The organism is Aequorivita sp. 609 (genome assembly GCF_014212065.1).
GTDB lineage: Bacteria > Bacteroidota > Bacteroidia > Flavobacteriales > Flavobacteriaceae > Aequorivita > Aequorivita sinensis.
Genome location: NZ_JACJVM010000035.1, coordinates 1 through 57671, shown reverse-complemented (window position 1 = coordinate 57671; position 57671 = coordinate 1). Strand labels below are relative to the sequence as shown.

Here is a 57671-nt window from a genome sequence, read left to right as displayed (position 1 = left end):
ATAAAAGAAGTAAACGGCATCAACTTCCTTGCGAAAAAGATAGATTTGGATGCAGGCGGAATGAAAGATTTGGCTTTTGAAATGGGCGGAGAGTCTGAAAATTTATTTTTAGTATTTGGTGCAGAAAATGACGGTAAAGCCTTGCTAGCTTGTTATATTTCAAAGGAACTAGCTGCAGAAAAAGATTTGAATGCTGGTAAGATTGTGCGCGAGCTTGGAAAATTTATCCAAGGAGGTGGGGGTGGTCAAGCATTCTTTGCAACTGCAGGGGGTAAAAATCCAGCCGGAATTGATGAGGCTTTAGAAAAAGCTATAGATTATCTGAATTAATATAATCACTTTGTGTGCTCTGCGTCTCTGCAGTAAATTTTATACTGCAAAGGCGCAAGGTATGCGGAGAAGTTTTTAAAATATCATGAAACTTCAAACCGAAATCCCCTTATCGCCTGAAGAAAATCAGATAGATTATTCTTCAAAAATTCTTCTGTTAGGAAGTTGTTTTTCGGAAAACATTGGGGCGAAGTTCGACTATTTTAAATTTCAAAATATTCAAAATCCATTTGGGATAATATTCAATGTTGTTTCACTTGAGAAATTGGTGAGGCGTGCCATTGAAAACAATCTTTTTTCAGAAGAAGATATTTTTCACCACAATGGCATTTGGAAATGTTTTGAAGCGCATTCAGAATTGAATTCACTAAGTAAAGATGAGTATTTGAAGAGTCTTAATGCAGCGCTTCAGAACTTAAGAAGCGCGGTTTTAAATTCAACCCATATTATTATCACTTTAGGTACGTCTTGGGTTTATAAGTATGTGGGAGATTGGTCCTCCAATATTAACCCAGATTCAGATGCGGTTGCTAAACATGAAATTGTAGCCAACTGCCATAAACTTCCACAGAAAAATTTTAAAAAAGAACTTCTTTCAGTTGAAGAGACAACAGGAAGTATTCAAAATATACTAAATAAGATCTCGGAAGTAAATCCCAAGACCATCGTGTTGTTTACTGTTTCTCCAGTAAGGCATGTAAAAGATGGTTTTGTTGAAAACACGATTAGCAAAGCACATTTAATTTCCGCAATCCACCAATCCTTGTCACCTCGAACGGAGTCGAGAAGATTCTACTTTCCATCTTTCGAAATTATGTTGGATGAACTCCGTGACTACAGGTTTTATGCGGAAGATATGCTTCACCCTAATAAAACCGCCATTGAAATTATTTGGCAGAAATTTTCAAAAGTTTGGATTTCTTCAGAAACACAATCCTTGCAAAGGGAAATAGCAGTGATACAAAGTGGACTACTACACAAACCTTTCAACGCTGAAAGTGAGGAGCATCTTCAATTTTTGGAAAAGCTCAAACAGAAAATTTCTTCAGTTAAAGAGCTATTTCCTCACATCCATTTTTAAAAATTCTACTATCTCGCGTCTTAATTCAAAATCTCATTATACGTCAATTGCCTTATTGATATGAGTTTCTTTTAGATGCAATTTTGTTTTTATAATAATTAAACTTCCAAATTGGAAATTAAAACCAAAAATTATGAAAACATTCAACAAGATTTTTTTAGTCTTAATGTCAGTGCTAGCAATAAGTTTAACTTCTTGCAGCAAGGACGACGATGGGGGGCAAGACCCAACGGGTGGAACAGGAACTTTTAAAGCCAAAGTAGATGGAGATTCTTTTAACTCCTTAAACGGAACTGTTGTCGGAGAGATTACTCAATCTGGTCCAACTAAGGTTTTTGCTATTAGTGCAGGAACTTCCGATTCGGAAAATTTACAAATGGTAATCACAACTTTTGATGGGGTGGGAACTTACGATCTAAATTTTACCAATATAGGTACGTATAGTTATTTGCCAGACCCAAGTAACCCAGACCCTAATACGGTTGTCATTTATACTACTGGTAACGGGCAGCCTACAAATGGCGAAATTAAAGTTTCAAGTTTTGAAAATAACATTGCTAAGGGGACCTTTAGTTTCACAGCCTACAATTTAGATAATCTATCGCAATCTGTTTCTGTTACAGAGGGCGAGTTCAACATTGAAATGTCCGTAAATTAGGGTGTTATAAAGCTTATTATCAGATTAAACCGATTTCAAGACGCAGGTTTTGTATTCGGTTTTTTTATTAAACTACTTGCGCTGGATAAACCTACTCTATAATTATTTCTTACTTAGGAATACGTCAATTGCCTTATTGATTTTACCCTCAGACATGATCATATTTGAATAATAAACTAATAACCAAAATATTATGAAGACCTCAAGAAAATTTTACATGCTTTATGCCATTTTGTTCCTAACGTTAAACACTGGTATTGCGCAAAGGGCTGAGCAACCTGATTTTAGATATGATACAGGTGCCAAGATAAATGATATGATATTAACTCAAGGTGGAACAATGGTTGTTGCTACTAATAATGGTTTAGTGGGGATTAAGCCAGGTAGCAACCAACTGTTGTTTAATTTTACCGAATACGGACGCGTAAAACCCGAGGAACTTACTTTTGTGCCAACTGCGCCATACGTTGTAGTTGCGCAAGGTGGGTTCGCTAATTTAACTGCAAAAAAATCTGTTATCGATTATATGTCTGGACAAGTACTTTTTAATACCGAAAGTAATGGTTGGAAAGTTGCTTATAGTTGTGAAGTGAAAATGCCACAGAACAAATTAGTGGTTACAGGGCAACGCCGAGCAGATGAAAAATATGCAACTGCTGTGGCTGTTTATGATTTAAATAGTGGAAAGGAGGATTATCGTTTTAATCTCGGTGAACCTGGAAAAGTTTCTGTGGGTGCAGGAATGCAACCGAGCGGATCTGTTTTATTGTTGAAAGATTACCTTATTGTTCCAACAACTAAAGGATTATTGGCAAAAAAAGCACAGACAGGTGAAACTCTTTGGCAAAATGATATGAAGGATATAAATTGGATGGTAGCTGATGCTAATGAGAACGAAATTTATGCATTCGAAAGTGTAAATCAGGGTAAAAACACCCGAATTCATAAGGTAGGTGTAAATGGAACAGAACTTTGGAAGGATGATCATAAGGTAAAGGGACAAGTAGTAAATTTTGAAATCCTACCAAACGGAATAGCAGTAGTTAGCAATCAAAGTGACGGGGGGAATAACAGCATATTTGCAACGAAAAACGAATCCAATATTGCATTTTTAAGTGCTGCAAATGGGGAAGATCTTTGGGATAAAGCACCCAAAACTAAAGGCTATGTACAGCACTTTTATGTAATGGAAGACGGTATTCTCTTCGGAATTTACCAAGGGGGTATCAATAAGATTTCATTTGATGGACAAACGCTTTTTAAAAAACCATTAAAGACGGGAGAAAATATTTTAACTATGGCGCATACCCCACAGGGATTGATCTATATTACTTCGGAAGACGCTAATATTGTAAATCTGGAAAATGGTGAGCAGGTTTGGCAAAAACCGCTTAAATATAAAAGAGCAGGAGCGGTAAGTTCAACTCTCGACAAAAGGAACAACCGCTATTTAATTAGCGCAGATGAAACTTTGTACGCTGTAGATGCAACCTCTGGTGATGTTAGCATTTTAGCCGAAACTAATTTTGAAGGTAAGGAAGATCCTTCACACGTTGAGATTCGTGATGGCGGTATTTTATTAACCAGCGATCAAAATATGCAATTAATAGATTGGGTTGGCGAAAAGCAATGGCACGAATATTATCGCGCACCTGGTAAAAGTGCTATGGGTGCAGTTTTAGCTGGGGTTGCAGCCGTAGCTACGGCTACGACGGCTGTAGCTGCTGCAAATTCGTCCATGCAGAACAAGCTTGCAGGATATGATGAAGAATCTGAAAGCGATGCAAGATTGGCAGGAGGAATGGCTGCTGCAAGTGGCGCTTCGGTTGCAGAAATGTTGAAACGGTTTAAAGCTACCGCCGCAACTAGAAACGACCAATTTATACTTACTAAACTTGACGATGGTGTTGGCTTGGTGAAAGTTAGTAGAGATACTGGTGCTAAAGAAAAAGAAATTGTATTAAAGGATAAGCAACCGGAATATATAGTGGATGAAATAGGTGGTTTGCTGTATTATAAAGCAGATAATAATTCAATTTTCGCATACGATCTTAAAAAGTAAACGGAATCAAAAACTTTTTTTAACCACGGACGAGGTGAGGAGCGTTCAAGGTTTTGAAACCCCATGGGAATCCATGGGGTTAAATTATTTTGAACATGGCAAATAAGGCGGATGCCCTATACGTTTGATTCAAAAGAAGATTTATCTTTATTTATTAAAAATCCTATGGAAATAGATTTTACAATTCTTTTTATTGCCATTCTTACCCTAATTATTTCAGGAATGTTATGGTGGCACTATATTGTTCGCAAAATGGCTATGCAAATACATTCACAAATTAAGGAGAAAATAAATATAGCTATTGAGCTACATAGTAGCCAGATTGATCTTCGGGCAAAAAAATTGGATAATTATAATTTTTTAATTCATAATTTAGAGCAGGCTTTAATTATTCAGCCCGAAATAACTTTAAAAATATGATTAGATTTTTATTTTGCTTCGTTGGTTTAATACTTATTGAAGCTAACTTATTTGCGCAACCAAAAAAAATCGATAGTCTTAACGATTATGCTATCTCAATCTATAAACAATCCCCTCAGGAAGCTGTAAAGATTTTAAATCAAGCATTACGATTAGCCCAAGATGGTATGTATATTCCTGAAATAGCAAAAACTAAAAATAATCTAGGAATTGTACAGCGAGATTTGGGGGCCTTGGAACTAGCGATGTCATTGTCTAAAGAGGCTTTCGAAGCCAGTCCAGATTCTCTCGTGAGAGCTTCGGCACAAAACAACTTAGGGGTAATAAATAGAAAACTGGGCAATTACGAAGACGCTCTTGAAAACTATATTTATGCCGATAGGATATACGAAAAGATGGGCTTAGAAAAAGAGCAGGCCACGGTGAATAATAATATAGGGATGGTCTATAGCATGTTACAAATGAATGAAAAAGCCGTAGAGTATCACGAAAAAGCGCTTATATTTTTCAAAAAAATTGCTGACAAAAAAGGTATTTCAGAAGCTAAAAACAATATAGCGATTATCCATGCATCTGAAGGTCGATTCGAAGAGGCGCTTTTATATTTTAAACAATCTTTTGCGATTGAGAAATCCTTGGATGATAAAAAAGGAATGGCTGAATCGGTCAACAATATTGGGGGTGCCTATTATTACCTTGGAAGGATAGATTCTGCGGTGCATTACTTTAAAAAATCTGCAATGATTGAAAAATCCATCGGTAATTTTTCGGGAGTAAGTGCTAGTTATAACAATATTGTTCAAGTTTTGCTTGACAAAAATGAATTGAACGAGATTGATGTTTATTTGGATTCGGCCTATCAATTCGCGAGACAAAGTCAAACCGCCGAGGACATTGAGATGTCCCTGCTAAATTATTCAGATTACTATGCAGCTAAAAAAGAAATTGGACCATCCTTTGAATATTATAAAAAATATGTAGCCTTTAAGGATAGTGTTTTAAGTAAATCCAATATGGAGACGTTGCAAGAAATGGAGGTAAAATATGATACCGAAAAAAAGCAAAATGAAATTCTACAACAACGTGCCCAACTAGCAGAAAAGGAAATGGAGGTACGCCGAAAAAATACTTTTATTTTCGGCAGTCTCGGCCTAGCTTTGGTTCTCGGGCTGCTGGGCTATTTACTCTATAATCAGCAGAAACTTAAAAACCACCAACTTCAAAAGGAAAGTGAGTTAAAAACGGCTTTGGCAAAAATTGAAACCCAGAATAAACTGCAAGAACAGCGTTTGCGTATTTCTCGAGACCTTCACGACAATATTGGAGCACAGCTCACTTTCATCATATCTAGTATTGACAACCTAAAATTCGGCTTTACAGATATTGGTGAAAAACTTGGCAACAAACTTAGCGCTATTAGCGTCTTTACCTCCCAGACCATTTATGAACTCCGCGATACCATTTGGGCGATGAACAAAGAGAGAATAACTTTTGAGGATTTACAAGCGCGAATAGCAAACTTTATTGAGCAAGCAAAAAATGCATCGGAAAATACCGAGTTCTCATTTAACATTGAAGAAAGTGTTGACGAAACACATGTGTTCTCGTCTGTTGAAGGAATGAATATTTACAGAATCATTCAAGAGGCGGTAAACAATTCATTGAAATATGCCCTTGCCGACGAAATCGAGGTAAATATTTCAAAAGAAGGTGAGCAGTACCAAATTGAGATTGCCGATAACGGCAAAGGATTTAATCTCGAGACAATCGATATGGGCAACGGCCTTAATAATATGAAAAAACGCGCCCGGGAGATTGATGGTACACTTGAAGTTCAAACCTCTAAAAATGGAACTTCTATTTTGCTGAGGTTGGCAAAACCATTTACAGAAGGATAAATTAATACGGCAAATGCCCTATTTTACGGTTGTCTTTTTTGAGCTAAATTCATTATCTTTAAACGACTAACCGAAAATATAATGTTGAAACTCGCTATTGTTGACGATAACTCCTTCCTTATTCATGCCATAAAGGAAAAATTATCTTTTTTTGAAGATGTTTCGGTGATTCACACCTCGTTAAATGGCAGTGAGCTGCTTACAAAACTACAGGAAAACCACAATCTCGATTTAATATTGATGGATATTGAAATGCCTGTTTTAAACGGTATAGAGACCACCCAAATGGTAAAGCAGAAATATCCGCATATCAAAATAATTATGCTAACTGCCTTTGACAATGACGAACATATTTTCAACGCTATAAAAGCAGGTGCCGATGGATATTTGCTGAAAGAAATTAACCCCAAAGATTTATACGAAGGTATTTTTGAAACACTAAATGGAGGTGCAGCTATGACTCCTTCTATAGCTATGAAAACTCTAAAACTACTTCGAAATCCTATCGATATTCAAAACCTAAGAGATAAAGAACAAATCTCCTTGTCCGCTCGTGAGGTTGAGGTTTTAGATCAATTAAGTAAGGGTTTGACTTATACTGTAATTGCAGAGCATCTTTTTTTATCGCCTAGCACTGTGCGAAAACATATTGAAAATATCTACAAAAAACTTCAGGTACACAGTAAGATTGAAGCTGTCCAAAAAGCGAGAAACCACAATATTATTTAATACTTTAGACCTTCCCTATCATTTAATACTTAGAATCGGGCATTTTCTATTTCTGTGGTTTGTTTGTAAAACTTTTCTTAATATAAAATATATTGTAGTTTTAGCTTTTACATTTAAAATTTGATACCGAACACAAACCCTTCATTATGAAAAAACTATTGACACTTGCCTTTTTAATGTCGGCAAGCTTTACAATCTCTGCACAAGAGAAAGATCCTGTAATTGATAACATTTTAAAGGAGGCTTACGAAAACTCACAACTAGAAACTCTTGGTCACGAATTAATGGACGACATTGGTCCGCGATTGGTGGGAACCCCACAAATGCAAAAAGCACACGATTGGGCGGTTGCAAAGTACAAATCTTGGGGAATATCTGCCGAGAATCAACAGTATGGTGAATGGAAAGCTTGGGAGCGAGGTATTACTCATATAGATATGGTTCACCCTAGAGTACAATCTTTAAACGGAACTCAATTAGCTTGGAATCCTGGAACATCAAAAAAAGGTGTTACTGCTGAATGTATTATTCTTCCAGAAGTAAAAGATTCTATATCATTTCAAAAATGGCTTCCTAATGCAAAAGGTAAGTTTGTGATGATTGCAATGAAACAGAGCACAGGAAGACCTGATTACAACTGGGAAGAATGGGCAACTCCAGAGTCTTTTGAAAAAATGAAAAATGAAAGAGAAGCTCAAACTAAGGCTTGGAATGAAAATATTAGTAGAACTGGCTACAACCGAAGAAGTATTATTTCTGCATTAGAAGATGCAGGTGCAGCTGGAATTATAGATAGCTATTGGTCTAAAGGTTTTGGCGCTAACAAAATTTTTGCGGCGCGTACTAAGAAAATACCAACTGTAGATATTCAATTGGAGGATTACACTATGTTATATAGAATGGTTGAGCATGGTGATAAACCTAAAATAAATATAATAGCACAATCTAAAGACTTAGGTGTAGCTCCTGCTTTCAACACTATTGCTGAAATTAAAGGAACTGAAAAACCCGACGAATATGTAATTCTTTCTGCTCATTTTGATTCGTGGGATGGAGGAACAGGTGCTACAGACAACGGTACTGGAACTCTTGTAATGATGGAAGCAATGCGTATTTTGAAAAAAGTGTACCCAAATCCTAAACGCACAATTCTAGCTGGGCATTGGGGAAGTGAAGAGCAAGGACTAAACGGATCTTCTGCCTTTGTTGCTGATAATCCAGAAATCGTAAAAAATATGCAAGCAGCTTTTAATCAAGATAACGGTACAGGGAGAGCTGTTAAAATTAACGGAGCAGGATTCTTACACTCTTACGATTATATTTCCCGTTGGTTAGCTGCAGTACCAGACACTATTAGCAAGCATATTGAAACAACTTTTCCAGGATGGCCGTCAAGTGGAGGTTCAGACAATGCTAGTTTTGTAGCTGCGGGTGCACCTGCTTTTAATTTGAGCTCTTTAAGCTGGAGTTATTGGAACTATACTTGGCACACCAACTTAGATACCTACGATAAAATTGTTTTTGACGATGTGCAACACAATGCTATTCTAGCTGCAATCATGGCTTATAAAGCTTCGGAAGATCCAGAGTTTACCTCTAGAGAGCAAATAAACCTTCCAATTAATAAACGAACTGGCGAGCAACAAAAGTGGCCTACGCCAAGAACTCCAGAAAGAAAAGGAGGAATGTAAACCTTAAATGCACCAAGTAAAAAATCCCATATTCCAAAGTATTCAATTGGAATTTGGGATTTTTTTATTTTTATAGAATTGAGAACTATAAATGTAATAGGTTTCGACTTTAGTTTATCCTGAGCCAAGTCGAAGAGCTCAACCTGACTTTGTTAAATGTTAAAAGCTTTTTTTACTTTATCGACATATTCCAATTTTTCCCAAGTGAAAAGCTCAACTTCTTTTTCTACTTTTCCGTTGTACGGGCTTTCAAAAGTTTTAGTGATGGTTTGAGGAGTTCTTCCCATATGTCCATAAGCAGCCGTTTCAGAATAAATAGGCTCTCTAAGTTTTAATCTTTTTTCAATTGCAGCTGGGCGCATGTCAAAAATCTTTGCCACTTCTTTAGCAATCTCACCATCAGTAAGATTTACGTTTTTAGAGTTGTAAGTGTTTACTAAAATTGAAGTAGGTTCTACTACACCAATAGCATAACTTACCTGTACCAAAATCTCATCAGCTACACCTGCAGCAACAAGGTTTTTAGCAATATGTCTAGCCGCATAAGCTGCACTTCTATCAACTTTACTTGGGTCTTTTCCGCTAAAAGCACCACCACCGTGAGCACCTTTTCCACCGTAAGTATCAACGATTATTTTTCTTCCTGTTAAGCCTGTATCTCCGTGTGGTCCACCAATCACGAATTTTCCAGTTGGATTAATATGATAAGTAATATCATCGTTAAATAATTTTTGAACGTGCTCAGGGAATTGCTTCTTAACGCGAGGAATAAGAATTTTCTTTACGTCATTTTCAATTTTTTTAAGCATAACCTTGTCGTCCTCATCAAAGTCGTCGTGCTGTGTAGAAACAACAATTGTAACAATTTTTTGTGGAATATTGTCATCGCTGTATTCAATTGTAACCTGGCTTTTTGAATCGGGACGCAAATACTTTATTTCGTCCTCTTCTCTTCTAAGCGCTGCCAATTCATACATTATTTTGTGTGAGATATCCAATGCCAAAGGCATATAATTCTCTGTTTCTTTGGTAGCATAGCCAAACATCATTCCTTGGTCTCCAGCACCTTGTTCCTCTTTATTTTCGCGATCTACACCTTGGTTAATATCTTGAGATTGTTCGTGAATTAATGAAATTACCCCACATGAATCCCCACTAAATTGATACGCGCCTTTAGTGTAACCAATTTTATTAATTACATCACGGGCAATCGTTTGTACATCTAGATAAGTATTGCTTTTTACTTCTCCAGCAAGAACAACCTGACCGGTGGTAACTAAGGTTTCACAAGCAACTTTACTTTCTGGGTCGAAAGCTAAAAAATTATCTAAAAGCGCATCACTAATTTGATCTGCAACTTTGTCTGGATGTCCTTCAGAAACGCTTTCTGATGTAAATAAATAAGCCATAATCTGTATTAAATTTTTAAAAAACATTAAAAACGACCTAGAATAAAATGTTTTAAGACTTGCCTAATGGCTTATGACATACATTTATGTGAATAGCCTAAAGTCCTATATTTTATAGTCTTAAGTCATTTATTTAAAAAAAGATTTGACGGGTCGCGACCTTGGGAAGTTCTCACTGCCTTTAGCATTTTTTAGGGAGGTTGCAATCAGTCAAATCTTTCCTCTTAAATTATCTGCTGCAAAAGTATAGAATTAAAATGAACTGAAGATTTGTTTTAAAAATTTTTGACAAAAAATTAGGTTATTAATTTTTTCCGACCCTATATTTGCACACACAAAGTTCAAACTTTTATTGAAATGTTATCAAGAAAGGCCGAGGGAATAGACCCTATGACGCCTTAGCAACCCTTTCTCCGGAATGAAGGTGCTACATTCTACAACTATCCTGAATTATTAGGATTGATGATAGATAACGACAAGTCAGTTTCTTTTCTGAAGCTGCTTTTCATTTATTCTTTTTAACATTTTTCTATTGTCCCGAATTTATTTCGGGATTGGTTTAATCTATTTATTAACTCAAAAAATTAGAAAAATGAGTACAAAACACAATTTCGCAACAAATTTGTTGCACGCAGGACACGACGTAACCGCAAATGGTGGAACTAGAGCAGTCCCAATTTACCAAACTTCCAGCTACGTTTTTAGAGATACAGACCATGCGGCGAATCTTTTTAATCTCTCCGATGCAGGATATATTTATTCTCGTCTTAACAACCCAACTTGCGATGTATTGGAAAAACGATTAGCAGCTTTGGAAGGCGGTATTGGTGCAGTTACAACAGCTTCTGGTGCAGCTGCTGTATCAACAGCATTGTTGACGCTGCTTCGTGCTGGCGATCATATAGTAGCATCTAGCAGTTTGTATGGCGGAACTTTCAACTTGCTGAATGTTACTTTAACGCGGTTAGGCATTACAACAACTTTTGTAGATGCTTCTAATCCTGAAAATTTTGGAAATGCCGTTAAGGAAAATACGAGAGTTATATTTATCGAATCGATTGGAAATCCCAAATTAGATGTTCTTGATATAGAAGCTATTGCCGCTGAAGCAAAAGAGAATAAAATCCCGTTGATTGTTGATAATACCGTTGCTTCCCCAGCCTTATTGCGACCTATTGAATACGGAGCAAACATTGTAATCCATTCACTTACAAAATACATAAACGGAAACGGGACAACTCTCGGAGGGGTTATAATCGACGCTGGGAATTTTGATTGGACCAATGGTAAATTCCCTGAATTTACTGAGCCATCTGCAGGATACCACGGATTGATTTACGCTGATGTTTTAAAAGAAGCTGCTTTTATTGCCAAGGTTCGCCTGGAAGGTCTTCGCGATTTTGGTGCAGCTTTAAGTCCGTTTAGCGCTTTTCAAATTTTACAAGGATTAGAAACCTTAGAAATCAGAATAAAAAAACACAGTGAAAATGCACTGAATTTTGCGAAATGGTTACAAAATAGAAAGGAAGTAGCTTGGGTAAATTACCCAGGTTTGGAAGATAATAAGTATTATAATTTAGCTCAAAGGTATCTTCCAGAAGGGCAAAGCGGACTTGTAACTTTTGGTGTAGAAGGCGGATATGAAAGTGCTAAAAAAGTAGTTGATAGCGTAAAAGTTTTTTCACTTTTAGCAAATATTGGCGATACAAAATCTTTAATTATACATCCTGCAAGTACCACTCACCAACAACTAAATGAAGTAGACCAAGCCTCATCTGGGGTGTCTCAAGATTTAATCAGACTTTCCGTGGGATTGGAAAATATAGAAGATTTAAAAGCTGATTTAGAACAAGCGTTTCAGGAAGTTTTTAAAGAGCAATTGGTTTAAATAAAAATAATCTTCTTACAGCTAAGATAATGTCTCAAATCACACAGCTAAAAATAAAAGAATACACCACACAAAGCGGTTTGTGCTTAAAGAACCTTCCCTTAACCTATGAGGTTTTTGGGAGGGAATTAGGCTCAGCTCCAATTGTTTTGGTAACTCACGCGCTAACAGGAAACAGTAATGTATGTGGTGAAAACGGTTGGTGGAAAGCTTTAATTGGTCCTGAAAAATGTATAAATACTAATAAATACACCATTCTTTCATTCAATATTCCAGGGAATGGATACGACGGTTATCTCATTAAAAATTATGAAGTCATCACAAACTACGATGTTGCTAATTGGTTTATAAACGGATTAGAACAACTTAAAATTTCATCAGTATTTGCTGGAATCGGAGGTTCGTTAGGAGGAAGTATTTTATGGCAAATGGCAGTTTTAAAACCTGCATTATTTCAGAAGTTAATCCCTATTGCTACCGATTGGAAAGCTACCGATTGGGTAATTGCACAATGCAGAGTGCAAAAGCAACTATTAAATAATTCAGAAAATCCTGTTCACGATGCACGCATTCACGCGATGACATTTTACAGAACTCCACAGTCTCTTAAACAAAAATTTAATAGAAGTTTAAATGAAATTGCTTCATTGTATAATGTAGAAAGTTGGTTGCTTCATCACGGTAATACGTTGCAAAACCGCTTTCATTTACATGCCTATAAGTTGATGAATCATTTATTGATGACTGGCGGTTTACAATCTGAAGATGAGTTTTTACAATTAGCTTCAACAATTGAAGGAGATATTCATTTGGTTGGAATAGATAGCGACGGATTTTATTTAAATGAAGAAATAAAACAGACGTATTCTTTATTAAAAACTAAAAAAAGTAAAGTGCATTTTTCTGAAATAAATTCTATTCACGGACACGATGCTTTTTTAATAGAATACGAACAATTGGCGGAAATTCTGAACCCCATCTTTAATTCAGAAGCCTTGCTGTAAAACAAGCAAGAAATTAATAAAACAAAAATTTATGAGCACTCAAGTATTAGATAACGAGGTGTCGAACCTTATAGATTTAAATAATATAAAAAAGAAGAAAATAAATATTGCCATTTTCGGACATGGCAATGTTGGTCGCCATTTAATAGACCAAATTATATCCTCTAAGGAAGAAATATCTAGAAGGCGCGATTTAGATTTGAATATTTTCGCAGTTGCAAATTCAAAAACAGTTTTGATTAAGCAAAAGGGTTTAAATGAAAACTGGTTGGAAGAAAAACAGGAATTTGGACAAAAATTTTGCGTAGAGGATGTTACTTCCTTTGCAAAAAACCACAATCTTCAAAATCTGATTTTAGTTGATAACACGGCTGATGCTGAATTTGTGCATAATTATGAAACCTTTGTTGAAAATGGTTTTCACTTGGTATCTTCAAATAAGATTGCCAATACTTTAAACTTGAAGTTTTACCAAAAACTTCGAAAAAAGTTAACTGCAAAAAAGCGTCATTATTTATATGAAACAAATGTTGGAGCTGGACTTCCATTGATAGATACCATTAAACTATTACATCTTTCAGGAGAAAATATCACTCGTATTCGAGGTGTGTTTTCTGGTTCCTTAAGTTATATATTCAACACGTTTTCAGAGTCTGATAGAACTTTTAGTTCAGTTTTAAGATCGGCAATTGATAAAGGATATACTGAGCCTGACCCGAGGGAAGACCTTTGTGGTAATGACGTTGGAAGGAAATTGCTTATCTTGGCGCGTGAATTGGATTTGCACAATGAATTGAAAGATATTACAATTCAGAATTTAATTCCTAAGGATTTACGGAACGTTTCAAAAGAAGAGTTTTTGGGAAGATTGAAAGAGTTGGATGTTCCGTTTCAAATTAAAAAGAAAAACCAGCCAAAGGACTTTGTTTTTCGATATGTAGCAGATTTGCACGGCGATTTGTCTAAGGAAACGGGAGCTCTTTTAAATGTAAGTTTAGTAAGTGTTTCTAAAAATAGCATGTTAGGTGCTTTAAAAGGAAGCGATTCAATTTTTGAAATATACACAGAGAGTTACGGTGATAATCCAATTGTAATTCAAGGCGCCGGAGCTGGTGCAGCTGTTACTGCTCGTGGTGTTTTTGGAGATATTTTGAGAATAAGTGATAAAGATTGAAAAAGACGTAAGACATAAGACCGCTTCGCTAAAAGACATAAGGCTTATGACAAAAAAAATCCTGTATAAATTAGTCCTACCTCCTACGTCTTACAACCTTAAGTCATTTCTAATTAAACGATAAATAAAATATAAAACATGAAAGTTACCTTAAACAGAATAAACGACAATTATCTTTTTGAAGCAAAAGGCGCCTCGGGCGTTCCCGTTTTCATCGATAGTAAAACCGACGAACCTTCCAAAGGCGCAAGCCCAATGGAGCTTTTATTAATGGGTGTTGGGGGATGTAGTGCCATTGATGTTATTTCAATATTAAAAAAACAAAGACAAGAAATTACTTCTTATAAAATGGAAGTAGAAGGTCAACGCGAAGAAGTTCGTGAGGCAAAACCATTTAAAGCTATTCACGTAACACTTTATTTGGAAGGTGATATTGATGAAGCTAAAGCAGTTCGCGCAGCAAAATTAAGCTTCGAGAAATATTGTTCAGTTTCAATAACTATGGAGGCTTCGGTAAAAGTGACTTATAGCATTGAGTTAAATGGAAAGAATTTAAATATTCTAGAGGGTTAAGCTAAACTTGTATTAGGTTATATCTAATTTCCATTTAAATGATTCCATCTCAGCGTGAAGTAGAAGAGGCTTATGAACGTGTGAAGCCATACGTTCACAATACACCTGTGCTAAAATCCGCTTTTTTAAATGAAGTTTCAGGTGCTGAAATATATTTCAAATGTGAGAATTTTCAGCGAATGGGTGCATTTAAAATGCGTGGTGCCGTAAACGCTATCCTTCAACTGTCTGAAGCTCAGAGAAGGGCAGGAGTTGTAACGCATTCATCAGGAAATTTTGCACAAGCTTTGTCCTTAGCTGCAAAAAACTTGGGAGTTAAAGCATATATTGTAATGCCTAAAAACGCACCCCAAGTGAAAAAGGAGGCCGTTAAAGGTTATGGCGGAATCATCACAGAATCTGAATCAACACCAATGGCCAGAGAGCAGGAAGCCGAGAGGATTCAAAATGAAACTGCGGCAACTTTTATCCATCCTTCAAACGATAAAAATGTAATCCTTGGAAATGCGACTTCAGCTTTAGAATTGTTAAAAACGCATCAGAATTTAGATTATCTGTTTGCGCCAGTTGGGGGCGGAGGATTAATTGCAGGTGCTTCTGTTGCAGTAAAATATTTCGGAAAGAATCGTAAAACTATTGGTGGAGAACCTTTTGAAGTAGATGGTGCTTTCCGAAGTCTTCAAACAGGAAAAATAGAGTCCAACAAAACCACAAACACCATCGCCGACGGACTTAAAACATCTCTTGGGGATGTTAATTTTCCTATTATTAAAAATTTGGTTGCAGACATAATCAGAGTTGAAGAAACCGAAATAATTTCAGCAATGAAACTCATTTGGGAGCGTTTAAAAATTGTTGTAGAACCTTCTAGTGCTGTGGCTTTAGCTGCTCTGCTTCGCGAGAGACAAAGATTTCAGAATAAGAAAATTGGAATTATTATTTCAGGGGGAAATGTGGATTTAAAAAATTTACCATTCTAAATTTTATTTCAAATTAATATTCTGTAAAAGCTTAGGGGTGAACGGTAAAGGTAGAAGCGAGAAAAAGAAAAGAAATGCTCTAATTCAATGTTTATAGTTTAGTTTATCTTTATCGCCGATAAAAAAAATATGAAGCATTTTCTTTTAAAATTTACTGTTCTTTTAATTAGTCTTCCATTTTTTTCTCAAGAAAAAGAGTTGAAGCCTGTTTCCTTAGAAGCGGATTTTTTCTACGGAACTATTCTAGAACACAATTCCGATATTCAGCATGTAATTACGGGTCATCCCACGGGTTTTATACTTTCTTTTAATCGAAAAACTTATGGTTTTAATGAATGGCAGCGTAGATATAACTATCCAGACTGGGGGTTTACGTTAGCGCATCAAAATCTTCACAACGAATTTTTAGGCAAAGCTGTAGGTGTTTACGGCCATTTTAATTGGTATTTTTTAAACAGATATTTAATGTTACGTGTAGGACAAGGAGTTGCTTATGCCTCAGATCCTTTTAACCCCGATACAAACTATAACAACAGTGCCTACGGAAGCCATTTGCTAAGTTCAACTTTTTTGAAAGGAAATTTTGTGCGTGAAAATATTTGGAAAGGTCTAGGTTTCCACGCAGGTTTCACACTCATTCACTACAGTAATGCAAATTTAAAAGCACCTAATAATAGTACCAACACCTTTGCATTAAACGCAGGTTTGAGCTATCAATTAGATTACAAAGAATTTCCCGAGTATATTAAAAAAGAAGATTCCCTTAGTAGAACTTATGCCGAAAAATTCAAATATAATCTTGCTTTTAGAACTGGTATAAACGAAAGTGATGTAATAGGTTTAGGTCAGGAGCCTTTCTATGTAATTTCAGCATTTGTAGATAAAAGAATCAATTATAAAAGCACCTTTACAGCAGGTGTTGATATTTACTTTTCAATGTTTTTAAAAGAATTGATTAAATATCGTTCAATAGCCTATCCTGAAGACGGCCTGTCTGGGGATGAAGATTATAAGCGTGTTGGGGCTTTTATTGGTCACGAATGGCGTTTTAATAAAGTTGCTTTTGTAAGTCAGTTAGGGTATTATGTTTACTGGCCTTATGAGTTTGAAAATAGGGTTTATAATCGATTAGGATTAAAACGATATTTCTTTGACGATAAGGTGTTTGCGGCAATAACATTGCACGCACATTGGGCAAAGGCCGAAGCTGTTGAATTTGGAATTGGGTATAGGCTTTAAGTACGAAAAAAATGAAGAAAATAGCATATCTATTAATAGTGTTACTAACGGTTAGCTGCAATTCAGATTCTGGTTGGGACTGTACGCAAACCGCTGGAGATATAATACAAACTGAAGTTGGTGTTCCCGAGTTTACCAAAGTTCTAGTTGCTCAGCGAACAAAGCTTATCGTACAGCAAGGGGAAGAGCAAAAAGTTGTGGTGGAAACAGGTGAAAACTTGTTAAGCGATGTTGAGGTTTCAGTTGTGGATGGTGTGCTCAAAATTTATAATCACAATTCCTGTAATCTAGTTCGAGATTACGGCCTGACAAAAATTTTTGTAACCTCTCCAAATCTTACTGAAATTCGCAGTAGTACGGGGTATTTAACTGAGAGCATTGGTGTATTGAGATATCCCAAATTGAGTTTGCTTTCGGAAGATTTTGGGATGGAAGATGAGTATCATACGAATGGCGATTTTAAAATTAATCTAGAGGTAGAAAACCTAACAGTTTCGGCAAATGGGCTTTCTAAGTTTTACTTAAGTGGAAAAGCTACAAATGCTAGTTTTGGATTGTATGCTAGTGATTGTAGAATTTATTCAGAAGACTTAGTAGTTCAAAATTTAAATGTATATCACCGAAGTACGGGACCAATGGTGGTAAACCCTCAACAATCAATTAAAGGAAAAATTGTCGGTTTAGGCGATGTTATATCTAAAAATAAACCTCCTGTAGTGGAAGTTGAAGAATTATATCGTGGTAGGCTTATTTTTGAGTAGTAAGTTCGGTAAACAGCTTTTCTAAGGTTGTGTTTTTCTGATGCAGTTGAAGGATTTTTAAGCCATTGTCGTGCGCAAAATCAAAAACTTTTCCTCGCATATCTTGTTCGGTATTGAAGTATAGCTGATATACAAAACCTATAGAGTTCTCAACCTTATCAATTTTGGGAAGTTGTTGTAAGGCAACATCTTCAACACGATAGTCGAATTCTACTTCAATAATTTGTTGCTTGTTCTTTTTAAGGTCGGCGAGTTTCTTGTCTAAAACAATTTCTCCTTTATTTATAATAATCACACGGTCGCAAATAGCTTCCACTTCCTGCATAATATGGGTAGAAAGCAGCACTGTTTTATGTTCCCCAACATTCTTAATTAGCTGACGTATTTCAATCAACTGGTTAGGGTCTAAACCGGTTGTAGGTTCGTCAAGTATTAAAACATCTGGATCGTGAAGCAGTGCATTTGCTAATCCAACACGTTGTCTGTATCCTTTTGAAAGTTGTCCAATTTTTTTATTTGCTTCAGGGGTAAGCCCGGTTTTTTCAATAACACTTTCAACCTCAGATTTTGGAATATTATATATACCTGCATTAAAAAGAAGGTATTCCCTAACGTACATATCTAAATAAAGAGGGTTGTGCTCAGGCAAGTATCCTACACTCTTTTTAACCGAAATATCGTCTTTAGATACTTCAAAATCATTTACAATTGCAACACCTTCCGAAGCAGGAAGATAGGTGGTTAAAATCTTCATCATTGTAGATTTTCCAGCACCATTAGGGCCAAGAAAACCAACAATTTCACCTTTTTCTACTGAAAATGAAACATTGTTCAGCGCTTTTTGTTCGCCGTAGGTTTTGGTTATATTTTCTACTTTAATAGACATATTGAAATAAGTTGAGCAAAGTTACACAATGAACGCATTTAAACTTTTTAGATTGTAGAAATTTTCAAAGAGTTTAATAAAATGGCAAATTAAGTCTTTTTAACAATACATAAATGTTTACCTTAGCACTATATTATTACAAGATGAACACGATTTTAAACATCATTAACCTTTGGCAATTCTATTTTATAAAATAGGAGCGGGATGGTTGTGTAGTTAATTGTATTATAAAACATTTAAAGTCCCGGAAAATTTCTGGGACTTTTTTTGTGTAAAAGAAATAATAACAGTTTAATATCAAGATAACTAATATTATAGTTGGCTAATTATCTTTAAAACATTGTATTGTGTTTACTTTGCAAATGTTTTGTTTGGAGGTACAAAACCCTATTAGAATTTAAAGTTTAGTATATGGAAAACACTAAATCATTGCGCAATTGGTTGAACGCTATGGAGCTCTCTCATCCTTTGGTGATTGCAGGACCTTGTAGTGCAGAAACAGAAGAACAAGTTTTGAAAATAGCGCATCAGTTAAAACAAACTGACGCCACGGTATTACGTGCAGGAATTTGGAAGCCTCGTACAAGACCTGGAAACTTTGAAGGCGTTGGCGCTTTAGGATTAAAGTGGCTTCAAAAAGCAAAACAAGAAACAGGTTTAATGACTGCTACCGAGGTAGCAAATGCCAATCACGTAGATTTAGCGTTAAAGCACGATGTAGACATACTTTGGGTAGGAGCAAGAACAACTGTTTCACCTTTTATTGTTCAGGAAATTGCTGATGCTTTAAAAGGAACCGATAAAATTGTTTTGGTAAAGAATCCCGTTAACCCAGACTTAGCCTTATGGTTAGGCGCTGTTGAGCGATTTTACGCATCAGACGTAAAGAAACTTGGGGTAATTCATCGTGGATTTTCAACTTATGAGAAAACTCGCTATAGAAACAATCCCGAATGGCAAATCCCTATTGACCTTCAAAATAAATTTCCAGATTTACCCTTAATATTAGATCCTTCGCATATTGCAGGACGAAGGGATATCATTTTTGAACTTTGCCAAACAGCTTTAGATTTAAACTACGATGGCTTAATGGTTGAAACGCATTACGACCCTGATAATGCTTGGAGTGATGCTGCACAACAGATTACGCCAGCAACCTTAGATAAGATGACAGTCGATCTTAGAATTCGAAAACAAGAAGGTGATGCCGTTGAGTTTAACAACAAGCTAGCAACACTACGTACACAAATAGATGTAATAGACCGTCAATTAATCGATTCTCTAGGGAATCGTATGAGGATTGCCGATAAAATTGGCTTGTTGAAAAAGAAAAACAATGTAGCCATTCTGCAAACAAAGCGATGGAATGAGATTTTAGGAAAAATGATTTTAGAAGGAGAAGAAAACAACCTCAGTGAAGAATTTATTTTAAAAATATATAAAGCTATTCATCAAGAATCTATTAACCATCAGAAAAAGGTGATTAATGAATAGAGTCGTAAAAATTATTGAGTATTTTCGTAAATCTTGAATACTAAACATTGAATCAATGAATTATAATGAAAGGCATAGTTTATAAATCTACCGGAAGTTGGTATTCTGTTAAGGCAGAAGATGGAACTTTTTACGATTGTCGAATTAAAGGGAAATTTCGCATTGGCGGGATAAAAAGCACAAACCCTGTAGCGGTAGGCGATCACGTATTGTTTGATGTGGATAACAAAGGAGATGAAACGGTAGGTGTGATAAAGCATATTGAAGAGCGTGAAAACTATATCATTCGTAAATCGGTTAACCTTTCAAAGCAAACACACATTATTGCATCAAATATCGATGTTGCGTTTTTACTAATAACCCTTAACAACCCACCAACGTTTACCACTTTTATAGATCGATTTTTAGTTACGGCAGAAGCTTATCATATTAACGCTGTACTTCTTTTTAATAAAGTTGATACGTACAACGAAGACGAATTGCTTGAAATAAAGTACCTAGCAGCAGTATATCGAAATATTGGTTACGAATGTATAGGTATTTCAGCCACTACAGGCAAGAATATCGATAAGGTAAAAGCCATAATGAAAGACAAGGTAACAATGTTTTCAGGGCATAGTGGTGTTGGGAAGTCTACTTTGGTAAATGCAATTGAGCCTGGATTAGATTTAAAAACTTCAAAAATTTCTGAACAGCACTTACAAGGGCAACATACTACAACTTTTGCTGAAATGTTCGACCTTTCTTTTGGCGGGCAGATTATTGATACTCCCGGCATTAAAGGCTTTGGTGTGGTAGAAATTGATAAAGAAGAATTAGGAGACTACTTTCCCGAGTTTTTTGAATTAAAAGAGCATTGCAAGTTTAACAACTGTCTTCACTTAGAAGAACCCCATTGTGCTGTAAAAGAGGCATTAGAAACAGAGGAAATAGCCTGGTCTCGATACAAAAGTTATCTGCAAATTTTAGAAGGCGAAGAAGAACACTTCCGAAAAGATATTTATAACAACGAAAAGTAAATATTCAATTACAAAAAGTATTAAATCATAATGCGTGCATTAATTCAAAGGGTTAAAAAAGCATCAGTTACCATTGAAGGAAAAATTTATTCTGAAATCAATCAAGGTTTGCTTATTTTAATAGGAATAGAAGCTGAGGATACTCAAGAAGACATAGATTGGTTGGCTGGTAAAATAGCTAAATTGAGGATTTTTTCGGATGAAAACGACGCTATGAATCTCTCTGTGCAAGATGTTGAAGGTGAGTGTTTAGTAGTAAGCCAATTTACACTTCACGCAAGTACAAAAAAAGGAAACCGCCCATCGTTTATAAAAGCAGCTAGGCCCGAAATTGCAATTCCCCTGTATGAAGAATTTATTCTGCAGTTAGAAAACATCACCAATAAGAAGGTTAAAACTGGAAGCTTCGGCGCGATGATGGATATTTGTTTAATAAACGACGGGCCTGTTACAATTTGGATTGATTCAAAAAACAGAGAATAATTCCTTTAACCTTTTTTTAACTTTTATAATTTTCATATATTGGTCCGCTGTAAAGCCAATTATGAAAAAAATTACCTGCCTTGTATTACTTCTTTACACAGCTATAACATTCGCCCAAAACGATTTTTCAATAGCCTCTATTAATAAGGAGTTGTTGGAATATTCTAATAGTGTGTTAATAGACGAGAGTGTTGCCTTAGATGTTACTAATATTAATACAGTTAAAACAACGAAGCGCCGTGTTATTGCCGTTTTAAATAAAATGGGCAATGGCGATACCAACCTTTATGAATACTACGACGACAATTCTAAGGTAAAAAACATTAGAGTTTGGATTTACAATGCTTTTGGGAAAGAAATTGCCAGTTTTAAAAAGAAAGATTTTAACGATGTAAGTCGAACTGGGATAAGTATTTATAGTGACGACCGTGTGCTTTATTTAAATTACACGCCTACTACCTACCCTTATATAGTAGTTTATGAAAGTGAAGCCGAAAGTGGCGACTCTGCTTTTATACAGCCTTGGCAACCCTTAGGTGGATACGCCGAAAGCACTCAAAAGAGTGTGTTTACGATTAAATACAATCCATTAAACAAGCCAAACTACAGCGCAAGAAATATTGATGATTTTGATATTTCAATTTCAGATACCTACAACGAACTTACTTTTACAGCTGTGAACTTGAAGGCAGTTCGCCTGGAAGAACACAGCCCATCGAGTAGAAGCATATTGCCTCACGTTATGGTTGCGTTGCAAAATTTTAAATTAAAAGGTACAGCCGGAACAAGTGAGAACTGGCAAAAATTTGGTAGTTGGTTGGATAATAAGCTCCTTGCCGATGTAAGTGATCTTCCCGAAGGAACAAAAGCAAAGGTTAGAAGTTTAGTAGCAAACGAAACTACAAACGAAGGAAAAGCAAGAAAAATATACCAATTTGTTCAGGATAAAGTTCGTTATGTAAGCATTCAGATAGGAATTGGCGGATGGAAACCTATGCCTGCTTCGGATGTTGATAACTTAAGTTATGGTGATTGTAAGGCGCTGACGATGTATACAAAATCTCTTCTTGAAGTTGCAGGTGTACCTTCCTATTACACATTAGTTAATGCAGGGGAGAACATAATGGAGATTGAAGAAAACTTTGCCACGCCTTGGTTTAATCACGCTATACTCGCCATTCCTAAAGATGATGGTTATACTTGGTTAGAATGCACAAGTCAAGATACACCTTATGGTTATTTAGGAGATTTTACAGATAATCGAGATGTATTAATAATGACTCCTGAAGGAGGAAAAGTTACTCGTACCAAAACGTATACAACTCAAGAAAACTTACAGACCAACTTCACTAATCTTACAGTAGATGCTCAAGGGAATGTTACTGCGCATTTTAAAGGTGTTTCTGAAGGGATGCAATACGACAGCAAGTATCTTCTTCCAAAACAAAAACAAGAAGATATAGATAGATTTTACAAAAAGAGATGGAGTTATGTAAATGGGTTTACTGTAGATGACATTAAATTTAAAAATGATAGAGAAGAAGTGATTTTTACTGAAAATATTGAAGTTTCAGTTCCAAATTATGCCAACCCAGTTGGAGAAGATTTTCTCTTTTGTCCAAATATTTTCAATCAAAATAAATACATACCTCCACGAATTGATGATAGGAAACAAAACCTATTTATCCGTCACGGATTTGTTGATGTGGATACTGTTGAAGTAGCTCTTCCAGAAAATTTCAGCATTGACGGCCTGCCAGAAGATTTGGCTTTGGAAACCAAATTTGGGAAATACGAAGTTAGCTTCAATGAAACCGATGATAATAAATTAATATACAGTCGAAAGCTTCGTATTGAAGAAGGAGAGTATCCTCCAAATGAATATGAAGAATATCGTGATTTTTTAAGATCTATTGCGAGGCTTGATAAAACCAAAATTCTTTTAAAACAAAACGTTCAATAACTAACTATCACTTATGAAAACTAATCTACTTTCAGTAATAATTACTATGTGCTTTTTGAATATTTCAGTAGCGCAAGACTATAGATTTGGAAAGGTTTCTAAAGAAGAATTACTTCAAAAAGAACACCCTACAGATCCTTCTGCAAACGCTGCAGTGTTGTATCGAGAAGTAAAAACCGAATTTCAATACAATCAAGATTCCGGATGGTATATGGTTACCGATTACTTCGAAAGAGTAAAGATTTACAACAAAGAAGGTTTTGATTGGGCAAACGCCGAAATTAATTTGTACAAGGGTGAAGGGGAAGACAAACTGCTAGGACTGAGAGGAAACACGTATTACTTGGACGAAAATGGAAAGGTTCAAGACGAAAAACTTCGAAAAGATGGAATTTTTGAAGAAGAAACTTCTAAGTACCTCACACAGACAAAAATTACAATGCCCGCTGTTCGCGAAGGTGCTGTAATAGAGTATAAATACACAATAAATTCACCATTTATCTTTAATATAGATGAGTTTAGATTTCAGGAAACAATTCCGATAGAGAAGGTGAATATGGTTTTCAAAACTCCAGAATATTTCATTTATAAAACACACCAAAGAGGGTGGGTGCCATATAAAGTAGATAAAGTTACTAGAGAAAGATCTATCACATTCCGTCAAACAACTAGAGATTTAAGACCATTAAGTGGTAGTGGAATTCCTGAGACTACCACTCGTGAGGTAAAGTTTAAAGAAGATACATACAGTGTAGATATCGATAATGTACCGGCTTTAAAAGAAGAAGCGTTTGTAGGTAACTTAAACAATTACACCACAGCCTTACAGTTTGAGATGAGTTACATAGACTTTCCTGGTTCGCCGTTGAAAACCTATGCTACTAATTGGGAAGATGTTTCAAAAAGTATATATAGAGTAGATTTATTTGGAGCTGAATTAGAACGTAAAAACTATTTTGAAAAAGACTTAAACAATATTCTTCAAGGGGTTAGTTCTTCTGAAGAAAAAATTGGACGTATTTTTTCTTTCGTATTAAATAAAATGACTTGGAATGGCTACAATGGTTATTATACCAATGAAGGGGTTAGAGATGCTTATAAAAAGGGCTCAGGAAATGCAGCCGATATTAATTTAATGTTGGTGGCTATGCTTCGCCACGCGAATTTGGAAGCCAATCCAGTGTTGGTTAGTACAAAATCACATGGAATTCCACTTTTTCCTACGCGTAATGGTTTTAACTATGTAATTGCTGGGGTACAACTTCCTCAAGGAATGTTATTGTTAGATGCGACAAATAAAGATGCTGAAATAGGTGTTTTAAAGTCTAGTATTCAAAATTGGAAAGGTCGTGTTGTAAAGAAAGATGGAACTTCGGGTTGGGTATCGTTAAGCTCGATGATTCCTGCTGTAAAAAGTACGATGATAGCTGCTGAAATTACTCCAGATTTAATGCTTACTGGAAAAAACCAAAGTAGATTTACTGGAAATTATGCATTTAAATACCGCTCAGATTTTAAAAGTTTAAATGAAGATGCACAGCGAAAAAAAATAGAAAAAGATTTAACTCCAGCAGAATTAGCTAACTTAGAGTTCGAAAATTTAGCTTCCCCTGGTGCTCCGGTATCTCTAAAATACGATTTTGAAGCTATGGATTTAATAGAAGATGTTGCAGGAAAACTTTATTTTTCGCCTATGGTATTTTTAGCTACAGAAGAAACTCCCTTTAAAACTGAAACTCGCTTGTATCCAATAGATTTTGGATATCCGATTAAGGATAGATATATTGTTACTATATCGCTGCCAGAAGGTTATAATGTTGAGTCGCTACCTGAAAATGTGGTTTATAATTTAGGTGAAAACCAAGGCACTTATCGTTATTTAATTTCACAGGCAGGAAACAAACTTCAGCTATCGGTTGAATTTGCAATAAATCAATCGTATATCGCAGCGGAAGATTATGGGAACTTAAAAAAATTCTTTGAACTTTTAATAGCAAAAGAAAACGAAAAAGTAGTACTTTCAAAAGCATAATGGATATAAAAAACGCACAAAAAGCAGTAGATGTTTGGATAAAAGAACATGGTGTTCGTTATTTTAACGAGCTTACTAATATGGCTCAACTTACTGAAGAAGTAGGGGAAGTAGCTAGAATTATTGCCCGTCGATATGGGGAGCAAAGCGAAAAGGAAAGCGATAAAAATAAAGATTTGGGCGAGGAGCTAGCAGATGTTATTTTTGTAGTGCTTTGTCTTGCAAATCAAACAGGCGTAGATCTTGAAGAAGCTTTTAATAAAAAACTAGATATTAAGACAAAGCGCGATCACGATAGGCACCACAACAACGAAAAATTAAAGTAAATGTTTAAGAAAGTAATAAACACCAAAGGTTTTTGGAAATCGGTAATATCATTAGCAGTGTCCTTTGCTATTTTGTTTGCTTTAATTAAGTGGGCAATAGAAGGTTTTGGCATGGCTTATTTTACCGAAAGAAATCCGTTGGTGTTTATGCTTACACTTCTCGGTGCGGGCTTTGTGTATGGTTTCTTTGTAACCTTCGGAAAATTTAGAGCAAAGATTAAAGAGAAAGAACAAAGATAATGAAGGCTGTCCTAGAATCAGGAAGTTTTCACACTCGAGCCTTACATTCGAGTAATGATTTTGTTGAAATTAATATTAGTGGCTCTAAAAGCGAATCGAATAGATTGTTGATTCTTCAAGCGCAGTTTCCTAATATTTCAATTGAAAATCTCTCAGATAGTGACGATACTGAGGTGCTGAAAAAAGGACTTCAAGTTGCTAATGGAGAAGTAGATGTACATCATGCAGGTACGGCAATGAGATTTCTTACAGCTTATTTTGCTGTAAAAGAAGGTGCCGAAATCACACTCACCGGAAGTAAGCGAATGCAAGAACGCCCTATAGCAATTCTTGTAGATGCGCTTAGAAGCATAGGGGCTGAGATAGAATATCTTAAAAATGATGGTTTTCCTCCTTTAAAAATAAAGGGAAGAAATCTTCAGAAAACCAATGTGTCAATTCAGTCTAACGTTAGCAGTCAGTATATATCGGCATTAATGCTGGTGGCGCCCATGCTTCAAAATGGATTGAATGTTAAATTAGAAGGAAAAACCACTTCACTTCCTTATATAGAAATGACACTTTCATTGTTGACGAGAATAGGTGTAAAGGCCCAATTCAACAAAAATGAAATAACTATTTCTTCAACAAAAAACATTCAAGATATATCTCTAGTTGTAGAATCTGATTGGAGCTCTGCTTCATATTTTTATAGCTTAGTTGCACTTTCGGGGGTAAATGCTACAAATAAGATAGTTTTAAAGAGTTATATACAAGGCAGTATACAAGGCGATTCAGCTTTGGATGAAATTTATCGCGCATTGGGCGTTAAAACCGTATTTAATGATGTAGAGAAATCTATAACAATTTCGAAAATTGAAACTCGATTACCAGATTGTTTAAGCCTCGATTTATCAAACACCCCAGATTTAGCTCAAACAATTTCGGTAAGCTGTTTTGGATTGGGAATTGCTTGTAAACTAACAGGACTACACACCTTAAAAATCAAAGAAACAGATAGACTTATAGCCTTAAAAACTGAGCTAGAAAAGTTAGGTGCAACAGTAGAAGTAGATGAAAACTCATTAACTCTAAAGCGTGCTACTTCAATAAAAACGAATGCTGTAATAGAAACCTATCAAGACCATAGAATGGCGATGGCATTTGCACCATTATTTTTGAAGACTAATCTCACAATTAACAATGCAGAGGTTGTATCAAAATCTTACCCAAATTTTTGGAATGACTTACAAAAATTTGGAATTGATTTAGCTTTAATTCCATAAATGGCATTTGAAGTTTTCTTGCTAAATAAAAATTTTAGATTTTTTAGCACCCATAATATTGGCAATCATTTAACAAATAAACCTTTTTACGACTCTCTGCAAGCCTAGCAAACATAAGGTGTAATCAAAATAAAGTGCTAATTACTTGACAACGCCTATCTTGAGGTTGTATATTTGCAACCTTTTAAAAACCTTAAGACAAGACGCATTATGGGAATGAAACTATCACATTACAATTTTGAACTTCCACCAGAATTATTAGCAGAATATCCTGCAGAAAACCGTGACGAATCTAGATTGATGGTACTCGACAGAAAAGCGAGAACTATTGAGCATAAATTATTTAAAGATTTAATCGATTATTTTGAGGAAGACGATGTGTTAGTAACAAATAACACTAAAGTATTCCCAGCGAGATTATTCGGGAATAAAGAAAAAACAGGAGCGCGTATTGAAGTTTTTCTTCTTAGAGAATTAAATTCAGAAACGCGTCTTTGGGATGTTTTAGTAGATCCAGCTAGAAAGATTAGAATTGGAAATAAACTTTATTTCGGTGATGATGAAACTCTTGTAGCTGAAGTTATTGATAATACTACAAGTCGCGGAAGAACACTTCGTTTTCTTTTTGACGGATCTTATGAAGAATTCAGAAATAAATTAACTGAATTAGGGGAAACACCACTTCCAAAATACATAAAGAGAGACGTTGAGCCAGAAGATGCTGAGCGTTACCAAACGATATTCGCAAAAGTTGAGGGTGCTGTTGCTGCTCCAACTGCAGGATTACACTTTTCAAAACACCTTTTAAAGCGTTTAGAAATTAAGGGTGTAAATATGGCTGAAGTTACTTTACACGTTGGTTTAGGTACTTTTAGTTCTGTTGAAGTTGAAGACCTTTCTAAGCACAAAATGGACTCAGAAGAAATGAGTATCAGTCAAGAAACAGCAGATATAGTTAATGCAGGTCTAGAGCGTAAAAAGCGTGTTTGTGCTGTAGGTACTACTGCTATGCGAGCTTTAGAAAGTTCTGTTTCATCAAACTTCCGCTTAAATCCATATACTGGATGGACAAATAAGTTTATTTTCCCTCCTTATGATTTCAGTATAGCAAATGCGATGATTACGAATTTCCACACTCCAAAATCTACTTTAATGATGATGGCTGCAGCTTTTGCTGGTCACGATTTCCTTAAAGAAGCTTATGCGGAAGCAATTAAAGAAAAATATAACTTCTACTCTTATGGTGATGCAATGTTAATCATCTAATAACTGTTTAAGATATCAGAAAAATCCCGACCTAAAATCGGGATTTTTTTATTCCTAATTTTTAAATAATATCCTAATCCTATCACCATGATTGTGGGGTATCTTGAATATTTTGCAAATAATTAAAGTTAGTACAGCGTATTTGTAAGTCTTTGGTTTTCAAATGTGGAAATAAAAAATTACCTTAGTCTCTTCTATTTAAGACTAACCGGATATTTGAATGAAAAAAACTACTCTTTTCTTCATTTTATGCTTCACCTTTCTTTACGCCTTTTCACAAGGTGATGGAGAACCGCTACCTGTTAGTTGGGGATTGAATATGGAATCCACACCCAGTATAGTCGAGTTACCTGCTATAGATTTAGAAACTATAAATAGAGAAGACAAGTTAAACGATCAAGATAAAAGCATGCCTTGGCGATATGGTATTGAAATTCCTGTTAGATTAGATATGCAACATAACGGTCTTTGGACTGTATTACCCAATGGAGGTAAAATATGGCAGGCAACGATTCAGTCTTCAGAAGCGGTAAATTTGAGCGTGAATTTCGATAAGTTTTATTTACCTGCAGGTTCTAGATTGCAACTTTTTAATAATGAACATACCGATATAACTTCAACGTTTACTAGTCATCAAAATCGTGATGATGGCCGGATAGGTACTTGGTTTGTTGAAGGAGATATTCTTTGGATAGAATATTACCAACCTCCAAACGTAGAAGGAGAACCAGAACTTCAATTAAGGAGTGTGATTCACGGATACAGAATGACTGCAATAAATACTATGCTCAATAATTCTAGAGGAATAAATGAGTCTGGCGATTGTAATTACGATGTTAATTGTTCAGTTGGTAATGACTTCGATCAGAAAAAAGATTTATTAAAAAAATCTGTTGCCTTACTAAATCTTGGAAATGGATTGTTATGTTCTTCAGCATTAATCAATAACACCCGAAACGATAAAACTCCTTATTTGCTTACTGCTAACCATTGTCTTGACAATAGCGACCCTTCTTTTTGGACTGTGCGTTTTAATTGGGTAAGCCCAAACCCTGTTTGTGGAACTGGAGAAGACAGTAGTGATATACAAACAAACTTTACCATAAGTGGTGCAGAATTAAAAGCCAACAATAGCTTAAGCGACTTTGCTCTTGTGAAATTATACGATGACATTCCAAATTCTTGGGACGTTGCTTTTGCAGGTTGGGATAATTTAGATACCGACCCATTGTTTGAAGTAGGGATACACCATCCTCAAGGTGATATTATGAAAGTTTGTAGAGACGATTCTGGGGCTCAAAAAATTGATGCCAACGGAACTAAAGCATGGATTATTGGAGGCGGGTCTCAAGGGTCTGGAAATGGTTGGGAAATAGGAACTACGGAAAGCGGCTCTTCAGGTTCACCATTATTTAATGAGAACGGTAAAATTATAGGTCAGCTATACGCTGGGGAATCGGCTTGTTTAGGATTAGAAACAAATAACGGCTACGATTTATATGGTAGATTTGGTGTGTCTTGGAATTCCGGTACAACTCCTGAAACTAGATTGGTTGATTGGTTAGACCCAATTGAATCTGGACAAACAAGTATAGAAACTCTACAAAACAATCTTAATGTACCTGATTTTGAAGATTTGGGGAAACTATTAATCTACCCAAATCCTGCCAGTACTACGTTAACAGTTTTAAACAATCGCTATCCTAATTTAAGATATCAGTTGTTTAATGTAATAGGGCAAGAAATAAATTCAGGATCATTATCGAATACGATGAATACAATAATAGTAGATAATATATCGGAAGGTATTTATTTTCTTTACCTTGTAAACCAGGACAACAACGATTCAATGACAAAAAAGATTGTAATTAAACACTAACCTCCTCTAATTTCTATATAATCAAAAGCCTCTAATCCAATTTGGAAAAGAGGCTTTTTTGTTTTAAAAACCCTAATTTTGCAGCATGACAGAACAGAAGAAAGATATACGAGCCTTATCAAAAGAAGAACTTAGAGATTTCTTTGTTAGCATTGGCGACAAAGCCTTCCGTGGGACGCAGGTTTATGAATGGTTATGGAGTAAAGGAAGTCATAGTTTTGACGATATGACTAATCTTTCAAAAGAACTGCGAGCACATCTTAACGAGAATTTCGTTATAAATCACATTAAAGTCGATCACTTTCAAAAAAGTAGTGATGGAACTATAAAAAATGCCGTAAAGTTGTTTGACGACTTTGTGGTGGAATCTGTGTTGATACCCACTAAAAACAGAACTACTGCTTGTGTTTCTTCGCAAGTTGGGTGTAGTTTAGATTGTTCGTTTTGTGCAACCGCTAGGTTAAAGCGAATGAGAAATCTAAACCCAGATGAAATTTACGATCAAGTGGTTACTATAGATAGAGAAAGTAGGTTGTATCATAACAAACCGCTTTCCAACATTGTTTTTATGGGAATGGGCGAACCGTTGATGAACTATAAAAACGTGCTAGAATCAATTGAAAAGATCACTAGTGACGAAGGTTTAGGGATGTCGCCTAAGCGTATCACCGTTTCCACCTCTGGAGTACCTAAAATGATTAAAAAGCTCGCTGATGATGAAGTGAAATTCAACCTTGCTGTTTCTTTGCATTCTGCAGTTCAAGAAACCAGAGAGCAAATCATGCCATTTGCTAAAAGCTTTACCTTAGAAGACCTTAGAGAGTCGCTAGAGTATTGGTACAGTAAAACCAATCGTAAAATTACATACGAATATATTGTTTGGAAGGATATAAATGATAAATGGGAAGATATACAGGCGCTTGTGGCTTTCTGTAAATATGTGCCGTGTAAAGTAAATATTATTGAATACAACCCGATTGACGATGGGAATTTCCAACAGGCTTCATCAACCGTTATCGACGATTATATAGAGGCTTTAGAACACAACTATATCCCTGTTACGGTAAGACGAAGTAGAGGAAAAGATATTGATGCTGCCTGCGGACAATTGGCGAACAAACAGTAAATAAAAAGAGCGGCTATAGGCCGTTCTTTTCCATTTATGCTAAAATGTAAATTAGTTCTTTACAATTTTAAATGACTTGCTAGCTCCATCGATAGATATGGTAGCAATGTAAACACCTGATTGTAATTCAGAAATGTTTACAGATTCATTAGTGTTGTTTAATTTTTGAGAAACAACTTGCTGTCCTAACATATTGTAAAGAGCAATGCTATTCATTTTAATGCTAGATGAAAGATTTAATGTGTTGTTAGCAACTGAATATTGGAATCCTTTAAATTCGTTAGTTCCTACAGCTAAAACTCCAGATACCATTACATCGTCTATAGAGATGTAATCCATATCAGTAACATCGTGATGTCTAAAAGCAACGTAGATAGTTTCACCAGTAAATTCTGAAACATCTAAAGTACGAGTGTATTGAGTTCCAGCATCATTTGGATCAACATAAACTTCAGTAAAAGTAACGTTAGAAGCTCCTAGGTCATTGATATTACTACTTGTTCCAACGTAAACACTGTATTTTTCATTATCCCATGTTGCAGCAGCAGCTGAAACCTTCCAGCTCAATTCAACACTTCCAGAGGCCGTGGATAAGTCGATTGCTGGAGAAACGACCCAGTTGTCTGGAGTTAATGGGTTAGACTGCCAAGATCTTGAAATAAAGATACAGGAGTAACAGGGTTTCCATCTGAATCTGTAATTACAAAGATATCCCCCAATTGTTTCCGTCACTATCTTCATCATAAACTTCCCAATCGGAAACATCTTCATCGTCAAAGTTGTCTTCAAAGAAAACAGTTTGAGCATTCATTGCAAAACCTGCAAATAATGCAGCTAAAAAAGTAATTTTTTTCATTGTAAATAATATTAGTTATAAAATTAATTTCTCCAAATGCATAGATTGATAACAGATTTTACAGGGCTTTTGGAGGTTTTAACACCACGGCTCACATCCTTATTTTTTTATTATTATTGATGTGAAATTGATTTTCTTCACATATGTTTTTTGATGTAAAACTCATTTTTTTATCAATTTAATTAAGATTTGTGTGAAATGTTAGGAGAATGAGATTTAAAAAAGCAGTGTTAAATATTGGATATATGTTTATTTATTTAAATCATTCTTGGCTGATTTCACTTGAAAATCATCATTCATTTTTAACTATCTTTGGGGCTTTATGAAGATAGTCTCGCGCATTAAACTACCGATTGAAAAGGAAATGGAGCTTTTTGAAAAAAAGTTCTCACAATCTATGTCTTCAAAAGTTTCTCTGCTAAATCGAATTACACATTATGTAGTAAATCGCAAAGGGAAACAAATGCGACCGATGTTTGTATTCCTTATCGCGAAAATGACCGGGCAAGGTAATGTTAATGAACGCACTTATCGTGGAGCTTCTGTTATCGAACTTATACATACAGCAACCTTAGTGCACGACGATGTAGTAGACGACAGTAATCGCCGCCGTGGATTTTTCTCCATAAATGCGCTTTGGAAAAATAAAATTGCCGTACTAGTTGGGGATTACCTCCTTTCCAAAGGTTTGCTACTTTCTATTGATAACAATGATTTCGATTTACTTAAAATTATCTCTGTCGCTGTTCGTGAAATGAGTGAAGGCGAATTACTTCAAATTGAAAAAGCACGTAAACTCGATATCACTGAAGAAGTTTACTTTGAAATTATCCGACAGAAAACAGCAACTTTAATTGCCGCCTGTTGTGCAATGGGTGCTCGCTCGGTTATGGCTCAGGATGATGAGGTAGAGAAAATGCGAAAATTTGGGGAACTTATAGGAACCGCGTTTCAGATAAAAGATGATTTATTCGATTACGGAAATGAACATATCGGCAAACCTACAGGGATAGATATTAAGGAACAGAAAATGACACTACCTTTAATATACGCTCTAAATAATGCTTCACCTAAGGATAAGAAATGGCTTATCAATTCAGTAAAGAATCACAATAAAGACAAAAAGCGCGTAAATGAAGTGATCGCTTTCGTGAAAAACAACGGCGGACTTGAATATGCGGTTACTAGAATGAAAGACTATCAGCAAGAGGCGTTGCAGCTTTTAGATTCTTATCCAAACTCTCCATATAAAGAATCCCTAGAGTTGATGGTTAATTACGTTATTGATAGAAAGAAATAGTATTCCGTATTCAGAAAAAAGTAGCCTAACGATTAAACTTTCATATTTATTTTTAAATAAAATCTTTAGTCAAATTAAAGATGATTTTTTAATAATCAAGCTTCAGGCTCGACCAAATCTTTTTATTTAGCTCTTTTTTTGCGCTTCTTACAGTACGCTATTGCTGAAGTTAGAATTTTTTTTCATTCCTCAGACAACCATTTCTCAAAAACTTGCGTCTATATAAATAGAAGCCCTAATAAGCGAAGCGTATTTTGAAAATTATCTCATTACATAAAAATTATTCAAAGTTAATAGCCAAAGCCAGTAATGGCGATCGCCGAGCTCAAAAAGAGCTGTATGATATGTTTGCCCCTAAAATGTTAGGCGTTTGTAGACAGTATTTAAAAAATATCGAGTTGGCTGAGGAGGTAATGCTTTCAGGTTTTTTTAAAGTCTTTACCCATTTATGTAACTATAATAATGAAGGAAGTTTTGAAGGTTGGATTCGTAGAATTATGGTAAACGAAAGTATTTCTCAACTGCGGAAAGACAAAAAATTACACTTTGTTTCTGAACAGGAAATTGAAAATACAACCCAGCATTCAACTTATATCAAAACGGAGTTGGAAACTAATGAAATTCAGAAAATTATAGATAATCTTCCTGATGGCTATAAAACTGTTTTTGTGCTTTATGCAGTTGAAGGATACAAACACGGGGAAATTGCAGAGTTATTGCAAATAAGTGAGAATACATCAAAGTCACAGCTCTTTAAAGCTCGAAAAATGCTTCAAGATTTAGTGAAACAACAAAACAACTTAAGTTATGGCGCCTTATAAATTAGAAGATAATATTCGTGAAAAGTTAGAGTCGAGGGAGTTAAAGCCTTCTGAAAAGGCTTGGGATAAGCTACAAGTAAAGCTGGATGCAGAACAACCCCAAAAGAAAACTGTATTGTGGTATTACGTTGCGGCAAGTGTTATTGGTATCCTCATTTTAAGTTCAGTTTTCTATACTAATACAATTGAAGTTAAAGATGAAATTGTAACAGAAAGTGTAGATGAAAAAACAATTGATAACGATTTAAAAATCATTCCGCATAGTGAAGATGCTCAAAAATATGTTTCTACACAAAATAATTCTGTTGTAAACAAACCTGAAGAAAATAAGGGTAAAGAAAAATTGCAATCAAATTCAAATTCAAATTCAAATTTAAAGACGTCAAGCCCAGAATCACCTCTGTCAACGGGCACTAAAAAATCTGAAATTGATAAAAAAATTGATAAAACTAAAGTTCTTGCAAATACCGAAAAGGAGAAGTCGTTGGAAGAAGAGCTTATTAACGCCAAGGTAGATGAGGTAATTGCATCTATAAAAGAATTACAGCATAACCATAACGAGGTAAGTATAACTGAAGTTGAAGATCTGCTAAATAAAGCGCGCCGTGAAATTCAAGCCCAAAAAATTCTCAACACACCTAAAGTAGATGCTACCGCCTTGCTACAGGAAGTGGAATGGGAACTAGAAAAGAGTTTCCGCGATAAAGTATTCGATGCTTTAGGCGAAGGTTTTATAAAAATTAGAACTGCATTTATTGAAAGAAACGATTGAGTAAGTGATGCCTCCAGCGCAGTCGAGAGGTTCTTGATATTTCTAAAATTTTAATCAAATTTCATTATAAATAGGTAAAACTACCCCAACCATCGTCTTCCAACCAATGACTGCCGACTAAAAAAAATCATTCATCAATAATCAAAAATCGAACAATTATGAAATCATTAATCACAATTTCAACAGCCCTAACTATGTTTTTTCTTGCCAGTAATTATTCACACGCTCAGGAAAAACAGGTGGACTCACTAAGTGTCGTCGAAAAATTCTCTCGTGTTAAAAAAGAGATAGTTCAACAGGAAAAGAATGCTCTAAAAATTGAGGTCGAAAATATTAATAAACGTCTTGAAACAGGAAGCATCGATCAAGCTGAGGCCGAAATTTTAAAAAGTGCCGCCGCTAAAAAACACGCATTAAATATAGAAAATCGACTGTCTATTGTTGACAATAAAATGGAATTGTACAAGCGTAACGGGGAATTAGGAGAAAATGAAGATAAATCCTACGTGGCTATCAGTTTTGGTAATGAAGATGATAATGACACTCGGGTTTTTGGGGTTTCGGTTAAAAGTAAAGAAAAGAAAGTGGTTTATGACAGACGCACAACTTCAGATGGTTATATAGCGGTTGGACTAAACAATGTTGTTACTTCAGGAGAATCCTTGAAGGATTCAGATTTTAAAGTTGCTGGTAGTCGATTTGCCGAATTAGGGTGGACTTGGAAAACTCGTGTTTTCGACAATTCTAATTGGTTGCGAGTTAGGTATGGTCTTGCATTTCAATTTAACGGACTTAAACCAACCGATAACAGACATTTTGTAGATACTGGGGAACAAACGGAACTTCAAACCTATCCGCTAGATTTAAAAAAGTCAAAATTTAGAATGGACAACCTAGTAATTCCAATTCATTTTGAATTTGGACCTTCCAAAAAGATTGAACACGACGATTATTTTCGATATGTAACCCGTGATCAGTTCAAATTTGGGATTGGAGGTTACGGAGGAATTAATTTAGGCGCTCGTCAAAAACTTAAATTTGAAGAAGATGGTGAAAATAAGAAACAAAAATTGAAAGCTAATTACAACACTAATAATTTTATTTATGGATTAAGTGCTTATATAGGTTGGGGAGCCACTTCAATTTATGCTAAATACGACCTTAATACCATCTTTAAAAATAACGCTGTGGATCAACATAATGTTTCATTGGGCCTAAGGCTTGATTTGGAGTAGCCAAAATCTCCTTTTTATTCGTTTGTTTATTAACCTGCAAGGTATCTCCCGTTTTTGCGAGGCTCCTGGTAGGTTCTTTTTATTTTAACTGAAATAGTAAAGGCTTAGGTTTTTCATTCTTAATATCCCTATTTTTACAAATCCAAAATTGGTAACAACAAACTATTAATTCACCATAAATTGATAAGTAGAACTACTATAGATAATGTTTTTGAAGCTGCTCGAGTAGAGGAGGTAATTGGCGATTTTGTACAATTGAAAAAATCTGGTAGCAACTACAAAGGGCTTAGTCCGTTTACAGATGAGCGTTCACCAAGTTTTATGGTTAGTCCTGTTAAGCAAATATGGAAAGATTTTAGTAGTGGAAAAGGTGGAAATGTGGTGTCGTTTTTAATGGAACACGAACACTTTACCTATCCTGAGGCAATAAAATTTCTAGCTAAGAAATACGGAATTGAAATAGAAGAAACCGAGCAATCTAGCGAAGAGAAAGAACAAGCAAACGAACGTGAAAGTCTTTATTTAGTTAGTGAATTTGCTAAAAATTATTTTCATAATACCTTATTAAAAACCGAAGAAGGGAAAGCCATCGGACTTTCATACTTTAAAGAAAGAGGGTTTACCGATGAAACGATTAAGAAATTTGAATTGGGTTACTCACCAGATTCTTGGGAAGCATTTACCAGTCATGCAATTAAAAAAGGATATAAACTTGAATTCCTTGAGAAAACAGGTTTGTCTATTGTAAAAGGTGAAAAACAATTCGATCGCTTTAAGGGAAGAGTGATGTTCCCGATTTTGAGCATGAGCGGGCGTACTCTTGGTTTTGGAGGGCGTATTTTAACTTCAGATAAAAAAGCAGCAAAATATCTCAACTCTCCTGAAAGTGACATTTACCATAAGAGCAAAGTTCTTTATGGGATTTTCAATGCAAAACAAAGCATATCAAAAGAAGATAATTGCTACTTAGTAGAAGGATATACCGATGTAATTCAGTTTCATCAAACAGGTATTCACAACGTAGTTTCTTCCTCTGGAACTGCTTTAACGCCAGAGCAAATTAGATTAATAAATAGGCTTACTCAAAATATTACGGTTCTATTTGATGGTGATGCCGCTGGACTTCGCGCGTCTTTACGAGGGATAGATTTGATTTTGGAGCAGGGAATGAATGTGAAAATCTGTACTTTTCCAGAAGGGGAAGATCCAGATAGCTTTTCACGGAAAAATTCTCTGGAAGACTTAAGCCTGTACCTGGAAGAAAACTCTAAGGACTTTATCACTTTTAAAGCTTCATTATTAGCAAAAGAAGCTAAAAACGACCCGATTAAAAAATCTGAAACCATACACGATATGGTTAACAGTATTGCTAAAATTCCAGATGTAATAAAACGCGAAATTTATATTAAGGAGTGTTCGCGTATCATGGATATTTCGGAAGAGGTGCTGTTTAATACCTTAGCCCAATTACTTCGAAAAGATAAAAAAGATTCTTCAAAAAAAGCTGATGTAAAACAGGAAGCATTTCAAGTAGTTTCCTCTGAGAAAAAAGCCAAGAAAATAGATGTTCAATTTGAATTGGAGCAAAAAATCATCCAACTTCTTCTACTGTATGGCAATGTTGAAGAAGATTTTGAAGATTTAATACTTGAAGCTGATGAAAAAGGAGAAATTTCTTTAAAACCTGAAATCCATAAAGCTCGAGTGTATGAAAAAATTTATCTTGACTTACAGGATGACGAAATTGAATTCACAAATCCTGAGTTTAAAAAGATATATTATGAAGTAGTAAATCGGTTTAATCAAAACCCTGAAGCCAAAGCAGAAACCTTTATTAACGATTTAGAACCAGAACTTGCAACCGCTGTAACGCATGTATTGATGGAAGAGGAACGCTATGAGCTTCACAATTGGGAGCGAATGGAGATTTATGTAAAAGGAAAAGATAAAACCATTGCCCAAATTGTAAGTGAGACCATCTTAAATTTACGACGTCATTTAGTTTCTCAAAAGATAAATGACTTATCAGAAATGATGAAGGATAATGATAACCCTGAAAAAGAGTCAAGTTTACAGGAAATCGTGGATTATCTTACCCTTAAAAAAGTGCTTTCAAATAAATTGAATAGGGTAGTGTAAGCACATTTAATTTATCGATTTCATTTCCGAATACACCTTAAGTTTTGAGAATCAATAAATTGATATAATGTAGTTGAATATATAGTGTCTTCTGATTATTTCTAAGAATATCGAATGCTATATTAAAAAAACTTTAGAGAAACTCTTTTGGAATTTCACAAACTGGAATCGGAACCATTTTATGTTTGTTGGCACGATTTAATCGCGTATAAATATCGTATACAGTTTTTTCTCTTCCGTTAAAATCGGCACTAGATTTTCCTGCCTCTGTCATTTTCATTGCCCATTCCAATTCATCATAACTTGCACCTAGTTGGTCTTCATCGGATCTGCTATCGCCAAACAGACCATCGGTAGGAGCGGCTTTCATTATAGAATCTGGAATATTTAAAACTTCGCCAAGCTTGTAAACTTCGCTTTTCATCAAATCTGCAATGGGGCTTAAATCTACACCACCATCACCGTATTTAGTGTAAAATCCTACACCAAAATCTTCAATTTTATTTCCCGTGCCAGCAACTAAATAACGATGTAAGCCTGCAAAGTAGTAAAGCGTGGTCATTCTTAACCTCGCTCTAGTGTTTGCTAGGGAAAGATCGAGGAAACTATCGTCTTCAGTTTGGGGAACTTCTTTTTTGAATTCCTCAAATACTGAAGTTAGATTTACCTCGGTATTACTAACATTTGAATAATTATCTTTTAGAAACTGGATGTGCTCTCTCCCACGACTCACTTGATTTGGAGCCTGATGAATAGGTAATTCTACACAAAGTGTCGGCAAACCTGTTTTTGCACATAATGTTGAAACAACAGCAGAATCAATTCCGCCGCTTATACCTAACACAAAACCATCAGTTTTTGAATTTACGGCATAGTCTTTTAGCCAACTTACGATATATTCGATTACTTTCTCGGTTTGCATTTTTTTGATATTTATAAAATTTATATTGATTTAAGGCCTATTTATTTCCTTAGCAGAGGTGTAACTACATAAAACTTTTAAACCCTAAACTTTTAAACTCATTCAACAATAAGGTACCTTTGCACGTCAAAAAGTTGATAAAGGTAAAATTAATTAAAATCAATGGCGTTAACCAATAGAAACATTTTTAATTCTATGCGATATATTTTTCTACTTCTTTTTGGAGTTCTTTTGTTTTCGTGTAATAGCGATAGTAAGTTAGAAAAGGAAATTCAACAAATCCCGATGGATGTACAAATTGTACGTTTCGACAAGGAGTTTGCCGATGCCTCGCCTGCCGATTTACCAGTTTTAAAGCAGCGTTTTCCGGAGTTTTTCCCAGTGCAATATCACGATAGCATTTGGGTACAAAAATTAACCGATACCCTTCAAAATCAATTGGAAGATGAGGTTTTTAAGGTTTTTCCAGAAGCTCAACTTATAGAAGACGATATCATTCCGTTATTTCAGCATATAAAATATTATTTCCCACAGTTTTCGACGCCTTTGGTGGTTACAGTAACTTCTGATGTAGACTACAGAAATAAAGTTATTCTTGCCGATAGTATGTTGGTTCTTGCACTAGACAATTATTTAGGTAGCGAGCACGAGTTTTATGGAGGGATTGATAAATATATCAAAAAGGAAATGAAGCCTTCACAGCTCATTCAAGATGTAGCTGAAGTTTTTTCAAGAGAGTATATTAAGCCACCTTCTAATTCCACATTCTTAGGACAAATTATTTACTATGGAAAAATGCAGTATTTAAAAGATGTATGGCTTCCAAAAACTTCAGATGCTGATAAAATGGGGTATTCTGAAGAAGAAATACAATGGTCTGAGGAAAATGAACTCTATATGTGGCGTTATTTTGTAGAAAATGAATTGCTCTATAGTACCGATCAAAGACTAGGTGCACGATTTATTAATCCGGCTCCTTTTTCTAAGTTTTATTTAGAAATAGATAATGACTCTCCAGGAATGTTAGGACGATATATCGGCTGGCAAATAGTGCGCGCATATATGGATAATAATGATACAACTGTTCAGCAATTAATGATTACCGATGCTGACGAAATATTTAATAATTCAAAATACAAACCAAAGAAATAATGGCTGTAAAACACAATTCTGAAATAAGACTAAACGTTGGTTTAGACGAAAATAAAATCCCTGAAACTATACATTGGACAGCCGAAGACGGCGGAGTTACAAATGAAGAATCGAAAGCTGTAATGCTGTCGGTTTGGGATCATAAAAACAAAGAGTCTTTGCGTATCGATCTTTGGACAAAAGAGATGCCAATGGATGAGATGAAAATTTTCTTCCATCAAACGTTAACCGCCATGGCTGATACTTTTCAACGTGCTACAAACGATGACAAAATGAGCGATACAATGCGTGACTTCTGCGATTATTTTGCAGAAAAATTAGAGCTTAAAAAAACAAAATAAGATTTAGTTTATAAGGCAAACCTTACTTTGTTTTTGCAGGGTATATGGTTTGCTTTATAAAATCTTTTGGGAATTCTTCGTCTCCTTCAAAACCTAATTCAATATCTCTACCATCGTGGGGTACGTGACTGGTTTTAAATAGGTAGTCCCATAAACTTAAACTGATTCCAAAATTTACTCCGTATTGGTGATTTTCTGGCAGTTCTTTTGCGTGATGCCAAATGTGCATTTTTGGATTGTTGAAAATATATTTTAACACACCGTAATCCCAGCCTAGGTTTGCGTGGTTTAAATGCCCAATAGTAAGAGCAGAAAAATGTACAATTGCTACAGATTGTACATCAAAACCACCAATAACTGCTAGAGGAATATATAGTAGAGACTTATACACTATGGGTTCCATCCAATGATATCGCAGATGTCCTGCAAATCCCATTTCTTTTATTGAATGGTGTACTTTATGAAAGTTCCAAAGGAATGGAGAGTAATGAAGTAAACGATGCGTATTCCACTGTACAAAATCTGTAATTAAAAAGAATACAAGCAGGCCGAGTCCGAATGGGAGTGCATTTAAATCTAGAAGCTGAAAATCTGAAATCTTTAACCCTATTAAACTCAGTAAATCATTAAAAAGCTCAGCGGTTGCATTTGAAAGAAAAATAAGAACAATCAGATTTAATAAGAAAAAGTTGAAGAACATATAGAATGTGTCCATCCAAAAATCTTTTCTGAAGATTTTCTGATCTTTTCTCCAAGGGAAAAGTAACTCCAATGCCCAAACTATTAAGGAGACAAGGATAAGTCCGTAGAAGTAGTTTTCCCAATGAAAATGAGTGATTTCCTTCCACAAATAATTAAAGTATCCGTAGTAAGAATTCTTGAATATTTCTATGTATTTTTCCATTGTTTATCTACGAAAGCTGACAGTTTTCTAAAGCGAAAAAGGTTTGAAATTGGCTTATTCTATTATAAAATCTAAATTTTCGTTTATTGGTTTTCTTTGTCTGTGTATAAGTTTGAAATTTTCAATATCGTTGAAAAAATCAATAACCTCTGTTCTTTTTAAAGCTGTTGGTTTTGGGGAGATTATTGAATTATATGAGCTGAATTTATAATTTTCAAAATTATCAATAATTCTGTGGTTTTCAGGATTTAAATGGATGTATAATATTAATTGCTTTAAATATTTTTCTTCAGAAATTCTTATTCTTTTAAATGGTCGTTGAAATAAACTCCCAACTCTTTCATATTTTTTATTGAATGCTTTTGAATATGCATTGAACATATTTGAAAAAGCTTGAGATGGTTTTTCTGCGTTTTCTTTAATTTGAATTAGTAAGTGAAAATGGTTTTTGAGAAGGCAATAGCAATAGATATCTGCAATAGGAAGAATGTATTTTCTAACTAATTTTAAAAAATAATAACAGTTTTCATCTTCTTTAAAAATATCTTGTTTATTATTCCCGCGATTGAAGATGTGATAGAAATATGTTTCTTCTAAAAAATCCATATTTTACGTGTTGAAACATGACAGGTCTAGATTGTGAAATACAATTTACTGTTGAACTTACTAAATTAATTAATTATATCGGGTTCTGTATTAGATGCAAACCCAATAAGTTTTGCGTGTTTAAACCTGACAGGTTTTTGAAACCTGTAAGGTTTGGTGTTTGAATTAAATTTTTTTTTATTGAGTTTGCTAAATTTAGTTATTATGTAAGATTTTGTTTTGGCTGCAAATTCAAAATATTTTGGATGTTTAGACCTGTCAGGTTTTTGAAACCTGACAGGTCTGGATTGTGATATACAATATTTTGTTGAACTCACTAAACTAAGTAATTATATTGGTTCCTGAATTGGATGTGAATTCAACATGTTTTGCGTGTTTGAACCTAACAGGTCTCGAATAGGTATCGCACTTCAACTTACAACTGCTTAATTAACTCAGTAAATAATGTTATCATATCTGGTTCTGCTTTGTTGGCAGCAGCAATAATATCTGGAATGTTGACTGGTTTTAGATTGTCTGGATCACATTCGTCTGTTAAGACTGAAATTGCCGAAACTGGAAGTTGTAAATGGTTTGCAACAATTATTTCTGGCACAGTACTCATTCCAACGGCATCTGCGCCAATAATTTTTAAATAGCGATATTCTGCTCGGGTTTCAAGTTGCGGGCCTACAACGCTGGCGTAAACGCCCTTGTGAAGCGTTATGTTGTTGTCTGTAGCAACTTGTTCAATAATTTTATTCATTTCTGCATCATAAGGGGCGCTCATATCTACAAAACGTTCGCCCATTTTTTCTACACCTCTAAAGGCTAGGGGAGAATCACCTTGTAAATTAATATGATCGTCTATAAGCATTATTTCTCCTTTGTTGAAGTTGAGATTAATTGCTCCCGCTGCATTGCTTACCAAAAGGCGCTTAATTCCTAAAAGATGCATAACTCTTACAGGGAAAGTTACGTCGCGAAGTGTATAGCCTTCATAAACATGAAATCTACCCTGCATTACTACGATTTTTTTGTCTTCTAGTGTGCCGTAAATTAATTTTCCTTTGTGAAACTCTACAGTCGCAGTGGGGAAGTTAGGAATGTGATTGTAGCTAACTTCGGTAATTATATCTATTTTCTCGACTATTTTCCCGAGACCAGTACCTAGTATTATTCCTATTTCTGGTTTTTCAAATCCGCGATTTTGAAGGTATTCTGCCGCTTCTTTTATAAATTTTGATACGCTCATATCGTTACTTTTTATTGACTGTTTAAATAAAATTACTATCTAAATGAGGTGGTAAAAATTGCTGAAAAGCTTCTACATCTTTTATATCCTCGTAGTAATCAATATCATTTTTTTTATCTAATAAGGTGTACTTAAATTGTCTTAAATCGTTTAACGTTGATTTTAAAACACTATCAGTACCCCAAATTTTATTTTCAAAAACTTTGGTGTTGAGTTGTTTCATTCCTAACAGGTAATAGCCACCATCAGAGGCAGGGCCAATAACATAGGGTGATGTTTGCAGTGATACAAAAGCTGTTTCTAAATCTTGAGTACCCATGTCAAACATATCGCTTCCAATAATAATTACGCTTTCATAACCCATTGAAAATACATCTGAAAAAGCATTTTTCATCCGCTCTCCTAATTCATTTCCAGATTGCAGTTTTTTTCTAAAGATATCTGGATTCCATAAATCGTTTCGATGAATATTTTCTGAATAAAAAACGAATTTATCTACATTTAAATTTTCAGTAATTTCAGCAGTGTGCTTTAAAAGAAACTTATAGATTTCCAAAGCATTTTCATCCCCAATTGTTTTAGCTAAGCGTGTTTTTACCTTTCCTAATTCTGGATTTCGGGTGAAAATAATCAATGCACTTTTAGAAGTAGGGAAGTGGAAATCGGCAGCCATACTATTGGCATCGTCTGAAGTATTTGGGTTAATTATTGCCATTTGTCAGTAGTCAAAATAGTTTTTTATCAGCTTAATTCTGCTTTTTTATTTTTTTAAACTGAAGGGAAATAATAAGCAAACTTATGATAATTCCAAAGCCAGCCGCAAGATTTTGTTCCGAAGCAAAACTGTTCCAATTCACCATTCCTAAATTGATGCCTAATAGAATAAAAGCTCCAATTAATAATAAAACGTTTTTATTTGATTTCATTTTTATTCAATTATAATATAAATCCTGTGATGTTTAAGATTTAGTAAACAGGATTGCCAGTTTTTAAATAATGACTCCAACGTCTAGAAAATGTGTCGATATTTTCAGTTTCATTCCCTTTAGAATCAAGAACCGAATAGCCTTTATTTTTCCATTCAAAGATTCCACCATAAAGGTTTTTTACATTTGAAAAGCCTACATCTTTTAATTTTTCACCAATTCTTTCAGAACGTATTCCAACCGAACAATAAACAACTATCTGTGTATCTCTATCTAAATTTTGAAGAAGCTTATCTTCCGAAGAAAACTTTTCAAAACCGATGTTTTTTGCTGAAGTTATGTGACTTACATTAAATTCATTTGCTTCTCGTGTATCTAAAATAACTACTGAGTTTTCTATTAATAAATTCTGTAGTTCCTCAACAGAAATATAGGGGATACTTTCTGAGTTGTTTTGTTGCAATAGAATATCTAAACTTTTTTGAGTTTGACCGCTTGCAACACTAAATCCGAAGAGGAAAAATACGAAAATGAAACTTTTCATAAATAGACTAACACCTGTGCTTAACTGTTTCATCATTTATTCAGTAACTGTACCTTGGCAACTACTTCCTGCACCAGCTGTACATCCATAACAATGCTGAGAAATTACAATGTTTCTGTTGTTAAGTATTTCCTCATTGTATTCAGAGATGTGTTGGATTTTGCTAGCTACCTTTAATTCTAACATTTGGTTGAAATCACAGTCATACAAAAATCCGTCCCAACTGATAGAAATGGTATTCCTACACATTACGTTTTTAACAGCAGCGGGATTGTATGCATCTACTAATGAATACATATAATCTTCATAGTTATCCGAAGCTATTAAGTAATCGAGGAACCTTGAAATGGGCAAGTTTGTAATCGCAAATAGGTTATGAAACTGGATATTAAAATCTTCAAGTAGTGCTTTTTTAAAATCTTTTTCCATGCTAGCTTGATTGCTAGGAAGAAACGCTCCACTAGGATTATAAACTAAATCTAACCGTAATTCGCTATTTGGCATTCCATAGCCTACAGCATTGAGTTCTTGTAGCGCTTTTATAGATTGGTCGAATACGCCTTCTCCACGTTGCTTGTCGGTTTTGCCACGCGTCCAATGTGGCATGCTGCTTATAATGTGAACATTGTGTTTTTTAAAAAATCCAGGTAAATCGTGATATTTTTTATTGGCTCGGATAATAGTAAGATTACTTCTTACTATAAAATCTTTAATACCAACTTTGCTAGCTTCTTCTACAAACCAGCGAAAATTAGGGTTCATTTCTGGCGCTCCACCGGTAAGGTCTAAGGTATGTGCTCCCGTGTTTTTTATTACATCCAAACACTGCTCCATAGTTTCCCGCGTCATTATTTCCTTTCTGTCTGGCCCTGCATCTACATGACAATGTTCGCAAACCTGATTACACATATAACCAACATTGATTTGTAGAATTTCTAAACCTTTTGCTCGTAGCGGAAATTGATTTGTTTCGTTTATTTTTTCAGAAAAAGTAGGAAGTTCTCCATTAGCAAAAATACCATTGGAGAGTTTTTCGAGTTGTTTATTCGCTACAGCAAGATCACTATTGCGTTTGTGAAGTGATTGTTGTTTTTTTTTCTTTTTCTCTTTCAGCATAGAATGTTTTAATTGAATTCCTATAAAAGAATCAGTAGTCGTTGAAATTTATCCGTCTAACTTATTTACTTTATTCATCATCATTACGCCGTGGACAAGTGTTGCACCGCTTTTTATTGCTGCGCCAACGTGTACGGCTTCCATCATTTCTTCTTTAGTAACACCTCGTTGAAGGCTGTCTTTAGTATAGGCATCGATGCAGTAAGGGCACTGTTCTGTATGTGCAACTGCTAGCGCTATTAAAGCCTTTTCACGAGCGGTAAGCGCGCCTTCTTCAAAAACTTTTCCGTAGTATTCAAAAAATTTCTCACCAAGCTCTTCGCTCCATTCAGTGATTTTACCAAATTTTCTTAAATCCTTAGGGTCGTAATAATTATCTGAAGCCATTTTATTATAAAATTTATGTATTTGAAGATGGTAGAATCTTCATTTAATGTAAATATAGATAAGTAGTTTTTGAAAACGATAGATGTTAACTAAAGTTTCAAATCTTTTAATCGAAAGAATAAACTACCCCTGTTGTTAGTTCGTATTGGGAATTTGGGATTCCTTCGGCAGGTATCTCATCGTAATTAAAAGTGTAGGTGGTTTTAAAACTAAAATTTTTGAAGAGATGAACCAATAATGATGTTTGAGAGGAAACTCTATAATCGTCTGTTATACTTTTTAGCATAGGTTGGTAATAGGTAGTGCTAATTACGGTTAGGTAGTCTTGAGGATAAAGACTAAAGGAAAAGTAAACAGAACCTCTTATCCCTTCTTTAATTGGATTTAGAATGTCATCTCGTTTTTCGTGTTCATACATCAGTAAAGTTCCTAAATAGAATTTATAGTCTTCTAGCTGTGTTAGTTTGAAACGCGGTCCCGTTCCTACAAGGCCGCGAAAGTCGATTTTAGAAACTTTATTGTATTGACCTTGACCAAAAACTTCCCAGGTTATGTTTGGGAGAAGCTTGTAGTTATAGCGAAGATGTTGAATACCTCTGTTTTCAAATTTATCACCTTCAATTCTTTGAAATTCTATTTCATTTTTAAGAAGGACTAAATGTCGATTCATTTTGTATTGTACGTGAATGTTATTCTTTATACTCAGCTTGTCATTAACATCACGTTTTAAAGCAAAGTCTAAACTAGTTGAACCTGAAAATCCAGATGTGTCTGTAACTCTTCTAAAGGATTCGGCATTTATAACTTGGGCGCTTATATTGAAAGATAATAGAAGGAATAAGGGAAATAAAATATACTTCATAGTCAAGAAAGTAATTGGTTACGATTATTTGTCCACTTTATTTTCAAGGTGCTTCTTTAAGACAATTGCTTGATTGTGTTTTGTGTCCTTAGCGCCAAACAAAAGAGTAAGTTTATTTTTCTCACTTTTTTGAAGAAGCTCAGTTACCAAATCTGTATGCTTTTCAAGTTCTTCGTTGTATTTTTTTGAAAAGTCATTAAAGCGTTCTACTTTATGATTGAACCATTTTCGAAGATCTGAGGATGGAGCAATTTCCTTCATCCATTTGTCAAGTTTTGCTTCTTCTTTACTTACGCCTCTAGGCCATATACGGTCTACTAAAACCCTATAGCCATCATCCTTAGATGCTTCTTCATAAATTCTTTTAATTTGAATTTCCACAAGCTATAAGTTTTTGTAACCCATTATCAAACCTCACTATTGTCCTTTACCAACTCATTGTTGGTTAACAACTCAAGTTATTCACCCCAAGAAGCAAGTTCTTCTTTAGACCAAAGGTTAGGGAAAAATTTACGCTGCTGGTATTTTGGATGCAGGTATTTTTTCCATTCCGAACCACCAGTAGCGGCTTTATTTTCACCTTTACTATCTAAATAATGTTGTGCAGTATCCAAATGAACTAATGGCCAAGCTACATTGTAAAAATGGTCAAACTGTTTTAGTTTTTCCTTTAGCTCATCAGAAGGGTTGTCCATTTGCATTACTCTTTCTTCAAGAGTTTTACCTTTAAGTTTCTTGGCTAAAGATTTAAAATCGTCTTCGTATTTTTCTATAAATTGGATAAGGGTTAATGTCTTTTTGCCTGTTTTCCTATTATATCCAGCGTCTTTCCAATATAGATTTTCAAAATAATCGTCTAAAGTCGGGTTTTCAGGTAATCTTTCTTGCCCCTTGCTATTCACCAAATTTTCAAGTTTAGTGCTGTATAGTTCTAGGTAGCGAAAGGAAGCACTTTGGAATCCGCTAGCAGGTGTAAGTGTAGATCTGAAGATGTTATAGTCTTCATAGCTCATTCCTTCTTTCATAATATCGAAAGAGGTAATAAGCATCCTTGTGTATCTTTTTAGTCTATCTAGTTTTGTAATCCAAACTTCTTCTGAAAGATTTTCACCTTCTGAAAGTTGCTTGATTTCGTGTATCATCATTTTTAAAGTAAGCTCTGTTACTTGATGATACATTACAAAAATCTCTTCGTCTTTATAATCAGTTCTAGTTTTTTGCAGCGATAGCAATGTGTCTACTTGTATATAATCCCAATAATTAATTGGTTTGGCTTGTAGCAATCCTTTTAGGTATGTTTCAGGATTTTCACCAAGATTGGTGTATTTTTCTACAAGGGCTTCAATAAGTTCTTTATTATCCATGATGATTAGATGTGTCTTTTTCTTTTTTTTAAAAATAAAGAATTTTTATAGTATGGTTTGTTAAAAAATGCTTTTTAAAGAAAAGCCCTGTTACAAAAAATTGCAACAGGGCTTTTAAAGTTTATGTGAAGTTAGCGACTAGTAAAAGTTAGCGCGGTTATCTTCAATTTCTGCTTTCTTTTTAAGTGCGTTATAAACTGCGTTCTGAGCACCAGGTACAGCTTGATTGCTCATTTGGTTTGCATAATTTGCATATGATTCCATTTTTGGAGCAGGGTTGAAGGCAGTTACTTTTATTTTGTAAACACCTTTGTTTCCATCTATCAATGCAGTAGTTTCACCAGGTTTAGTACCAAAAGCAATTCCTACAGCTTTAGGTTCTCTGCTTGCACCAATTGTTGGAGCAGCCATATTTACACCTGTTGCAGTTTGAACAATTACTCCTTGACTTTTAGCAATTTCGTCTAAAGTAGTACCAGTAATTGACTCACGAATCATTTTTGCTTTTTTCTCGTTGCGTAAAATTGGAATAACTCTACTAGAAGCATCTGCAACACTCATTAATCCTTTTTCGTTCTTACGTGTAACCTGAGCGATTACATATCCGTTTGGTACACTGAAACGTTTTGTGTCACCAACCTTAGTGTCTTTTTCAAAAGCCCAGTTGATAATTGATCTGTTATCTCCGATACCAGGGATATTAGAATCCATTTTACCTAATTTATTTACTGGTTTTACTTCAAGATTACTAGCTTTAGCTAATTCGTTAAAGTCACCGTCTTTTGAAGCAAGCTCAAATTTGGAAGCGTCAGAAAATACGTTGTTTATTGTTTTTTCTGAAGGCTCTACAGCTTTTACAACCGTTGCAAGTTTAAGAGCTTTTTTAGCAGCTGATTGCTTTCCAACTTCAACAATGTGGAAACCGAAATCTGTTTCTACTAAACCTACAGTTCCTGTTGGGTTGTTGAAAATAAACTCGTCAAATGGAGGAACCATTCTACCTGGAGTAGAGTTTCCTAAATCCCCTCCGTTATCTGCAGACCCATCATCAGAAAATTCTTCAGCAAGTTCTGCAAATTTAGATTTGTCTCTTTTAACAACACTTAAAAGACTGTCAGCTAATTTTCTAGCTTCTTCTTTAGTTTTAGTGATTGTTTCTGGAGCACGCATTGTACCAACATATCTAATTAAGATGTGCTTAGACTCAGTAGAGTCTGGCATTTGCTTAGTGTCTAAAACTTTTGTTAGGTAAAGAGAGTTATCTACTTTGAATGGTCCGTAAACATCACCTTTATTAAGGTTTATTAAGTTTTCTGCCTCTGATGCAGGAAGATCTTTTTTGAATAACCATTGGTCAAAGAAAGGAATGTCTGAATTTGCATTTACAAATTCTTCGTAATCGTTAGTGTTTCTAAAACCAGGAATAGTATCGTTAGATTTTGTGTCTTGGTTGAACTCAACTTTGTCGTTTAATAAAGAAGTGATTCCAGCCTTAGCTTCTTCAGAATCAGATTCCGAAGGAGTTTCTTCGTAAAATACATATTGGATATCTGCTTGAGCATCTACCTTATAGTCGTTAGCGTGAGCTGACACATATTTTTTAATTTCATCTTCAGACACTTTAACTTCTTCATCTGCAATTTTAGTGTAAGGCACTAAAACATACTGAAGATTTAAATTGTCGTTTTTATAATGGTATTCTTGTTCACCTTCAGCAATAGTAGCGCGTAATCCGCCCATGATCATATTGTTGTAGGTAGTTTGAACTACACTGTTAGCTATGTTCTCTTCGAATGTTAGCCATTGTGCATACATTTGAGGTGATGAAGCTTTAATGCTGGCAATGTATTCTTGAATTTTAGCGTCATCAACTTGTCCTGCCTCATTTAAGAATGTAGGGTTATTTGCTAAAGCAGTTTTTAATGCATTATCAATTTGAGCTTTTTCTGCAGTAATACCTACTTTCTCAATTTGTTCTTCCATTATTACACGGCGTAACTCACGATCCCAAACCATATTCATAGCTTGTGTAGCGTTTGCATTAGGTCCCATATTACGTTGGGTTGCCTCTACTTGCTCCATGAAGCTTTGTCTTGGAATTTCGTTACCATTTACCGTTGCAATGGTATCTTGACCTTTAGGTCCTGTACTTCCTTTTGATATAATATCGCTTAAAATAAAGGCGAAAAGTGCCAATGCGATAATAAGGATAAGAAATATCCCTCTTTTTCTAATGCTGTTTAAGATTGCCATTTGATGTTCAAATTTATAGGTGGCGAAAATAGCATTTTCAACTCATTAATAAAAACTAAATTGAAAAAAGTGGTGATTATTTAATTTCTAATCTTCGCCTATGTTTCTAACTTCCACTAGTTCTATCTTGGTGCTAGATACTTCTAGTATAGTGAAAAGGTGATTATCTATCTCTACGGTTTCCCCTTTATCGGGAATCTCTTCGGTGAAATTAACTATCAATCCGCCTAATGTTTCGTAGTTTTCACTTTCGTTTAGATTTAAGTCATAATTTTCATTTATGTAATCTACTTCTAATCGTGCAGAGAATTTGTAGTGGTCTTCTCCGAGTTTTTCTTCGATTAAAGCGATGCTATCGTGTTCATCTTCAATGTCGCCAAAAAGTTCTTCAATAATATCTTCTACAGTAATAATTCCGCTTGTTCCACCATATTCGTCAATTACAACTGCTATACTTTTTCTTTTTTTACTAAGAACGGCAAGGACGTCTTTAATGAGCATAGTTTCAGGAACAAAAATCACAGGCATCAAAACCTTTTTAATGGTCGATGGCTTTTTGAAAAGTTCGAAGGAGTGTACATAGCCCAAAATGTCGTCTATGTTTTCTTTGAAAATTAAAATCTTAGAAAACCCAGTTTCAGTAAAAATTTTAGCTAATTCTTTTGGGGATGTATCAATATCTACGGCTACAATTTCAGTTCTTGGAATCATAGCTTCTCTAGATTTAACTTCAGAAAAGTCTAGTGCGTTTTGAAAAATTTGAATTTCCGAATCCATTTCTTCTTTGGTTTCGGCAATATCCATTTGTTCAGAAATATAATTTCCTAACTCTAATTTACTAAAGCTTAACTGAACAGTATCTCCTTCGGTTTTAAAAACGAATTTTAAAACTAGGTCTGAAATCCAGATTATAAATTCTGAGATTAATGAAAAAACAACGTAGAAAAAATAGGCGGGCACCGCGAATATTTTCACCAAGTTGTTGGCGTAGATTTGAAAAAATACCTTCGGAAGAAACTCTGCAGTCATTAAAATAACTAATGTTGATATAATGGTTTGAATTAATAAACCGCTAAATCCAGCGAGCGGAATATAATTCATGAGTAAATCACCCATATAGAAACCATATATAACTAGAGCAATATTGTTTCCTACTAGCATTGTAGCAATAAACTTTGAAGGGCGTTTTGTTATTTTTTTTAAAACTCCAGCTAAAAAGTTGTTTTGCTTTTTTTCAATTTCGATATGGATTTTATTGGAAGAAACGTAGGCTATTTCCATCCCCGAAAAAAATGCGGAGAGAATTAACATTGTAAAAATTATTATAATGCTATAATCCATAGGTTATTCAAGGTCAGAATTTAGAATTCAATATTCAAAATTACAAGTTTGTAATTTTAAAATGAATTATTTGTCTCGGTTATTCATCTTTTTTCTGAAGTTTCTTTTAAAGAAAAACATTCCAATTGCAACTACAGCGAAAAACAAATATAAATAGGCACGGCTTCTGTCGTCACTCCAATTGTTTACGGTTTCGTATATAAAAAACAATGCAACGGCAAGGTATGCGTATTCAAAAAACAAGTAAGCTTTACTTAACATCTTCAGTTTTATTTTTATCGATTAATTGGACGCCTTCGTTTTTTCGTGAAGAAAAAATTGTGAAGTCTTGATTTCCATCAAATCTTCCTCCGTTATTATAGGAACCGTCCTTGAATTTTATTTGGTAGGGTTGATCTGTAAATACCCATTGATTTTTTTGATCCCAATAAAGCTGTTGAGCTTTAAGTATAACACTATCTGCTGTAACAATTACCACATTTTCACGCAAATCTACTAATCCAGTTCCGTCGTATTGAATAGCGTAATCAGAATTCACCGTACTTTTTTTACCTTCCTTATCCCAAAATCTAACTTCAATTCCATTTGGAAATTCTTTGTAAGGAAATTTTTGGTTTGAAAAATCTAGTAGTTTTTCTGCCAAAAGGTTGGTAATAAGTTTGCCGGAATCTGTGTATTTAAAATTTATTCCTTCACCTTCTGCGATAGGGGCGCCATCAGAAAGTGTGAGTTTTTTTACGTTTTTATAATTGCTTTCACATGCAAAAAGCGTGATGACCATAATTATGGCCATCACGCTTTTAACAATATTTATACTTGTGATCATTCTTATAAGTTAGGAACCCTAACGCTACCGCCAACCCAGCAGTTAAAGGTAACTGTTTTTCCAGCCATTCCTTCGCTAAAGATATCACTTTTTTGTGGAGCACGTCCTCTGTAGCTACTTGCAGCAGCTCTAGCGTTGCCAGCGATAGTTCCATCAACACGTGCAGCTTTATCCATCATATCGGCAGCTAACCAGTACATAGCTCTCTTTTCGAATACAGTAGTTCCACATCCGTTTGCGCTGTCTGCGTACATAGCTCCAATTTTGTAATAAGCAATACCAGCAGATGGCTTAGCTTCTAACATTTTGTTGTAGTAGTTTCTTGCAGTACCAAAACTTCCTTTCTTACGGTAGTTTTCAGCGATACTGTAGTAGATACGCGCTTTCTTAGAGTTGTCTTTTTCAAGATCAGCAGCTTGGTTGAAGTACTCTAATGCTTTAGATGACTTTCCTTCAGCTTCAGCTTGCTTTCCTAATAGGTAAGCAGATGTTGAACTTGGCTCTAATTCGTGAAGACGAACAGCTAACTTGTTTGAAAGTGGGCTATCACAATCTTTTGCATCCAATCTGTTACTTGCAGACTTAATCCAATCGATATCGTTTTTCTTCTCTTCGTAATCTTTTTCGTAAAGTGGAATTAAGTTAGGGCAATCAGCTAGCTGACCTAATTTACCATTTACACTTTCTTCTACAGTTGTATAAACACTTAAGTTGTTTTCGTAAACAGCTTTAGCACGTTCTTCTTTGCTAGTAAGCGCTGTTCCGCTTTCAGCTTTGTTTAATAAAACAGTAAGTTTTTCAGCTAGTGAGTTTTTTTGAGAATCAATTTTAGCAGTTACTTGGTCGTAAAGATCAAATATTTCTTGAAGTTCTTTTTCTCCTGAATTGTGTAAATCTACAGCTAAAGAGAAGTAAGTGTACAAGCTCTTTCCACTAGTAAAATCTTCTGGGTGCTTGTTAAAAGCAGTGTCAAAAGCGTTAAATTGTTCCTTTTTAGTTCCAATGTTGTTGTCGTACTTTAACTGTGCGATAGTAGAAAGAACATCTCCTTCCTTAGTTTTAGCAGGGAAGTTTTCAAGCCTCAATTCCCAAGCTTGAATAAGGTCTTTTACTTTACTTTTATCACCTTTTTCATCAATAAAATATTCAAACATTTTTACACCATATTGGTAAGTAGCGATATGGTAGTTTGGACATTCTTTAATTAATTGTTCGTAATAAGGAAGTGCGGCTTCGTAATTTTTAATTCTAGCCGGCTCGGTAAAGTATGATAAGGTAATTGCACAATCATCAGGAGCTTGAGCAAATGTTTTTGCTGAAGTTGCTAATAAGACAATGGTAAATAGTAAAATGAATTTAGTTTTCATGGAATTGCTGTTATTGTATTAATCGTATAATCTTTTTTCGAACCAACGGTCATTTAGTGAGAAACTCAAATATGTATTAAAAAAGTTTTCTTGTATCAAGCCAAAGTCGGTGGTTCCGCGTTTGCCAATTTCAAACCCTAAGTTCATGTTAGAGAATAATCGACCTACAGGTAGTCCTAACCCAAAAGATATGCCAAACTCGTTTATGTCCTGACCATTTACAGCTAAACCTGTCTGTTCAAAACGTGCTCCAGCTCTGTAAACCACTCTGTCAAAGTAGTTTCCAAATGAATTGTAGTTAGGAATATAATATCCACCTAATTTGAATTTAGATGCATTTTTGTAAGTTACTTGATCTATAGTAAAAGTGCGATTTGAGAAATTGCTGGTTTGTTGGTTGGTGTATTCAACCCCAATTCCCCAATATTTAGGTTTGCTTAATCCTGCTCCTAAAGTTAATTGTGAGGGGAAAGTAAAGTCGGTATCGTCTACAGCAACTTCTCTTTCATCAATAGGAATTATCCCAACAGGGGAGATGTTTACAGTTCCTATTCTTCTAAAGTTTTCTGAATTAAAACTTGTACCAGGAGAATACGTTACAGAACCTGTTAATTCAAGCTTGTCTGTAATCATTTTCTTGTACAGGGCACCAAAATTAAAGCTGAAACCTAATAAATCTGAGCTATTGTAAATTTGAGTTCCGTACTGTAAATCAGATTTCTGAGTAGTTGCAGTGTTTTCTATCTTTCCGAAATTGTAGTTAGCATCTACTCCTAAACTAAATTCAGGTGTAACTTGATATGCTAAAGAAAGGAATACTTTATTTAAACCACCGCTTCCTGAGTATTCTGTAAGTCCGTCTGGTACTTCCGAATAAAAGTCATATCCAACTGCAGTGTAAGGTAGAAGTCCAAATCCCATTCCGAATTTACCCATAGGAATTCCCATAGCTAAATAATCTAATGACGTAGATGAAGTGTTTTGGCTACCAGTGTCGCTTTTTTGCTTTTGAGCTTTATGGCTCGCGCCTACTGAAAAGTTCACTAAGCGTAGTCCCGCATATCCCGCAGGATTCTGTAAGTTTATATGAATGCTATCTGTGAAGACACCGATTCCCCCCATTGATCTGTTTTCGGCAGTTCCGCGAAATTTCAACGATCCTATTCCATAAAAAGAATATGGCGAGGTGGTTCCTTCTTGAGCTAGCATTGTAGAGCCGGCTATTAGCAAAAATAAACCAATTACTATTTTTCTAAACATGAATGTTTGTTATATTCTAAAATATGGTTCAATCCCTCCAATAAAAAATTTGAGTTGGCAAAGATGTCATTTTTTATACTATCTCGCAAAAAATGTGTGTCTCCTCCTGTTAAAATAACTGTTAAATTCTCGTATTCCTTTTTATACTCAGCTATATAACCCTCAATTTCGAACAAAACAGCATTCACTATACCCGAATGTATAGCGTTAGCAGTGTTGTTTCCTATATATGAATTTGGATGGGCCTTTTCTAATAACGGAAGTTTATCTGTAAACGTATGTAGCGATTTATAGCGCATTGTAATTCCTGGTGAAATGGCGCCACCTAGATATTCATTTTTTGAATTAATAAAATCATAAGTGATGCAAGTGCCAGCGTCGATCACCAATACGTTTCTATTTTTATACTGAAAAGATGCCGCGCTCATTAATGCTATACGATCTATACCCAAAGTTTGAGGTGAAGCATATCTATTTTTGAAAGGAACTTTTGTTTGATGATTTAAACTTAAAACATCAAAACTCTCTTCTAATTTAGATAAATGTTCCTTTGAAAGATTAGCGACAGACGATATAATGCAATTTCTAATAGAAGGAAATGTTTTTGAAACTTCATTCAAGGTTTGAAGAAAACTATCCTCCTTACTAGTCGTTTTCCACTTAATTACCTTCAAATCAAACACTCCGAACTTTATTGAAGTGTTTCCTACATCAATTACAAGATTCATAATCATTATTAAGTGGGTAAAAGTACACACATGCTAATTAACTTATTGTTAAGGACATATTAAATAGAGAGAAAAAAAATCAATATTTTTTTCAAATAAAGTTTTGTGAAATCGAAATATGCTTTATATTTGCCGTCTCAAACAATGGTGCCTTAGCTCAGTTGGTAGAGCAACGGACTGAAAATCCGTGTGTCCCTAGTTCGATTCTTGGAGGCACCACTTAAAAACCCGAAACGCAAGTTTCGGGTTTTTTGTTTTATATAGTAATTCTAATTTTTAATAAACGTACTTATGGATCAAGAACAATTGGGATCAAGAACAGGATCAAGAACAATTGTTGTGTTTATGCAAATATTCTGGTTAATCTATACAGAAAGAATGGATCAAGAACAATTGTTGTGTTTATGCAAATATTCTGGTTAATCTATACAGAAAGAATTCTACGTTTTTCACTCCTCTAAATTGTGCCCTAAATGCTTTTATCTTTGCATTGAATGATTCTGCTGATGCATTTGTACTTCTGTTTATAAAATAGTTTA

Annotated in this window: 56 protein-coding genes, 1 tRNA gene, 1 pseudogene and 1 riboswitch (1 of these 59 running past the window's edge); of the genes and pseudogenes, 34 read left to right on the top strand and 24 right to left on the bottom strand. The window is 34.9% G+C overall.

Annotated features, from left to right (window positions below; genetic code table 11):
* The 8 genes from alaS to H4O20_RS11995 form a co-directional block, all read left to right on the top strand.
* Nucleotides 1-330: the end of an alanine--tRNA ligase gene (alaS, locus tag H4O20_RS12030; RefSeq protein WP_185099399.1), read on the top strand. Its footprint begins 2283 nt before the window's first position; the window shows 330 of its 2613 coding nt (coding positions 2284-2613); its start codon lies beyond the left edge, outside the window; its stop codon occupies nt 328-330.
* An 85-nt stretch (nt 331-415) separates the two neighbouring features.
* Nucleotides 416-1411, top strand: a complete 996-nt coding sequence (locus H4O20_RS12025) for a GSCFA domain-containing protein (protein ID WP_185099398.1) — start codon at nt 416-418, stop codon at nt 1409-1411.
* 133 nt (nt 1412-1544) lie between these two features.
* The gene (locus tag H4O20_RS12020; RefSeq protein ID WP_139855952.1) at nt 1545-2069 is read left to right on the top strand and encodes a hypothetical protein; all 525 of its coding nucleotides are present in this window, start codon (nt 1545-1547) and stop codon (nt 2067-2069) included.
* A 193-nt stretch (nt 2070-2262) separates the two neighbouring features.
* Nucleotides 2263-4131, top strand: coding sequence for a PQQ-binding-like beta-propeller repeat protein (locus H4O20_RS12015; protein ID WP_185099397.1), 1869 nt, complete (start codon nt 2263-2265; stop codon nt 4129-4131).
* Between the two features lie 165 nt (nt 4132-4296).
* Entirely contained in the window at nt 4297-4551 is a 255-nt protein-coding gene (locus H4O20_RS12010; RefSeq protein WP_185099396.1) for a hypothetical protein, read from the top strand.
* Entirely contained in the window at nt 4548-6449 is a 1902-nt protein-coding gene (locus tag H4O20_RS12005) for a tetratricopeptide repeat-containing sensor histidine kinase (RefSeq protein WP_185099395.1), read from the top strand. Before H4O20_RS12010 ends, H4O20_RS12005 begins: the two co-directional genes overlap by 4 nt.
* Before the next feature lie 81 nt (nt 6450-6530).
* Nucleotides 6531-7178, top strand: a complete 648-nt coding sequence (locus H4O20_RS12000) for a response regulator transcription factor (RefSeq protein ID WP_221442845.1) — start codon at nt 6531-6533, stop codon at nt 7176-7178.
* A 146-nt stretch (nt 7179-7324) separates the two neighbouring features.
* On the top strand, nt 7325-8869 hold the full coding sequence (locus H4O20_RS11995; RefSeq protein WP_185099394.1) for a M20/M25/M40 family metallo-hydrolase: 1545 nt from the start codon (nt 7325-7327) through the stop codon (nt 8867-8869).
* A gap of 152 nt (nt 8870-9021) precedes the next feature.
* Here the strand turns inward: H4O20_RS11995 and metK are convergent, their stop codons facing one another.
* Nucleotides 9022-10278: a methionine adenosyltransferase gene (gene metK / locus H4O20_RS11990; protein WP_139855958.1), complete on the bottom strand. Its 1257-nt coding sequence runs from the start codon at nt 10276-10278 to the stop codon at nt 9022-9024.
* Nucleotides 10279-10635: 357 nt separating this feature from the next.
* Nucleotides 10636-10754, top strand: a riboswitch (SAM riboswitch).
* Between the two features lie 116 nt (nt 10755-10870).
* Here metK and H4O20_RS11985 point away from each other — a divergent pair.
* The 7 genes and pseudogenes from H4O20_RS11985 (at nt 10871) to H4O20_RS11955 (ending at nt 17897) form a co-directional block, all read left to right on the top strand.
* Nucleotides 10871-12166 (top strand): O-acetylhomoserine aminocarboxypropyltransferase/cysteine synthase family protein, encoded by a 1296-nt coding sequence (locus H4O20_RS11985; RefSeq protein WP_139855959.1) that lies wholly within the window; start codon nt 10871-10873, stop codon nt 12164-12166.
* Between the two features lie 29 nt (nt 12167-12195).
* Nucleotides 12196-13170, top strand: coding sequence for an alpha/beta fold hydrolase (locus tag H4O20_RS11980; RefSeq protein WP_185099393.1), 975 nt, complete (start codon nt 12196-12198; stop codon nt 13168-13170).
* 94 nt (nt 13171-13264) lie between these two features.
* A pseudogene (locus H4O20_RS11975) lies at nt 13265-14344 on the top strand (aspartate kinase); the annotation flags it as partial.
* 138 nt (nt 14345-14482) lie between these two features.
* The gene (locus H4O20_RS11970) at nt 14483-14917 is read left to right on the top strand and encodes an OsmC family protein (protein WP_185099391.1); all 435 of its coding nucleotides are present in this window, start codon (nt 14483-14485) and stop codon (nt 14915-14917) included.
* Between the two features lie 38 nt (nt 14918-14955).
* Nucleotides 14956-15897 (top strand): pyridoxal-phosphate dependent enzyme, encoded by a 942-nt coding sequence (locus tag H4O20_RS11965; protein WP_185099390.1) that lies wholly within the window; start codon nt 14956-14958, stop codon nt 15895-15897.
* A gap of 129 nt (nt 15898-16026) precedes the next feature.
* Nucleotides 16027-17136 carry an acyloxyacyl hydrolase gene (locus H4O20_RS11960; RefSeq protein ID WP_185099389.1) on the top strand — a complete coding sequence of 370 codons (1110 nt, stop codon included), beginning with the start codon at nt 16027-16029 and terminating at the stop codon, nt 17134-17136.
* Nucleotides 17137-17147: 11 nt separating this feature from the next.
* Nucleotides 17148-17897: a head GIN domain-containing protein gene (locus H4O20_RS11955; RefSeq protein WP_185099388.1), complete on the top strand. Its 750-nt coding sequence runs from the start codon at nt 17148-17150 to the stop codon at nt 17895-17897.
* On the opposite strand, the gene gldA is transcribed toward H4O20_RS11955, so the two are convergent.
* Nucleotides 17884-18783 (bottom strand): gliding motility-associated ABC transporter ATP-binding subunit GldA, encoded by a 900-nt coding sequence (gene gldA / locus H4O20_RS11950; protein WP_185099387.1) that lies wholly within the window; start codon nt 18781-18783, stop codon nt 17884-17886. The two genes, H4O20_RS11955 and gldA, sit on opposite strands and share 14 nt — an antisense overlap.
* A 411-nt stretch (nt 18784-19194) precedes the next feature.
* Here gldA and H4O20_RS11945 point away from each other — a divergent pair, with 411 nt between their 5' ends.
* The 11 genes from H4O20_RS11945 to rlmN all read left to right on the top strand — a co-directional run bounded on the left by H4O20_RS11945 (nt 19195) and on the right by rlmN (nt 31876).
* Complete coding sequence (locus tag H4O20_RS11945; protein WP_185099386.1) at nt 19195-20277, top strand: bifunctional 3-deoxy-7-phosphoheptulonate synthase/chorismate mutase type II; 1083 nt, start codon at nt 19195-19197, stop codon at nt 20275-20277.
* A gap of 65 nt (nt 20278-20342) precedes the next feature.
* On the top strand, nt 20343-21296 hold the full coding sequence (rsgA, locus tag H4O20_RS11940) for a ribosome small subunit-dependent GTPase A (protein ID WP_139855968.1): 954 nt from the start codon (nt 20343-20345) through the stop codon (nt 21294-21296).
* A 30-nt stretch (nt 21297-21326) separates the two neighbouring features.
* Nucleotides 21327-21779 carry a D-aminoacyl-tRNA deacylase gene (gene dtd, locus H4O20_RS11935; RefSeq protein ID WP_185099385.1) on the top strand — a complete coding sequence of 151 codons (453 nt, stop codon included), beginning with the start codon at nt 21327-21329 and terminating at the stop codon, nt 21777-21779.
* A gap of 61 nt (nt 21780-21840) precedes the next feature.
* Entirely contained in the window at nt 21841-23742 is a 1902-nt protein-coding gene (locus H4O20_RS11930; protein ID WP_185099384.1) for a DUF3857 domain-containing protein, read from the top strand.
* Nucleotides 23743-23755: 13 nt separating this feature from the next.
* Nucleotides 23756-25774, top strand: coding sequence for a transglutaminase domain-containing protein (locus tag H4O20_RS11925; protein ID WP_185099383.1), 2019 nt, complete (start codon nt 23756-23758; stop codon nt 25772-25774).
* Nucleotides 25774-26100: a nucleotide pyrophosphohydrolase gene (locus H4O20_RS11920; protein ID WP_185099382.1), complete on the top strand. Its 327-nt coding sequence runs from the start codon at nt 25774-25776 to the stop codon at nt 26098-26100. Before H4O20_RS11925 ends, H4O20_RS11920 begins: the two co-directional genes overlap by 1 nt.
* Nucleotides 26101-26340 (top strand): hypothetical protein, encoded by a 240-nt coding sequence (locus H4O20_RS11915; protein ID WP_185099381.1) that lies wholly within the window; start codon nt 26101-26103, stop codon nt 26338-26340. It abuts the gene before it with no gap.
* On the top strand, nt 26340-27605 hold the full coding sequence (locus H4O20_RS11910; protein ID WP_185099380.1) for a 3-phosphoshikimate 1-carboxyvinyltransferase: 1266 nt from the start codon (nt 26340-26342) through the stop codon (nt 27603-27605). Before H4O20_RS11915 ends, H4O20_RS11910 begins: the two co-directional genes overlap by 1 nt.
* Before the next feature lie 216 nt (nt 27606-27821).
* A complete protein-coding gene (gene queA / locus H4O20_RS11905) occupies nt 27822-28871 on the top strand; it encodes a tRNA preQ1(34) S-adenosylmethionine ribosyltransferase-isomerase QueA (RefSeq protein ID WP_185099379.1) in 1050 nt (349 codons plus the stop codon).
* Between the two features lie 220 nt (nt 28872-29091).
* The gene (locus H4O20_RS11900) at nt 29092-30750 is read left to right on the top strand and encodes a T9SS type A sorting domain-containing protein (protein ID WP_185099378.1); all 1659 of its coding nucleotides are present in this window, start codon (nt 29092-29094) and stop codon (nt 30748-30750) included.
* 85 nt (nt 30751-30835) lie between these two features.
* Nucleotides 30836-31876 carry a 23S rRNA (adenine(2503)-C(2))-methyltransferase RlmN gene (gene rlmN / locus H4O20_RS11895; RefSeq protein WP_139855977.1) on the top strand — a complete coding sequence of 347 codons (1041 nt, stop codon included), beginning with the start codon at nt 30836-30838 and terminating at the stop codon, nt 31874-31876.
* 51 nt (nt 31877-31927) lie between these two features.
* On the opposite strand, the gene H4O20_RS11890 is transcribed toward rlmN, so the two are convergent.
* Together H4O20_RS11890 and H4O20_RS11885 are read right to left on the bottom strand one after the other, a co-directional pair.
* Complete coding sequence (locus tag H4O20_RS11890) at nt 31928-32620, bottom strand: choice-of-anchor J domain-containing protein (RefSeq protein ID WP_185099377.1); 693 nt, start codon at nt 32618-32620, stop codon at nt 31928-31930.
* Complete coding sequence (locus H4O20_RS11885) at nt 32577-32732, bottom strand: hypothetical protein (protein ID WP_185099376.1); 156 nt, start codon at nt 32730-32732, stop codon at nt 32577-32579. Before H4O20_RS11885 ends, H4O20_RS11890 begins: the two co-directional genes overlap by 44 nt.
* 322 nt (nt 32733-33054) lie before the next feature.
* Between H4O20_RS11885 and H4O20_RS11880 the strand changes: the two genes are divergently transcribed.
* From H4O20_RS11880 to dnaG, 5 genes are all read left to right on the top strand, one after another.
* The gene (locus tag H4O20_RS11880; protein WP_139855979.1) at nt 33055-34032 is read left to right on the top strand and encodes a polyprenyl synthetase family protein; all 978 of its coding nucleotides are present in this window, start codon (nt 33055-33057) and stop codon (nt 34030-34032) included.
* Between the two features lie 254 nt (nt 34033-34286).
* Nucleotides 34287-34853: an RNA polymerase sigma factor gene (locus tag H4O20_RS11875; RefSeq protein WP_185099375.1), complete on the top strand. Its 567-nt coding sequence runs from the start codon at nt 34287-34289 to the stop codon at nt 34851-34853.
* Nucleotides 34840-35625, top strand: coding sequence for a hypothetical protein (locus tag H4O20_RS11870; RefSeq protein ID WP_185099374.1), 786 nt, complete (start codon nt 34840-34842; stop codon nt 35623-35625). Before H4O20_RS11875 ends, H4O20_RS11870 begins: the two co-directional genes overlap by 14 nt.
* 158 nt (nt 35626-35783) lie before the next feature.
* Nucleotides 35784-36860: a hypothetical protein gene (locus H4O20_RS11865; protein WP_185099373.1), complete on the top strand. Its 1077-nt coding sequence runs from the start codon at nt 35784-35786 to the stop codon at nt 36858-36860.
* A gap of 180 nt (nt 36861-37040) precedes the next feature.
* Nucleotides 37041-38999, top strand: a complete 1959-nt coding sequence (gene dnaG, locus H4O20_RS11860) for a DNA primase (protein ID WP_139855983.1) — start codon at nt 37041-37043, stop codon at nt 38997-38999.
* Nucleotides 39000-39132: 133 nt separating this feature from the next.
* On the opposite strand, the gene nadE is transcribed toward dnaG, so the two are convergent.
* Nucleotides 39133-39921 (bottom strand): NAD(+) synthase, encoded by a 789-nt coding sequence (gene nadE / locus H4O20_RS11855; RefSeq protein WP_185099372.1) that lies wholly within the window; start codon nt 39919-39921, stop codon nt 39133-39135.
* Between the two features lie 162 nt (nt 39922-40083).
* Here nadE and gldB point away from each other — a divergent pair, with 162 nt between their 5' ends.
* Both gldB and gldC read left to right on the top strand, forming a co-directional pair.
* On the top strand, nt 40084-41073 hold the full coding sequence (gene gldB / locus H4O20_RS11850) for a gliding motility lipoprotein GldB (protein WP_185099371.1): 990 nt from the start codon (nt 40084-40086) through the stop codon (nt 41071-41073).
* Nucleotides 41073-41414, top strand: a complete 342-nt coding sequence (gene gldC, locus H4O20_RS11845; RefSeq protein WP_139855986.1) for a gliding motility protein GldC — start codon at nt 41073-41075, stop codon at nt 41412-41414. The genes gldB and gldC overlap by 1 nt, the downstream gene beginning before the upstream one ends.
* Before the next feature lie 22 nt (nt 41415-41436).
* Here the strand turns inward: gldC and H4O20_RS11840 are convergent, their stop codons facing one another.
* The 18 genes from H4O20_RS11840 to H4O20_RS11755 all read right to left on the bottom strand — a co-directional run bounded on the left by H4O20_RS11840 (nt 41437) and on the right by H4O20_RS11755 (nt 57132).
* A complete protein-coding gene (locus H4O20_RS11840; protein ID WP_139855987.1) occupies nt 41437-42318 on the bottom strand; it encodes a sterol desaturase family protein in 882 nt (293 codons plus the stop codon).
* Nucleotides 42319-42372: 54 nt separating this feature from the next.
* Nucleotides 42373-42924, bottom strand: coding sequence for a transposase (locus H4O20_RS11835; protein WP_185099370.1), 552 nt, complete (start codon nt 42922-42924; stop codon nt 42373-42375).
* Between the two features lie 415 nt (nt 42925-43339).
* Nucleotides 43340-44158 carry a purine-nucleoside phosphorylase gene (locus H4O20_RS11830; RefSeq protein WP_185099369.1) on the bottom strand — a complete coding sequence of 273 codons (819 nt, stop codon included), beginning with the start codon at nt 44156-44158 and terminating at the stop codon, nt 43340-43342.
* 22 nt (nt 44159-44180) lie between these two features.
* Nucleotides 44181-44873 (bottom strand): TIGR04282 family arsenosugar biosynthesis glycosyltransferase, encoded by a 693-nt coding sequence (locus H4O20_RS11825; RefSeq protein WP_185099368.1) that lies wholly within the window; start codon nt 44871-44873, stop codon nt 44181-44183.
* 31 nt (nt 44874-44904) lie between these two features.
* Nucleotides 44905-45084 (bottom strand): hypothetical protein, encoded by a 180-nt coding sequence (locus tag H4O20_RS11820; RefSeq protein ID WP_139855991.1) that lies wholly within the window; start codon nt 45082-45084, stop codon nt 44905-44907.
* Nucleotides 45085-45124: 40 nt separating this feature from the next.
* Complete coding sequence (locus tag H4O20_RS11815) at nt 45125-45664, bottom strand: rhodanese-like domain-containing protein (protein WP_260402675.1); 540 nt, start codon at nt 45662-45664, stop codon at nt 45125-45127.
* Complete coding sequence (gene arsS, locus H4O20_RS11810) at nt 45665-46744, bottom strand: arsenosugar biosynthesis radical SAM (seleno)protein ArsS (RefSeq protein WP_185099367.1); 1080 nt, start codon at nt 46742-46744, stop codon at nt 45665-45667.
* Between the two features lie 48 nt (nt 46745-46792).
* Entirely contained in the window at nt 46793-47131 is a 339-nt protein-coding gene (locus tag H4O20_RS11805) for an arsenosugar biosynthesis-associated peroxidase-like protein (protein ID WP_139855993.1), read from the bottom strand.
* A gap of 106 nt (nt 47132-47237) precedes the next feature.
* Entirely contained in the window at nt 47238-47993 is a 756-nt protein-coding gene (locus tag H4O20_RS11800) for a DUF481 domain-containing protein (protein WP_185099366.1), read from the bottom strand.
* A 24-nt stretch (nt 47994-48017) separates the two neighbouring features.
* A complete protein-coding gene (locus H4O20_RS11795) occupies nt 48018-48374 on the bottom strand; it encodes a DUF488 domain-containing protein (RefSeq protein ID WP_179951781.1) in 357 nt (118 codons plus the stop codon).
* 77 nt (nt 48375-48451) lie between these two features.
* The gene (locus H4O20_RS11790) at nt 48452-49357 is read right to left on the bottom strand and encodes a tryptophan 2,3-dioxygenase family protein (protein ID WP_165149383.1); all 906 of its coding nucleotides are present in this window, start codon (nt 49355-49357) and stop codon (nt 48452-48454) included.
* 138 nt (nt 49358-49495) lie between these two features.
* Nucleotides 49496-51610, bottom strand: coding sequence for a peptidylprolyl isomerase (locus tag H4O20_RS11785; RefSeq protein ID WP_185099365.1), 2115 nt, complete (start codon nt 51608-51610; stop codon nt 49496-49498).
* An 87-nt stretch (nt 51611-51697) separates the two neighbouring features.
* Nucleotides 51698-52951: a hemolysin family protein gene (locus H4O20_RS11780; protein ID WP_185099364.1), complete on the bottom strand. Its 1254-nt coding sequence runs from the start codon at nt 52949-52951 to the stop codon at nt 51698-51700.
* Between the two features lie 66 nt (nt 52952-53017).
* On the bottom strand, nt 53018-53212 hold the full coding sequence (locus H4O20_RS11775; RefSeq protein WP_185099363.1) for a hypothetical protein: 195 nt from the start codon (nt 53210-53212) through the stop codon (nt 53018-53020).
* Nucleotides 53202-53777, bottom strand: coding sequence for an LPS export ABC transporter periplasmic protein LptC (lptC, locus tag H4O20_RS11770; RefSeq protein ID WP_139855999.1), 576 nt, complete (start codon nt 53775-53777; stop codon nt 53202-53204). Before lptC ends, H4O20_RS11775 begins: the two co-directional genes overlap by 11 nt.
* A gap of 2 nt (nt 53778-53779) precedes the next feature.
* Nucleotides 53780-55144, bottom strand: coding sequence for a lipopolysaccharide assembly protein LapB (locus H4O20_RS11765; RefSeq protein WP_139856000.1), 1365 nt, complete (start codon nt 55142-55144; stop codon nt 53780-53782).
* Between the two features lie 18 nt (nt 55145-55162).
* The gene (locus H4O20_RS11760) at nt 55163-56404 is read right to left on the bottom strand and encodes an MtrB/PioB family outer membrane beta-barrel protein (protein WP_185099362.1); all 1242 of its coding nucleotides are present in this window, start codon (nt 56402-56404) and stop codon (nt 55163-55165) included.
* Entirely contained in the window at nt 56389-57132 is a 744-nt protein-coding gene (locus tag H4O20_RS11755; protein ID WP_185099361.1) for a type III pantothenate kinase, read from the bottom strand. Before H4O20_RS11755 ends, H4O20_RS11760 begins: the two co-directional genes overlap by 16 nt.
* A gap of 146 nt (nt 57133-57278) precedes the next feature.
* On the opposite strand from H4O20_RS11755, the gene H4O20_RS11750 reads away from it, so the two are divergent.
* Nucleotides 57279-57351 (top strand) — tRNA-Phe (locus tag H4O20_RS11750).
* 183 nt (nt 57352-57534) lie between these two features.
* Here the strand turns inward: H4O20_RS11750 and H4O20_RS11745 are convergent.
* The coding region (locus H4O20_RS11745) for a transposase (protein ID WP_185099360.1) at nt 57535-57671 on the bottom strand (137 nt) is incomplete at its 5' end.

Excerpts from the sequence above, each read along its gene's own strand:
- H4O20_RS11930 (WP_185099384.1), top strand. The coding sequence starts at position 21,841 with ATGAAAAAAATTACCTGCCTTGTATTACTTCTTTACACAGCTATAACA.
- H4O20_RS11830 (WP_185099369.1), bottom strand. The coding sequence starts at position 44,158 with ATGAGCGTATCAAAATTTATAAAAGAAGCGGCAGAATACCTTCAAAAT.
- H4O20_RS11760 (WP_185099362.1), bottom strand. The coding sequence starts at position 56,404 with ATGTTTAGAAAAATAGTAATTGGTTTATTTTTGCTAATAGCCGGCTCT.
- H4O20_RS11835 (WP_185099370.1), bottom strand. The coding sequence starts at position 42,924 with ATGGATTTTTTAGAAGAAACATATTTCTATCACATCTTCAATCGCGGG.
- H4O20_RS11870 (WP_185099374.1), top strand. The coding sequence starts at position 34,840 with ATGGCGCCTTATAAATTAGAAGATAATATTCGTGAAAAGTTAGAGTCG.
- H4O20_RS11815 (WP_260402675.1), bottom strand. The coding sequence starts at position 45,664 with ATGATGAAACAGTTAAGCACAGGTGTTAGTCTATTTATGAAAAGTTTC.
- H4O20_RS12020 (WP_139855952.1), top strand. The coding sequence starts at position 1,545 with ATGAAAACATTCAACAAGATTTTTTTAGTCTTAATGTCAGTGCTAGCA.
- H4O20_RS11910 (WP_185099380.1), top strand. The coding sequence starts at position 26,340 with ATGAAGGCTGTCCTAGAATCAGGAAGTTTTCACACTCGAGCCTTACAT.
- rlmN (WP_139855977.1), top strand. The coding sequence starts at position 30,836 with ATGACAGAACAGAAGAAAGATATACGAGCCTTATCAAAAGAAGAACTT.
- H4O20_RS11890 (WP_185099377.1), bottom strand. The coding sequence starts at position 32,620 with ATGATGAAGATAGTGACGGAAACAATTGGGGGATATCTTTGTAATTAC.
- gldA (WP_185099387.1), bottom strand. The coding sequence starts at position 18,783 with ATGTCTATTAAAGTAGAAAATATAACCAAAACCTACGGCGAACAAAAA.
- H4O20_RS11820 (WP_139855991.1), bottom strand. The coding sequence starts at position 45,084 with ATGAAATCAAATAAAAACGTTTTATTATTAATTGGAGCTTTTATTCTA.
- H4O20_RS11790 (WP_165149383.1), bottom strand. The coding sequence starts at position 49,357 with ATGGATAATAAAGAACTTATTGAAGCCCTTGTAGAAAAATACACCAAT.
- H4O20_RS11840 (WP_139855987.1), bottom strand. The coding sequence starts at position 42,318 with ATGGAAAAATACATAGAAATATTCAAGAATTCTTACTACGGATACTTT.
- nadE (WP_185099372.1), bottom strand. The coding sequence starts at position 39,921 with ATGCAAACCGAGAAAGTAATCGAATATATCGTAAGTTGGCTAAAAGAC.
- H4O20_RS11965 (WP_185099390.1), top strand. The coding sequence starts at position 14,956 with ATGATTCCATCTCAGCGTGAAGTAGAAGAGGCTTATGAACGTGTGAAG.
- H4O20_RS12000 (WP_221442845.1), top strand. The coding sequence starts at position 6,531 with ATGTTGAAACTCGCTATTGTTGACGATAACTCCTTCCTTATTCATGCC.
- H4O20_RS11960 (WP_185099389.1), top strand. The coding sequence starts at position 16,027 with ATGAAGCATTTTCTTTTAAAATTTACTGTTCTTTTAATTAGTCTTCCA.
- H4O20_RS11825 (WP_185099368.1), bottom strand. The coding sequence starts at position 44,873 with ATGGCAATAATTAACCCAAATACTTCAGACGATGCCAATAGTATGGCT.
- H4O20_RS11915 (WP_185099381.1), top strand. The coding sequence starts at position 26,101 with ATGTTTAAGAAAGTAATAAACACCAAAGGTTTTTGGAAATCGGTAATA.
- H4O20_RS11945 (WP_185099386.1), top strand. The coding sequence starts at position 19,195 with ATGGAAAACACTAAATCATTGCGCAATTGGTTGAACGCTATGGAGCTC.
- H4O20_RS12005 (WP_185099395.1), top strand. The coding sequence starts at position 4,548 with ATGATTAGATTTTTATTTTGCTTCGTTGGTTTAATACTTATTGAAGCT.
- H4O20_RS11985 (WP_139855959.1), top strand. The coding sequence starts at position 10,871 with ATGAGTACAAAACACAATTTCGCAACAAATTTGTTGCACGCAGGACAC.
- H4O20_RS11925 (WP_185099383.1), top strand. The coding sequence starts at position 23,756 with ATGAAAACTAATCTACTTTCAGTAATAATTACTATGTGCTTTTTGAAT.
- H4O20_RS11755 (WP_185099361.1), bottom strand. The coding sequence starts at position 57,132 with ATGAATCTTGTAATTGATGTAGGAAACACTTCAATAAAGTTCGGAGTG.
- H4O20_RS11980 (WP_185099393.1), top strand. The coding sequence starts at position 12,196 with ATGTCTCAAATCACACAGCTAAAAATAAAAGAATACACCACACAAAGC.
- H4O20_RS11920 (WP_185099382.1), top strand. The coding sequence starts at position 25,774 with ATGGATATAAAAAACGCACAAAAAGCAGTAGATGTTTGGATAAAAGAA.
- H4O20_RS12025 (WP_185099398.1), top strand. The coding sequence starts at position 416 with ATGAAACTTCAAACCGAAATCCCCTTATCGCCTGAAGAAAATCAGATA.
- H4O20_RS11900 (WP_185099378.1), top strand. The coding sequence starts at position 29,092 with ATGAAAAAAACTACTCTTTTCTTCATTTTATGCTTCACCTTTCTTTAC.
- H4O20_RS11955 (WP_185099388.1), top strand. The coding sequence starts at position 17,148 with ATGAAGAAAATAGCATATCTATTAATAGTGTTACTAACGGTTAGCTGC.
- H4O20_RS11780 (WP_185099364.1), bottom strand. The coding sequence starts at position 52,951 with ATGGATTATAGCATTATAATAATTTTTACAATGTTAATTCTCTCCGCA.
- H4O20_RS11775 (WP_185099363.1), bottom strand. The coding sequence starts at position 53,212 with ATGTTAAGTAAAGCTTACTTGTTTTTTGAATACGCATACCTTGCCGTT.
- arsS (WP_185099367.1), bottom strand. The coding sequence starts at position 46,744 with ATGCTGAAAGAGAAAAAGAAAAAAAAACAACAATCACTTCACAAACGC.
- lptC (WP_139855999.1), bottom strand. The coding sequence starts at position 53,777 with ATGATCACAAGTATAAATATTGTTAAAAGCGTGATGGCCATAATTATG.
- H4O20_RS12015 (WP_185099397.1), top strand. The coding sequence starts at position 2,263 with ATGAAGACCTCAAGAAAATTTTACATGCTTTATGCCATTTTGTTCCTA.
- H4O20_RS11785 (WP_185099365.1), bottom strand. The coding sequence starts at position 51,610 with ATGGCAATCTTAAACAGCATTAGAAAAAGAGGGATATTTCTTATCCTT.
- H4O20_RS11995 (WP_185099394.1), top strand. The coding sequence starts at position 7,325 with ATGAAAAAACTATTGACACTTGCCTTTTTAATGTCGGCAAGCTTTACA.
- dtd (WP_185099385.1), top strand. The coding sequence starts at position 21,327 with ATGCGTGCATTAATTCAAAGGGTTAAAAAAGCATCAGTTACCATTGAA.
- metK (WP_139855958.1), bottom strand. The coding sequence starts at position 10,278 with ATGGCTTATTTATTTACATCAGAAAGCGTTTCTGAAGGACATCCAGAC.
- H4O20_RS11765 (WP_139856000.1), bottom strand. The coding sequence starts at position 55,144 with ATGAAAACTAAATTCATTTTACTATTTACCATTGTCTTATTAGCAACT.
- H4O20_RS12010 (WP_185099396.1), top strand. The coding sequence starts at position 4,297 with ATGGAAATAGATTTTACAATTCTTTTTATTGCCATTCTTACCCTAATT.
- H4O20_RS11970 (WP_185099391.1), top strand. The coding sequence starts at position 14,483 with ATGAAAGTTACCTTAAACAGAATAAACGACAATTATCTTTTTGAAGCA.
- H4O20_RS11880 (WP_139855979.1), top strand. The coding sequence starts at position 33,055 with ATGAAGATAGTCTCGCGCATTAAACTACCGATTGAAAAGGAAATGGAG.
- rsgA (WP_139855968.1), top strand. The coding sequence starts at position 20,343 with ATGAAAGGCATAGTTTATAAATCTACCGGAAGTTGGTATTCTGTTAAG.
- H4O20_RS11800 (WP_185099366.1), bottom strand. The coding sequence starts at position 47,993 with ATGAAGTATATTTTATTTCCCTTATTCCTTCTATTATCTTTCAATATA.
- H4O20_RS11885 (WP_185099376.1), bottom strand. The coding sequence starts at position 32,732 with ATGAAAAAAATTACTTTTTTAGCTGCATTATTTGCAGGTTTTGCAATG.
- H4O20_RS11805 (WP_139855993.1), bottom strand. The coding sequence starts at position 47,131 with ATGGCTTCAGATAATTATTACGACCCTAAGGATTTAAGAAAATTTGGT.
- gldC (WP_139855986.1), top strand. The coding sequence starts at position 41,073 with ATGGCTGTAAAACACAATTCTGAAATAAGACTAAACGTTGGTTTAGAC.
- H4O20_RS11865 (WP_185099373.1), top strand. The coding sequence starts at position 35,784 with ATGAAATCATTAATCACAATTTCAACAGCCCTAACTATGTTTTTTCTT.
- gldB (WP_185099371.1), top strand. The coding sequence starts at position 40,084 with ATGGCGTTAACCAATAGAAACATTTTTAATTCTATGCGATATATTTTT.
- queA (WP_185099379.1), top strand. The coding sequence starts at position 27,822 with ATGAAACTATCACATTACAATTTTGAACTTCCACCAGAATTATTAGCA.